We start from the raw sequence: 55749 nt of genomic DNA, 5'->3' as shown, positions 1-55749 counted from the left end.
GTACGACGGTCCCTCGGCCGGTCGCGGCCCGTACCGCCGCTGCGTCGGGCAGCAGCTCCGGCCCCTGTTCGCCGCCGGTCTCGGCACCCTCCGGGGACAGCAGAGCCAGCGTGGCCAGCCCCGGACGGGCCAACTGCCCGGCGAGCGGCGTCCGTTCCACCGCCCGCAGCAGCAGACCGTCGGTCTGTACGACCTTGCTGGTGCCGGCGACGGCCGTGGCGGCCAGCGCGGGCGCGGCCGTATCGGCGTCGGAGAGCACGGTCGTGGAGGTGTCGTTGCCGGAGGATCCGTCGGCGCCGGTCGCCAACGTCGCGGCCTGGTCGAGGAGTTCCTCGATGTGCTGGCCGAGCCGCCGGTTGTAGAGCCTGAGGACGAGCCGCAGCCGGGGGTTGAGCCGGCGGGCGGTGAGGGCGGCGCGGATGTTGGTCTCGTCGTCGTCGTACACGAGCGCCAGGGCGGCGGCCCGCTCCACGCCCGCCGCGCCGAGCGCCTCCTCGGTCGCCTCGGCGGCCTCCACGACCTGGGAGTTTGCGATGACGGGTTCGGTGGCGGCGCCGTTCGCCCGGTTGACGGCCGCGTTCACCATCCGGTCGAAGAGTGCCGCCGTGGTCGCCCGCGCGCGCCCGACCACCGGCGGTCGCACACCGCGGTCGGCGGGCGGCACGACGAGGGTGACCTGTTCGCCGTACACACCCCGCAGTTCGGCGGCCAGCCGATGCGCCAGTCCGTCGTCGCCGCACACCACCATGTGCGCCGACTGGTCACCGCTCGCCACACCTTGATTCGGAACGCTCCCCACGAGGGAGAAGACTGCCTCAATACGAGAGGTGGTTCCAGCAGCGACCGTGCGCAGTCACTGAACGGTCACTGAACGATCGGCCCTTCCCCGCCGTATGGATGGGGAGGGAAACCAGCGCCCTTACGCACCACCGGAGGTACCTCGCCCGTGGCCATCACCAAAGCAGCCCCCACCGGGGCGGACAGCCATGAGCCGGTGGACGGCCTTCCCGCCACGAGGCCACCCGACCCGAATTCGCCGGACCCGAATCCGTCCGACTCCAATCCGTCCGACTCGAATCCGTCGGACGCGAAACCGTCCGACTCGAAGTCGCCCCTCGTCCTGACCATGCTGCTGCTCCTGCTGGTGCTGCTGCAGGGCCCCATCCGCGGAGCGCTCTCCGCACCCGTCATGCAGAGCTGGATGACGGTGTTCGTGGCCGTCCTGGTGCAGGCGCTGCCCTTCCTCGTCCTCGGTGTCCTGCTCTCGGCGGCGATCGCCGTGTTCGTACCGGCGTCGTTCTTCGCCCGCGCGCTGCCGAAGCGGCCCGTGCTGGCGGTCCCGGTCGCCGGGATGGCGGGCGCGGTGCTGCCGGGCTGCGAGTGTGCGTCGGTGCCGGTGGCGGGCGCGCTGGTGCGCCGGGGCGTCACCCCGGCCGCAGCCCTCGCCTTCCTCCTCTCCGCCCCGGCGATCAACCCGATCGTGCTGACGGCGACCGCGGTCGCCTTCCCCCGCAACCCGGAGATGGTCCTCGCCCGTTTCGCCGCCAGCCTGCTCGTGGCGTGCGTGATGGGCTGGCTGTGGCAACGCCTGGGCCGCACCGACTGGCTGCGTCTGCCGGAGCGTCCGCACTACGACGGCCAGAGCAAGGGCGCCGCATTCTGGGGCTCGGTCCGCCACGACGTGATGCACGCGGGCGGTTTCCTGGTCATCGGTGCGATGGCCGCGGCGACGCTGAAGGCGGTGGCCCCGGCGAGCTGGCTGCGCACGGCGGCCGAAAACCCGGTCGTCGCGATCCTCGCGCTGGCGATCCTCGCCGTACTGCTGTCCATCTGCTCGGAGGCGGACGCGTTCGTGGCGGCGTCACTGACCCAGTTCTCGCTCACGGCCAAGCTGGCGTTCCTGGTCGTCGGCCCGATGATCGACCTCAAGCTCTTCGCGATGCAGGCGGGCACGTTCGGCCGCGGTTTCGCCCTGCGCTTCGCCCCCGCCACCTTCGCCCTCGCGATCGCGGGCGCGGTCCTGACCGGGGCGGTGCTCCTGTGAACCGGCAGGCACAGGCGGCGGTCCTGTTCCTCACGGGTGCGGCCCTGCTGCACGCGGGCTTCACCAACCTGTACCTGCGGTACGTCAAGGCAGGACTGCAGCCGCTGCTGCTGGCGTCGGGCGCGGTGCTGATCGCGGCGGCGCTGGCGACGGTCTGGTACGAGTGGCGGGGGAGCAAGGGGAAGCAGAGCGACGGACACGGTGACGGTCACGATCAGGACGACGGCCATGCTCACGATCACGGCGACGGCCATGTCCACCGCGAACCCCGTGTCTCCTGGCTCCTGGTCCTCCCCCTCCTCGCCCTCATCCTGGTCGCCCCGCCGGCCCTCGGCTCGTACAGCGCGATGCGCACCGGTACGGCGCTGCAACAGCCCTACGGCTACAACAAGCTGCCCGCCACCGGCCCGCTCGACCTCAATGTGGTCGACTACGCGACCCGCGCCGTGTACGACCACGGTCGTCACATCGAGGGCCGCCAGATCAAGATCACCGGTTTCGTCGCCCTGGACCGTACCGGCAGCCCGTACTTGGTCCGCATGGCCCTCAACTGCTGTGCCGCGGACGCCCAACCGGTGAAGATCGCCCTGACCGGCACGATCCCCCCGGTCCTGCAGCCGGACAAGTGGCTGGAGGTGACCGGGACTTACACCGCCAAGCAGACCAAGGATCCGGTCAACAACGGCCCGATACCGTACCTCCGGGTCATGGCGGCGACGCCGGTGCCGACACCGAAGGACCCGTACGACGAGTCCTGGAACAACTGACGGCGAGCCGCCTGCCCAGCCCGTATGCCTGCCCCTGTCCCTCCCCTGGATATCTGACGGACCGTCAGTTATCGTCCCCTGCTGTGCAGTTTCTGAACGGTGAGGGAAACGGGTGAATGAAGGGGTGAGCGCAGTGGAGACGACGACACGTCCCCCCAGTCCGCAGCCGACCGGGGCTCCCCGCTGGGTGGCGCTGTTCCACCGGCCCTCCTCGGCCTCCTGGCAGGTGTGTGCGGAGTCGCCGTACCGCGCTCCTGTGCAGTACGCGCTCGGCGAGATGGCCCACACCGTGCGGGCACGCGGCGGCGACTTCGCGGTCAGTCTGTGGGGTCCGAAGGACGGGGCGTGGCAGCGCTTCGACGTATCGACTGCGACCGCGAACGCCGCGAACACCACTGACGCCGCGAACGCTGTGAATGCCGCGACGCCGGAGCCGCCGTCCGCCGGCCCCGAGGAGCCGCGCACGCTGACGGAACGCATGAGCGGCCGCCGGCAGCAGGTGCTCATGGCCGGGCTCGGCAAGGCAGGGCTCCATGACCTTGCGCCGGACGACTACGCAGCCGTACAGGCCCTGGTCGAGCAACTCGACGAGACCACGGTGCGAAAGGTCGCCCAGTGGCTGACCGCGGCAGGCGGTCAGTAGCGCGGCAGGGCACCGGCAGGGCAGCGGCCGGGCATAAGAATGCCCGACCGCTGGCGACGGGGGATGCACCAGCGATCGGGCTGTGGCCAAGCCTAACAAGGCTGCAGGCCCGACGGGAGTCGACTGCTCCGCCGCGTCGTGGGGATGTGGCCGGGATCACTGGCTCGGCCCCGTTGACGAGGGCCGGCGTCAGCGCTGTCACCAGGGCGTCGACCAGTTCGGACTACTGGCCGCACGGAGGTTTGTACGAGAGTCGTGGCAGATATTCGTGCCACTTCTCGGGTGTCAGAACGCCCCGTGTGGTCGAGCAGATGTGCTGGATCGCGTGGTCGGAGTCGAGGTTCCACAGCCGTACGGTGTCCGCGCCGCTCGACACCCCGAGCATGTGGCTGCCCGGGCTGAACGACAGGAAGTTGCCGGTCTTGGCGTTGGGGCTCATCGACTGACCGATGGGGGCGGCCTCGGAGGGGTGGGACACATTCCAGAGGCGGACCGTGTTGTCGTTGCCGCCGCTCGCCAGGGTGTCGCCGTCCTCGCTGAGGGTGAGCGACACGACCGCTTCGGTGTGACCGATCAGGGGCTTGCCCTCCTCGGACGCGTCGAGGGGGTCGGTGACATTCCACAGCCGGACCGTGTCGTCGTCGCTGCCGCTGGCCAGCGTATGGCCGTCCGGACTGTAGACGAGGACGTTGACGGGTCCGCCGTGCCCTGTGAGCGGTGTGCCGAGGGAGGTGACACGGCGGGGGTCGGTGACGTTCCAGAACCGGATGGTGGCGTCCGCGCTGCCGCTGGCGAGGGTGTGGCTGTCCGGGCTGAAGACGAGGCTGTTGATGAAGCCCTTGTGGCCGGTGAGCGGAGCGCCGTACTTGACGGCGTGGGACGGGTCGGCGACGTTCCAGAGCTGGATGGTGCGGTCGTTGTAGGGGCTTGCGAGCATGCGTCCGTCCGGGCTGAAGGCCAGTGCGTCGGAGCCCGTGAAGCGGGTCCGCATGCTGAGCGGCGGGCCGTAGGGGACCGGCCGGGTCGGGTCGCTGACGTTCCACAGGTACAGCTTCTGGCGTCCGTTCATCACCGCGAGGGTGTGGCCGTCGGGGGAGAACGTCAGCGTGCGCCCGCCGCCGTCCGCGGGCATGAACGGTCTGCCGATCGCCACGGGCCGACCGGGAACCGTCACGTTCCACAGCCGGATCCGCCCGTCGCGCGCGGCCATGGCGAGCACCTTCCCGTCCGGGCGGAACGCCCCGCTCTCGCCGACCATGTCCGACATCGGCACCGACCACAGGCGCACCTTGCTGTCGCCGCTGCCCGTGGCGAGGGTGCGGCCGTCGGGGCTGAAGCCGACGGCGTACATCTCGCCGCTGCTGCCCGCGAGCGGCTCGCCGACCTGCGAGGGGAAGGCCGGATCGCTGACGTTCCACAGACTCGCCGTGCTGTCGGCGCTGCCGGCCGCGAGCATGTTGCCCTTGGGGCTGAAGGCCACCGACCACACGGGACCGGTGTGGCCGGCGAGCGGTGTGCCGAGCTGGGCGGCGTGGCGCGGGTCGGTGACGTCCCACAGCCGGATGGTGTCGTCCGCGCTGCCGCTGGCGAGGGTGTGCCCATCGGGGCTGAAGGCCACGGAGTGCACCGTGTCCGTGTGGCCCTTCAGCACCGTGTCGATCGGCTTCGGGTGCCGCGGATCGGTGGTGTCCCACAGCATGATCGTGTCGTCGTCGCCACCGGCCGCCAGCAGGTGCCCGTCGGGGCTGAAGGCCACCGAGCGGACGGCGGCGCTGTGGCCGGTCAGGGCACCGAGCGTCTTCGGCCGGGCCGGGTCGGTCAGGTCCCACAGCCGTACGGTGTGGTCCTCGCCGGCGGAGGCCAAGGTGTGGCCGTCCGGGCTGAAGGCGAGCAGGTAGACCGTGCCGGAATGGCCGGTCAGAGGCGTACCGAGCGGCTTGGGGTGCGCGGGATCCCGTACGTCCCACAGGCGGATGGTGCCGTCGTCCCCGGTGCTGGCCAGGGTGTGGCCGTCCGGGCTGAAGAGCGCGGTGCTCACCCAACTGGTGTGGCCGGTGAGCGGCTTGCCCAGTGGCTTCGGGTGCGAGCGGTCGCTGACGTCCCACAGCCGGACCGTGCGGTCGTAGCTGGCGGTGGCCAGGAGCTTCCCGTTCGGACTGAACGAGGTGAGGTAGACGGCGCCGGTGTGGCCGAGCAGCGGTGTGGCCAGCGGCGCGTTCACGATCGAGACCAGCCGGTTGTGGGCGCCCGCGTCGTCCGGCCGCAGGTCGTGCGCCACCAGGTCCAGCTGCGCGGAGAGCGAGGGGTCGGTGTACTGGACGCGGTCGGCCTCGGCGACCACCTGCTCGAACACCGCGTCGTTGCGCTGCTGCCAGGCGACGACCGCCGTGCCGGCGGCCAGGACCGCCAGGACGACCAGTGCGGACACCGCGCCGCGCCGCATCACCAGGGCGCGCTTGCGCAGCCGTACCGAAGCGGCCAGGAACTCCACCGCGCTGCGGGTCAGGAAGGTGTCGCCGGCGGACTTCGCCCAGCTGCGGGCCTGGGCCAGCCGTGAACCCCGGTACAGCAGCGAGGAGTCGCGGTCCGAGCCCTCCCAGGCCCGGCCGTCCTCCTCCAGCTGCTGGCGGAGCAGATGGTCGTTCCTGCCCTCGTCGATCCAGTCCCGCAGGCGCGGCCAGGCGGTCAGCAGCGCCTCATGGGTGATCTCCACGGTCTCCGCGTCGAGCGTCACCAGCCGGGCGCGGACCAGCGCCTCCAGTGACTCCTCCGTCTTGCCGGGATCCGTCGACTCCTGCGCCAGCTGCCGCCGGGTCCCCCGTCGGCGGGTGGCCTGGGTGTCCTCGCCGAGCCGGACCAGCCGAAGCAGCAGCAGCCGGGCGGCCGTACGCGCGGGCGGATCGAGGCTGGACCAGGCCCGCTCGGCGGTCGCGGCCACCGCGCCCTGGATCCCGCCCGCGGCCCGGTAGCCGGCCAGCGTCAGCCGCCCCGCCTTGCGCCGCTGCCAGGTGGCGAGCAGCGCATGGGACAGCAGCGGCAGCACCCCGGCGTCGTGCGCCCCGCGCGGCCCGTCGGTGCTCACCTCCCGGACGATCAGCTCCGCGAGGCCCGGTTCGAGCTCCAGCCCCACGGCCTTGGCCGGCCCGGTCACCGCCTCGCGCAGCTCCGCCGTGCTCAGCGGCCCCAGCACCATGTGCCGGTGCTGCAGCGCGTCGGCCAGTTCGGGATAGCGCAGGCACTGCTCGTAGAAGTCGGCGCGGATGCCGAGGACCACGAGCACCGCGGCCGCCTCGTCCGGTCCGGCGGGCGAGCACGCGGCGTGCAGGACCTGGACGAAGGCGCGTCTGCTCGCCTCGTCGGCGCAGAGGGTGAAGGCCTCCTCGAACTGGTCCACGATGACGACCGGCCGATCACCGGGATCACCGGGGGATGCCTCGCGCCCCGCCCACTCGGCGACGGCGCCCCGGACGGCGTGGGCGAACTCGGGAGTGCCGGGTTCTGTTGCCGGAGAGTCGTGAGAGTCGTGAGAGTCGTGAGAGTCGTGAGAGTCGTCGGGTGCTGCGGAGACGACGGGTACGAGCTCGGGGATCCGCCGGGTCAGCTCCCCGATGGGATCGGCGCCCGGCACGAGCTGCAGAACCGCCCTCGGCCGGCTGTTGTCGTCGCCGAGTGCGCCGTTCTGCACGGCGGTCACCAGACCGGCGTTCAGCAGGGAGGACTTCCCCGCGCCCGAGGCGCCGACGAGCATGACCAGTCCGCCCGTCTTCTCCGCCGCATGCAGCTGATCGACGAGGGCGTTCGTGCTGCGCTCCCGGCCGAAGAACCACCGGGCGTCCTGTTGCCGGTAGGAGGCCAGCCCCCGGTAGGGACACACACTGGGGACGTCCGGATCCTTGACCGGCGGACGCTCCTCCACTTCCGCGGCCGCCGCGGGACGGTCACCGGCCGGGTCGGCCAGGGCACGCTCCCACAGGCGCTGCCAGTGACCCATGTCGTACAGACCGGCGGAGACCGGCGCGGGCCGCGCACGCCGGGCCTGGGGTATCAGCACGTGCAGTACCGCGGCGAGGGCGGCGAACTGGGCCGGCACGTTCTTGGCCCGCCGCCAGTCGCTGATCCGCTGAGCGGAGACCCGTACGGGCCGCCCCCGCTCGTCCACCCGCTGCAGCTGTACGACCGCCTCGGCCACGCGCGCGAGGGGAGGGTTGCCGGCCTCCTTGTACAGCAGAGCGAGCCGTTCCGCGAAGGCAGTACGTGCCCCTGAGTCGGAACCCAAGGCCTCCACCCCTTACTTCCCCCCGCATATGAAGGTCCGGACGGGCATCCGGACCGGAAAACTCACTTTATACGGCTGACCTGCGGATTAAGCCTCCGGACCGGCACCGGAATCTCCTCACGGGAAGCCGCAGCTGGCAGGATCACGACGCAAGGGCGAACCCGTCACACACCGTCCGCGCAGGCCATCAGCTCAGCGCTTCGGGGAGACAGCCCACGACACCGAACCTTCTCGGCCAGCTTCCGCAGGAGCCAGGGGACGGCGGTGTCGGACACATCGCCCGAGCACGCGAGATCCGCGCCGTTCGGCGCCGGTCCCCACGAGGGGAGGGACCGGAGCCGAACGGCGCGGAGTGCTTTCTGGCCGTCTTGGCCGTCTTGGCCGTCCTGACCATCCTGGCCGTCCTGGCCGTCCTGGCCGTCTTGACCATCTCGATCGTCGCGGGCCACTTTTTGATCACTGTTGACCCTCCTTTGCTCCTGCTGTCACCGGCGTGACCTACGCTCCGCTCACTTCCCCAGTTCCACAGGGGCTCTTTTTCGTTCCGGGGGGTTCGAAACCACCGTGCGCACACGCACTCTTCCGGCCGCAACAGCACTCGCGGTCCTCTTCTGCTCGGCCGCGCTCGCGGTCACGTCGGCCGCGCCCGCGCTGGCCGACTCCAGCAGCCTCCTGCCGGTCACCTCGACCGGCGACGTCGTCGTGGACGGCGTCCACCAGCGGGTCTTCATCAGCGACCCGAAGAGCGGAAAGGTCGTCGCGACCGACTACAGCGGCACCGTCGTCGGCACGATCGCCTCGCTTCCCGGCGTCCGCGGCCTGGAGCTCTCCGCCGACTCCGGCACCCTGTACGCGGCCGTCGAGGACGCCGACGCGATCGTCGCCATCGACACGGCGACGGCCACCGAGGCCCACCGCTACCCGACCGGTGCCGGCACCCAGCCCGAATACCCGGCCCTCGCGGGCGGCAAGCTCTGGTTCGGCTACCGCGGATCCGGCACCGGAAACATCGGCTCGCTCGACCTGAGCGGCACCGACCCGGTCGTGGCGCTCGGCCAGGACACCCACAAGACCTGGAACGACGCCCCGATCCTGGCCTCCTCGCCGGGCGCCCCGGGCACCGTCGTCGCGGGCACCTCCGGGCAGAGCCCGAACGAACTCGCCGTGTTCGACGTGTCGTCGGGCTCGGCCACCCGCACCGCGTACGCCTGGGACCCGGGCAGCAGCAGCGACCTCAGCGACCTCGCCGTCACCCCCGACGGCAAGGACGTCGTCACGGCCAGCGGCTCGCCTTACAAGCAGCAGGTGTTCAAGCTCTCGGACCTCTCCGAGGACGGCAGCTACACCACCAACGCCTACCCGAACGCGGTCGACATCGCCCCGGACGGCGCGGTCGCCGCGGGCACCTTCTCCTGGTACGACCCCGACGTCCACATCTTCGAGCCGGGCGTCTCCACCCCTGTCCGCCAGTACGACTTCCCGAACACCGGCAACAGCAGCGGCGCCGACACCCTCGCGGCCTCGGGCCTGGCCTGGGCGCCGGACGCGAGCAAACTGTTCGCGGTGTCGTACAACGACTCGGACGTCTACTCGCTCCGCGTCCTCGACAACCCGACCAAGGCGGACACCGGCCTCACGGCGACGGCCCCGTCCACGGCGCCCCGCGCCAAGTCCCTGTCGGTCACGGGCAAGCTGACCTCGAACGCGGCCTTCCCGTCCGGCACGACGGTCTCCGTCCGCCGCACCGACGCCGAGTCCCCGTCCGGCAAACTGCTCGGCACGGCCACGGTCGGCGCCGACGGCTCGTACTCCTTCGCCGACACCCCGCCGGCCGGCGGCCAGGTCACATACACGGTCGGCTACACGGGCGACGAGTACCACGCGGCCGCCACCGCCACCACAACGGCGAACATCACTCGCACCGCGACGACGCTGACCCTCTCCGACAACGGCAAGGTCTACGCGTACAACACCGCGGTGAAGTTCACGGCGCACCTGGGAACGACGTACAAGAACCACACGGTCGAGATCTACGCCGACCCGTACGGCACCGACAAGCCCAACAAGCTGATCAAGTCCGGCACCGTCGACTCCTCCGGCAACCTCTCCACCACCGTCTACCTGACCCGAGACACCAAACTCACCGCCAAGTACACGGGCGACACCCGCTACGCACCCGTCACGGTCACGAGCACGGTGGGCGCAAGGGTCAAGGTCTCGACGGCACTCAGCGGCTACTACAAGACAGCGACGGCCTGGAACCAGACGTACCGCTACTTCCACAAGTCCAAGGACCCCGTCTTCGACACGACGATGACGCCGTACCCGGGCCGCAAGTACAAGGTGGAGGTCCAGGGCTACTACCAGGGCGCCTGGCGCAGCACGCACAGCGAGTACCTCGAACTCGGCGCGGGCGGCAAGGACACCCTCGAACTCACCGGCACCCCACCGACGGGCGTCCGCTTCCGCATCCGCTCGTCGTACATCGACACGCAGTCGGGCGACAACGTGAACTCGACGACGTACGGGACGTGGAAGTACCTCATCTTCACGAGCTGAGGACGGGGGCTGCCGGCTGGGGCGCGGGTCCGCTGTGGAGCAGGCCCGTGCTGCCGGCTGTCCGCCGCACGATGGCGTCGACCAGCGCGAACTGCTCCCGCTGGGTGCTCCGCGTCAGCGCCGTGCAGCGGTCGGCGTGTTCGGTGTCGGCGCACCACAGGCGCTGAGCCACGACGTACCGGCCGCCTTCGGGGACCAGCACCAGGTCGGGCCAGGGCGGCGGTGCTTCGACGGCGGCCCTCGCGATGGCCGCGTCCATGTCGCCGTCCCAGCCCCTGGGCACGCTGAACTCCGGGGTTGTGCCCAGCCGCGCGAACCAGGCGCGGGTGTCAGCCTCGGCCGCCGCGCGGAAGGCCGCCTCGTGCCGGCCGTCCCGCAGTTCGGTCAGGACTGCGTGGGCCAGGCGCGGATCGTCGAGGGCGGCCACCGGCATACGGTGACGGAGCGGGGTCGAGAAGCGGCGGGTGCCGGGGTCGTCGAGGAGTTCGGTGGTGCGGTCCTGCGCCGTGGTGAAGACGGCGCCCGCGTCGGCGAGGCGCAGCCACAGGTCCCAGTCCTCCAGGCCGTACCCGGCCCGCCAGCCACCGACGCGCTCGGCCAGCCCGGCCCGATGGGCGACGCGTGACGGCTCGAAGATCGGCCCGAGCAACTGGAGTTCGGGGTGCCAGCACAGTCCGAACGCGTCGGACGAGGCGGTCACCTCGCCGTGCCGGTTCCGGCGCCGGAAACCGGTGGCGACGAGTTCACCGCCCTCCCCGAAGAGGGAGAGCAGCACGTCGAGATGGTTTTCGAGCCATACGTCGTCGTGGTCGATGTAGGCGATGTACGCACCTCGGGCAAGGCCCAGTCCCTCGTTGCGGGGGCCGCTCGGGTGGCCGTGCCGCGCGGTGCGTACGAGGCGGACTCGCTCGTCCTCGCGGGCGGCGGCGCGTACCCAGTCCTCTGTGTCGTCGGTGCAGCCGTCCGACATGACCAGCAGTTCCCAGTCGGTGACCGTCTGAGTCCTGACCGATTCGAGGGTGCGCACGATGGCCTGGGAGCGGTTGTACGTCGGGCAGATCACCGACACCAGGGGTCGGGAGGTCCGTGCCATGTCAGTCCTCCGTGCCGGGACGGAGGAAGGGGAGCCCCACGGAGCCGTCCGCCGCGGCGCAGCCGGCGAGCAGGACGCCCGCGGCGCCGGTGGCCAGATCGGTGGAGAGCCGCAGCGCGTGGTCGCCGAAGAACGCGGGTCTCCCGTCGAGCAGGTGGGAGTGCCAGGCGAACGCGGCCGAGTGCCGCCGCAGCGCGGCGTCGGCCTCCGGGTCGCCGTCGCGCATGTGCGCGAGCGCGAGGACGAGACCTGCCCGGCCGTGGAAGAGGCCGGCGTGCTGGACGAAGCGCGGCTTCGTCACGTCGCGGATCGCGTCACGGGCCGCCGCGAGTTCGGGGTCGGGCCGGTGGACGAGGGCATCGTGCAAGACCATGCCCAGGCCCGCGCTGCCCGCGGCCAGCAGTGGTGAGCGCCAGGGTGCCTCGTCGCCGCAGGGCCGCGCCGGGTGGCCGATGTCGGCCATGTCCTGCCGCAACGCCTCCACGGCGTGGTGCAGCAGCTTGGCGTCGCCGGTCTCCTCGTACAGGCGCAGGAGGAACAGGGCGGCGCCCGTGTGGCCGTGCAGCAGGCCAGGTCGGGGGCGGCCGGACGGAGCGGGGCCGCGGGCCGCGTCGACGAGGCGGTCGGCGATGCCCGCGGCGGCGTCCAGCAGAGCCCGGTCACCGGTACGGGTGGCGAGGTGTGCCAGGGTCAGGCCGATGCCGGGCAGGCCGCGGTACAGAGTGGCATCGGCCGCGTCGAGCGCCGCGTCGTCCACGCGTCCGAGCAACTCGAGCGCCTCGTCCGTACGGTCGAGACGGTCCAGGGCGTATGCGACGCCGGCCAGCCCGTCGTAGAGGCCGGGGCGCGGCTCTGTCATGCGGCGGGCGGCGCGCAGCAGCCAGTCGGTGTGCCGGGCGGGGGCCGGTGTGCCCGCCTCGGCGAGCGCCCACAGCACGCCGGCCGCGCCGTACGCGAAGGTCAGGCCGCCGTCGGGAGTGCGGAACTGCTGGATGTCACCGGGGTAGAGGCGGTCCTCGCGGTCCGGGGTGGCGCAGGCCAGGATGCCGTCTGCGATGCTCCGGCCCATGCCCGGCAGCTCGTCCGGTCGAGTATCGGGCGCCCACGACCGTTCGGGAGGGCAGCCGCCGGGTACCTCCGCATCGGCACAGGGACCCAGGTCGGCCCGGACGCGGTCGGCGAAGTCGTCCGGCAGCGGGAAGTGCCCGCGGGCCACTTCGATGAACTGATCCACTTTCCGCGGTGACCAGGGAACCAACACGGTCAGGGGCACGAAGAGCGCCAGTCGCAGACAGCCCAGGGCGTAGCGGTCGACGGCGGTGCCGCGGTAGCCGGAGGGCGCGCGGAAACCTGGTGCGCCGATGGGCTGTCCGGCGTCGTCGGCGGTGTTGCTGCTCGCCTCGTAGTCGATGAAGGCGATGCCGCCGTTGTCGCGGACCAGCACATTGCTCGGGTGGAGGTCGCCGAAGACGATGCCGCGTTCGTGCATCTCCCGTATCCCGGCCTCGACTTCGTCCAGGATGTGCAGGGCCCACCGCGCGTAGGCGGCGTCGGCGGCGGGCAGGTCAGGGCCCGCGGCGAGCAACGGGTTGCGTTTCTCGATCTCCTGGGCGAGTGGGGTGCCCGGGACGAATTCGCGGGCCAGGAAGTAGTGCTCGTTGCCGATGCGGTAGTCGACGAGTCGGGGCGTGCGTGACAGGCCCGCGAGGCGCCTCAGCGCCCAGTGCTCCCGTTCCAGGCGGGCGACGGCGTCCGCGCCGGTGTCGTCCAGACCGGCCAGCGGGCGGGCCTCCTTGAGCAGGACGGTGTGTTCGTCACGGGTGTCGACCGCCTCGTACACACCGCCGCCGTTGGAGAAGTGCAGCGCCCTGGTGGCGCGGAAGGGGAAGTCGCGCAGCCTGCCCGCCTCGCGGGCGGCGAGGGAGTCTGTCAGGCAGTCGGGCAGCGGCGCCCAAGCGGGCGGGCGGAAGCCGGGGCCGCGGTGGTCCGGGACGAGATTGCCGTCGGGGTCGGTGACGCAGTGCACCAGGTGACCGGCTTCGTCGCGGACGGTCTGCTCCACGAAGGCGCCGTAGCGCACGTACAGCGGGCAGCCGGCACGCCAGCGCAGGTCGCTGAGGATGTAGGGGCCCGCACTGCCGTCGAGGAGTCCGCCGAGTTCATGCAGCAGCGTCGCCAGCTGCGCCTCGTCGACCGGGTAGACGGTGATGAACTTGCCGCTGGCGCTGCGATCGCCGTACTTGCTGTTGCGCCGGAACAGCACCTGTGTGTCGCGGATGTACTTGAACGTCACCCGGCGCGGCACACAGTGGTTCCAGACGGTCTCCAGCACGGCCTCGGCGTTCTGGAGGGTGGCGGAGACATGGATCTTCCAGCCCTGGCGCGGAAGTTCGACGGCCGGGGGGAGCACCGCGGTCCAGTCGGAGTCGGACCGGCGCCGCCAGCCTTCCGGCAGAGCGGCGAGGCTCCGGCCGAAGGCTGCGGCGGGAGAGCCCTCGTCCGCGGCGGGCCGGTCGTAGAACAGCCCGCCAGGCCGGCAATAGGGCAGGTAGTGAAGCATGGATGGGTTGTCCCTGATGGAGCGATGGCATGAGGCGTGCGGCTGTCGGCGGGAGTCGGTTGCCGAGCGAACGGCGGGTGGGTCCGGGCCCGGGTCACCCGCGGCGGGCGGGTCGGTGGCCGGTCACCAGCGCCAGGCGGGCGCGACGTACGTGGTGCAGAGCCAGTCCCACAGCGGCAAAGTCCCGGCGTTCACCTGGGCCGTGCCGATCCGGTCGGCGGGCGTGCCGGTCACCGTGAGCGGGTATCCGACGGCGGGCTGTGGCAGGCCGTCGGCCCGTACGGGCAGGAAGGCGGACAGCGGCGCGGTGGTGTTCCCGCCCCGGCCGTCGGTCACCACGGCCGAGCCCGTCCTGTCCCTGCCGGCCAGGCCGGAGCGGAACAGTTCCACGGTCGTGCCCTTGCCGATCACCGAGCGGTCGGCCGACGGCGGCAGGACCAGGCGGACCTCGCCCCGGGCGTCACGGACATAGCCGCCGGACACGCTGTACGGGAGCTTCACCCACATCAGCAGCCCGCCCACGGCGGCGACCGCCAGCGACGTGGCGAGGGACAGGCGCGCGGTATGGGCACCCGCCGCCCGCGCCTCGCCGAGGAGCCGGACGAAGCCCCGGCCGAGGCGGTACACGAAGTAGCCCAGCCCGCACAGCACCAGTGCGGCACCGATGCCGCCGAGGCGCTGCGCGGCGCCGGCCCACAGGCCCAGGGCGCCGGCGACGATGTAGCAGGGGAAGACCAGGCAGGCCAGGCCGTACGCCACCGACCAGCGCACATGAGGCAGTTCGCGGTGGTATCCGCTGCCGCCGAACAGGATCCGGGCGACGAAGCGGCGCGCGTCGGTCATGGCGCGGTCCCGCAGATGCGGCAGGTCGAGGTGGCTCATCAGCGCGATGTATCCGTCGAGCTTGATGAACGGCAGCAGGTTCAGCAGGCCGGTGGCGTAGGTGGACACGGTGAAGACCATGAGGCCGTCGCGCACCGTGGCAGCGTCCACGAACAGGGTCGCGATGCCACCCGTGCCGGCGATCACCAGCTGGGTGGCGATGCCCGCAAGGGCCACGTGGACGCGATGCGCCTTGTCCGACAGGCGCCAGCCGTCGGACACGTCGCAGAAGAACGCCGGTGAGAGGTAGAAGAGCATCACACCCATCCGGCTCGGTCGGCCCCCGTAGTAGGTGAGGACCGCGCCGTGGCCCATCTCGTGCACACAGGTGGTGACGAGCATCGCGCAGGCCACCGCCAGGTAGACGGCGATCGGCAGCGGCCGGCCGAGGGCGGTGCGCAACTCGTCGCCCTGGGCGGCCAGCGCGAGCAGGCCACCCAGGACGGCTGTCGCCGCCACCACGGCGGCGGCCCGGTGCGCCAGGGCGTTGATCAGCGGCGTCAGCCGCCGTAGCAGGCGCTCCGGCTTCAGAAGGGTGAACTGGACGGTCAGCGGAGGAGCGAAGCGGATCCAACTGGTCAAGTTCTTGCGCCTCTTGCTGCCTACGTCCGCGGTCCCGTCATCGAGCAGTTGGGAGTCCGCCAGTTTCCGCACCGCGACGTCCACGGCCTCGGGGGTCCACGGAGGCCCCAGCACCTCGGCCAGCCCCGTGCGGTCGCGGGTGCCGTCCACGGCGCGCGCGAGCCGTGCCAGGTCGGTCTGGACCCGGAAGTACCGGTGCCGGCCCCGCTGGATGACCCAGGGCGCGCCCTCCTTGTCCGGCGCGTGGACGGTCACGTCATCGGCGATGCGTGGCCGCGACGGCACAGCGGGAGCCGGCTCGCGGGTGGCGGTTCTGGCGGACATGGCCGGTCCCCTCAGGTGATGTCGCGGGCGAGGAACAGCTTGCGGGCGCCGAACCAGGCGGCGGCCAGCCAGCCGGCGATCACGACGACCGCGATCGGCTCCGGGAGCAGATCCGGCTTGGCGTCGCGGTACACCGAGCTCATCGCGATGGTCAGCAGGAACTTGGCGACGTCGGGAGCCAGTTGCTGCAGGGCCGGGTCGACCAGGAGCGTGAGGGCGAGCAGGGTCACCACGGCACCGACCTGGTGCCGGATGATCCAGCCGAGGAGGACACCCCAGGGGCCGGCGAACACGTTGCAGGCGAGGATGCCCGCGGCGATCAGCCAGGTCTCCCGGGTGATCTCCGGGCTGTGGCCGGAGGCGGCGAGCGCACCCCAGGTGGTCGCGAACGCCAGGGCGACCGCGAGGAGGCCCGACAGGGCTCCCATGGCCGTACCCACCAGTGCCTTGGCGGTGAACAGGCGGGCGCGGGAACCGCTGAGCAGGACCGAGCGGCCGATGGTGCCGGCGGTGTACTCGCGGGTGACGAAGACGGCGCCGAAGAGCGAGGCGAACAGCAGCGTCATCATCCAGGCACGCACCGAGTCGTCGGTGACGGTGGAGAGGTCCATGTGCTGTTCGGTGATCTTCTTGTCGATTCCGCTGGTGTAGCCCAGGGAGGCGAGCAGGCACATGAAGGCGCCGGAGGCCGCGATGATCAGCCAGGTGCGTCCGGTCCACGCCTTCATCCACTCGGCGGAAAGCAGGTCACGCACCGGTGTTCTCCCTCACGGTCGGAGAGCCGACCAGCTCAAAGAAACGATCCTCCAGGGCTCTTGTGCCGCCGGAGGTGAGTTCGTCCAGGGAGCCCGCGTACCGCAGGGTCCGCTGGACGACGACCACGTCGTCCACGGTCTGTTCGATCTCGGCCAGCAGATGGCTGGAGACCAGTACGGTGCGGCCCTCGCTTGCCAGCGAGCGCAGCGTCGTGCGCAGCCAGCGGATGCCGTCCGGATCGAGACCGTTGGCGGGCTCGTCGAGCACCAGCAGTTCGGGGTCCGGCAGCAGCGCGGTGGCCAGCGCCAGCCGCTGCTTCATGCCCGTCGAATAGCCCTTGACCCTGCGGTCGGCGCGGTCGTCCAGCCCGACCTGCCCCAGCACCTCGTCCGCGCGCGAGGATGGCAGCCCCAGGGCGCGGGCCCACACGCGCAGTTCGCGACGGGCCGTCGTACCCGGCAACGGGTTGATGCCGTCCATGCTGACGCCGACGCGATGGGCGGCCCGCGGGAGGTCCTGGTAGGGGTGGCCGAAGACGGTGGCCGTGCCCGCGGTGGCCCGGGTCAGGCCGAGCAGCATGCGCAGCGAGGTGGTCTTCCCGGCGCCGTTGCGGCCGAGCAGGCCGACGACGCGTCCGGAGCGCACTTCGAAGGAGACGTCCTCGACCGCCGTCATGGTGCCGAAGCGCTTGGTCAGGCCGCGAAGTCCGAGCACGCAGTCGCCGTTCATCGGCTCCCCACGTGCGAGTTCCGCGCGATACGGGCCACGCAGCCGATGATGCCCACGGCCATGGCGACCAGGAATATCCATCCGGAAACACCGTCGAAGAAGCCGCTCCCGAACACGAGCACCAGCACGAGCCCCATGGACACGAGGGAGAGTTTCACGTTCTGTTGCTGGAGGTCCTGCTTGTCGCTCATTTCGATTCCCTGCTTCTCGCGTTCGGTGTGTGGGGGGATTCCGCGGCGGCGACTGGGCATCACCGCCGCGGAAACCGAGCTCAGACGTTAGTCGGCCGGCTCAGGTGGCGATGGACGCCGCGGTGCTGTAGAGCACGAGAGAGGCGATGCTGATCTTCGAGCCCTCCTGGAAACCGGACCAGAAGCCCGGGGCCTCCATGGCCTCCAGCTCCTGAAGGCCGAGCTCCAGGTCCTGCTCGAACTTGCTCTCCTGCATGTCACAACTCCTTTTCATTGATGAAGGGGGCGCTCAGGTGGCGAGGGAAACCGCGCTGTAGCCGACGAGCGACACGACGCTCATCCCCGTCACGACACCACCGGCGGTGTCCCAGAAGCCCGGGGCCTCCATCGCCTCCAGCTCCTGAAGGCCGAGCTCCAGGCCGAGCGTGGTCGGCTGGTCCGTCGCCGTGGCGATGGTCTCGTTCTGCAAGGTTCTCTCCTTTCGATCCCTGTCGGATCTGTGGTTCATCCGCGCCCCGGCAGGGCGCGGAGGCTTCGTACGGCTGTCTTCGGCCGCCCTCGGCGGCATCGGGCGGACGGGCCCGTCACGCCGGGACGGCGTCCGCCAGCAGCCGGCGGACATCCATGGCCGTCAGCCCGCCGAGCATGGGCAGCCCGGCGCCCCAGGCGCGGACCGTCCGCTCCGCGACGTCGTCCAGGCGGGCGGCGTCGGCGGTGAGCCGGTGTTCGATGCGCCAGGCGGAGACCAGGGCCCGTACGCCCTCGGCCGGGTCGCCGGGCAAAGGTGTGGGACCCGCCGTCCTCAGCCGGGCCCAGATCCTCCGCAGCCGCTCGGCCGAGCCGAGGCGGCTCTCACCCTCCGCGATCGCCTGCCACAGGGGTGGCAGGAGAGCGGCGACGGCGGTCATCTTGCGTACCCCCAGCGACCAGGACAGCTCGTTGGCGATGAGCCAGCCCTTGACCGCGTACGGGTCGCGGCCGTGGTGCAACCACGCGCTGTGGCTCAGACCGCTGACCTTGGCGATCTCCAGCCGTAGCGCGCCGTCGGCGACAAGGCCGCGCGGGGCGGCCGGCCGGGCGTCGGCCAATGTGTGTCCGAGCGTCACCAGGCGGGCGGCGACCGTCTCCACCAGCGCGTCCTCGGTCGGTGCGGACGTGTGGTCGCCGATGTATGGGCTGACCACCCGGAACAGCGCCTCCAGCACGCCCTCGGCCAGCAGCTCGCCCGGCAGGGTGGCCGTCGCATCCGCGTCCAGCACCGCGATCTCGGGCTGCAGGGCCATGCCCAGCACCAGCTGCTTTCCGCCGGGGCGGGCGAGGCAGGCCACTCCGCTGACCTCCGAGCCGGTGCCCACCGTGGTGGGGACCGCCACCAGCGGCACCCGTCGACCGGTGAACTCCGGCAGGACGACCAGTCCGCAGCGCTGCGGCACGGTGAGACGGGCGCGGATTCCGCGGTCGTCACGGGCCGCGGTCGCCAGTTTCGCCTGGTCCAGCAACGAGCCGCCCCCGACGCCGATCACCAGCTCGCTGTCCGCGAGCCGGTCGGCCAGAGCCGGCACACTGTCGACGTCGCCGGCACCGGCCAGAGCGAGCACCTGGGTCTCCCGGCCCGGGGCCGAGACGAGATCGTGCAGCTTCGCGACGACGGCCGAGTCCAGGAGAGCCGCGTCCACGACCAGGGTGATCCTGCGCTCCCCGCGGCCGGCGATCCACCTCCCCAGCGGGGCGCAGCCGTGCAGTACGGACGTGGCTCCGCCCGTGCCGCCGCTCACCCCCGTGCTCCGGACCGCGCGTGTGCGGTGAGGCCGGTGACGACACACTCCACCAGCTCGGCCAGCTCCGCCTCCGTATAGGTCAGGGCCGGAAGGAGCTGCACGCCGTTCACCCCGGGATGCACGATCGCGCCCGCCCTCCGGATGGCGGCCACCAGATCCGGTACCTCGGCCTGACGAAGCGGGGCGCCGTCCGCCCCGAGGAACCGCAGCGACCGGAAGCAGCCGAGCCCGGTCGTCTCCGCCACCAGTGGGTGTCCGGCGACCAGTTCGGCCAGTACGGCGTCGAGACGTGCGGCCAGCCGGCTGCCCGACGCGACCGCGTCGAGCCGCCGCATCTCGGAGAGGGTGGCGAGAATCGACGCACAGGTGACGGGCGTGCCGGCCTGCGTCTCCCCATGGGTCAGGATCGCGCCGCCGGCGTCGAACGCGGCTGCCACCGACCGGGCGGCGACCACGACGGCCGCGGCGCAGGTGCCGTTGGTCAGCCCCTTGGACGCGATCAGCAGGTCGGGCTGCCCGGCCCACTCGCGCGAGGCGAAGAAGGAACCGGTACGGCCGAAGCCGGTCGCCACCTCGTCGGCGACGAGCAGGAAGCCGTGCTCCTCGCGCAGCCGCAGCAGCGCCTCGACGTACTCCCGCGTCAGCGGTACGGCGCCGCTGCCCAGCACGGGTTCGACGACGACGGCCGCCACCTGGGAACCCTGACGTCGCATCAACTCTGCTATGTCTTCGGGGTCGTTGGCAGTGACATGCCGGACCAGCCGCTGGTCCACCCCGTACAGCCGCTGGCCCAGATCCTCTCCCGTCAGCCCGAAGCTGCCGTAGGTCAGACCGTGGTAGCTGCCGCGCAGGCCGACGACGACCTTGCGCCGTTCCTCGCCACGCAGGGCGTGGTAGTGCCGGGCGACCTTCATGGCCAGGTCGTTGGCGGCACCGCCGGACGTCGAGAACAGCACGCGTCCGTAGTGCCGGGCGCCGCAGACGTCGAGCAGGGCGGCCGCGGCCCGGCGGGCGTAGACGTTCTCGTAGCGGAACACGCTCAAGTACGAGGCGTCCCGCAGCGCCCGGGCGGCCGCGTCGGCGATGGCCGCGTTGCCGTACCCGAGATGGGTGTTCCACAGGCCACTGGAGCCGTCCAGCAGCTCACGCCCGTCTGCGAAGCGGACCCGGACGCCCGTCGCCGAGACCGCGCACAGCGTGTCATCGCCGTGCTGTGCGGGAGCGAGGAGAGAGGGCCACAGGGCATGCGCGGCACCCTCGCCGTGCCCTTCGGAGGCTTGCGCCGTCGCACCGTTCGACAGGATCTCCGTCATGCGGTGACCTTCGCTTCCAGCAGCACACTCGGGTGCCGCGCACCCGCCATCGGCAACGGGTATCGAGCCCGTACGGCGAAGCCCGCCACCGCCAGCTCCGCCTGAAGCCGGTCGGCCGGCAGCACACCGATGGTGGTGGTGCACACGGGTACGGAGCCCTCGCCGGATTCGTCCACCGCATCCGGGAAGACCGTGACCGTGCGCGTGGTGTCGCCGGGCGCCCAGTACTCGTAGACGCGGTACGCGGCCGGGCCCGTGTGGACGACCAGCTCGGCCTCGTTCTCGTCGGACCGGGTCGCGTCCATCTCCACGGTGGACAGCAGGAACCGTCCCCCCTCCGCGAGATGATCACGAACACAGCGGTACAGGCCCGCTCGCCCCGCCTCGTCCAGCAGCGAAACGGTGGTCGTGCCCAGCACCACTGCGCCGAAGCGCCGCCCCAGTGAGAAGTCGCTCATGTCGCCCCGGACCACCGTGCAGCGCTCCCGCAGCGCCGCCGGCCCCGTCGCCAGGCGCGCCGTGAGCAGGTCCAGCATGCTCGGCGACAGCTCCAGCGCGGTCACCTCGCGGCCCAGCGCCAGGAACGGCAGGGTGAGCCGGCCGGAGCCCGCCGCCAGATCGAGGACCGGCCCGGGCAGGCGTCGGACGGCACCCAGCAGTTCGCGCACCTCGTGGTCGCTGTGCGTCGCGAGGTTGTGATAGACGGACGAGCCGTACGTGTCGTACAGGTCGTGCAGGACGGCGCGGCCGCCGAGCGCCGCGATCAGGGCGCCGGCGCGCCCGGGGACGGTGCGGGTGATAGTGGTCATGGCTTGCGTCACCGCCCGGCCGAGACGGGCGCGAGTACGGGAGCGCACAGAGCGACGCCGGTGTCGGCGAAGGCCCGCTCCACGTCCCGCAGCTCCTCGCGGTCGGCATACCCGTCCGCCGCGTCGACGGAGCCGCAGACCAGCAGCGTCTCGACGAGCGCTGCCGCCTCCCGGCGCAGCCTCAGCATCCGGCCGTCGGCCGGGACATGGACATAGGCCGCGTCATCGGTCCACAGCAGCAGCGGAACCTCGGCCCCGGTCGCGTCGGCGGGATGCGTGACCTCGGCCAGGTGCGCTGCGCACCGGCCGCCGAAGCCCGACACCGCCGCACCTGTCACGGCGCGGCCGCTCAGGTTCCGCAGGGCGTCGAGTGCCACCAGGTAGCGGCCCAGCCAGGGCCGCTGCGCGAGCGCCGCCGCCCGGACCGCCCCGGGGACAACGGCTCCGAGACTGACCGCGCAGGGCGCGCCGGCGTGGTCGTTGATCCGGTTCCACTCCGCCTCGACCGCCGCCAGGCCGTCGCCCGCCCGGCCCAGCGGGAGACCGCCGGGAGAGGTGGAGAGGGCGCCGTTCGCCGCGACGTACAGCCGCAGCGCGGGACCGGAGCCTTCGGCTGCCGCGCCGAGCGCCGGGAGGTCGGCGAGCTGGGTGACGTGGGAGGCGAGGAAGTCCGGGAACACCCCCTCCTGCCGGGCCCGGTCGGCGTCCGCGACGTACGCCTCCAGGTCCGCGGTGTCGGCGACGCGCACCAGAGTGGGGCCGATCACCGACATGTAGCCGCTGATGCCGTAGCTCTGCACCTGGAGGTAGAAGTCGGTACCGAGGGAGAACTCGGCACCCGACTCGGCGGCCGAGCCGCCGCAACCGACGACGCCGTCGCCGCTGCCCTCGGGGGCGAAGACCGTGGTGTCGGGCCCGACGATGTCCGAGGCGAGTACGGGGGCCAGGTGGTCGGCGCTCTCCACGACCACCGTGCGGCAGCCGATCTGCGCGCCCGTGCCGGTGTTCCCGTCCGGGGCGGCCGGCGGTCGGCTGTCCCGGCCTGTGGCCCAGACCATCAGGCGTTCTTTGATCTCGGACATCGGATCCCCCTTCGTGGTGGTGCGGTGCATCGCCTCCCGTGCTGCGCGGCGGAGGTTCGGGCTCACGGTCGCGCCGGGGCGATGTGCGGTGCTGCGCACCGGTGTTGCTGTTGTGTGGCGGTGAATGAAGCCGGTGGTTCAGGCGAGCAGGGCCAGCAGAGTCTTCAGTTCCTCCATGGCGGCCTGCGGGCCGTAGCTGTTGCAGACGCCGGTGACGTTCAGGACGATCTCGTCCACGCCTGCCGCCTCGTACGCCTGCAGCTGCTCGACCAGGCGGTCCGGCGCACCGGAGAGGAAGGCCCCGCCGGAGACCAGTGCCTCGGCGTCGGCCTTCTCGTCCGCCCCAAAGATGCCGGTCCCCGACCGGCGGAGCATGTCGACGTAGTGCGGGGCCTTCATATGTGCGGAGCTGCCGGCCAGAGCCAGTTCGGCGGCCGTACGGTCGGGGCGGGCCAGGGCCAGCGGCACCATGGCCGTCAGCCTGGGCCGCGCCCGGCCGGCCGCCTCGGCCCCCTCGTCCAAGGCCGGTACGACGGTGTCCCGCAGGTAGGAGGCCGGTGTCAGCCAGCTGATGGCCACCTCGGCCACCTCTCCGGCCAGCCGCGCCATGCCCGGCCGCAGCACTCCGAGCCCCACCTCCACCTTCGGTGCCGGAAACGGAGGCAGGGACACCTGGTCCGCGGTCACGTGCTCTCCCCGGACCTCGACCGCCGCGCCGTCCAGGAGCCCGCGTACGGCCGTGACGTACTCCCGGGCCAGGCTCAGAGGGCTTCGGTACGGCTTCCCCAGCAGGCTCTGCTGGAAGGTCCGCGCCCCCGGGCCGAAGCCGGCGACCACGGGGTGCCCGGTGGCCATGGCAAGCGAACGTGCCTGGAGGGCGGCTTCATAAGGATGCCGCAACGGCATGAGGGTGACGCCCAGCCCGACCGGTACCCGGAAACCGGCGCCGGCCGCGTAGGCGAAGCCCTGATGCGGTTCCACCATGAGCGCCTGCCCCTGCCACAGCCGCTCGGCATGGGTCCAGTGCACCAGTGCCGCGTACGGCAGGGTCTGCTCCGGCCGGCGAGGCAGAAAGGGCATCAGGACTGAATAGGCGGTCATCGGTGGAAATCCGTTCCAGGTGTGTCGATGGCCTCATCTTGAACGATGTATCGGACCGGCCACCACCCCCTGACCTGGGGGTTTGTTGCCTCCCTCGGTTGGGTGGGGCGCGAGCGGAGCCCGCGCATCCAGACAACAGAGGAAGAAGCGGAACGCCGGATTCCACCACTCACTCCCTATAGGTGTGAAAGATGCGACGGGCCGGCAGTCATGCGGAGAAGTGACGTGACAAGGATCGCGATCATCGGCGACGAGGTGCTGTTCCGGGCCTGTCTGCGGGCGGTCCTGGAAAAGGACCGGACGATGGAGGTCGTCGTGGAGGGGGGTGGCGACCAGCCTCTCGCACGCATCGCTGCGGCCCGTCCCGAGGTGGTGGTCCTGAGCGCGGGCCGCTCGGCGGAGACGGAGGCCGTCGCCCTGATCCCGCGCCTGCGGGACCTCACGCCCACGCCCCAGGTGCTGTTCCTGCCCTCGGCGCCCACCCCCGTCGGCCTCGGGGAACGCGTGCGCGTCGCGGGTGCGGCCGCGTGCCTGGGTGGGGAAGGCGGCCCACGGGAACTCCGCGCGGCCGTACGAGCGCTGACGCTCGACGGGCGAGCACCGGCTGCCGGCGTCTCGGCGTCCGGTCCGGGGCCGGAGGCGCCTCTGACGGCGGATTCCTCCCCGGTGGACGCCGGCCGAGAACAGCAGACTGTGCGGCTGGCCTCCCTCACTCCGCGGGAGCGGGAGGTTCTGGTCCTGCTCGCGGACGGCATGTCCAACAGGGAGATCGCCCGTCGCCTGGTGATCAGCGCGGAGACGGTGAAGGACCACGTTGGCGGCGTACTCACCAAGCTGGGCACGGACAACCGCGTGCGTGCGGCCGCGATCGCCTGGCAGGCAGGTCTCACATCGATGACCGCCGAGCAGGTGGTCTATGATTCGCAGGCTCCTTGACCAAGAGGCCATGCAATTCAACGCGGGATCTGCTATCTCCCGATCATTCAAAGGAACATTCGGGGTAGTGTGTGATGCAGGTAGCTGTCGTCAGCGATGACGCTCTGGTGCGTGCGGGGCTGCGGGAAATCCTTCGGCAAGAACCTGGCGTGGAGGTTCCCTTCACGAGCAACAGCCAGGGTGCGGTCGGGGCGGTGCAGTGCCGCAGGCCGGACGTCGTCCTTCTGGACCTGCAGCTGTCCACCGACGGTCAGGGCCTCCTCAAGGCCCTCCGCGCGCTCAACCGCCCGCCGGCCGTCGCCGCGCTGACCGCGACCGCGGACCGCCACGCGGTGAACGCCGCGTTCGCTGCGGGCGCCGCCGCCTGCCTGGTCAAGGACATCACCCCGTACGAACTCGTCCACGCGGTATGCCTGATCGGCTCGGGCGGCTTCATCCTCTCCAGCACTGCGGTGGCAGTCATGAAGGACGAACACCCCCGGCCAGTGGATCCGGCCCTTGCTGCCCGCCTCCTGGCGGCCTCTCACCTCACAGACCGCGAACGGGAGGTGCTCGCCCTCTTGGCGGCCGGGCTGTCGAACGCCGAGATCAGCAGCACGCTCACGCTCAGCACGAACACGGTCAAGGACCACATCAAGGCGACCTACGCCAAACTGGGCGTCCACAACCGCGTGCAGGCAGCCGTCATGGCCAGCATGGCGGGCCTCGCGGCAGCGGCGTAGGCGCCGGACGGCCGCTTCCCGCTTCACCAAGGATCCCGAGATCGCCTACATCAATACCTCGGTGACCCAATGGAAGCCATGAAACATGGGCAATTTGGAGATGTGTCCGCACCCTCCCATGCGGAGTAGAACTCCCCATTGGGCAACGCACTGTTGAGAAAGGAACCAATGACAGCTCCGCCGACCACTCAGTTTGGCCACTCAGCGGCAGTGCTACGTTGAATCGGTGGCCGAGCTGGAAGTGCTGAATGTGTCCGCGGGTTACCGGGGACGGCCGGTGCTCCGGGATGTCAATCTCGAATACGGTGCGGGAATTCACGTATTGCTCGGCCCGAACGGCGCCGGGAAGACAACGGCGTTCCGTGTGCTCGCCGGGATTCTCGCGCCCTTCGAGGGCACCGTCCTCGTGGACGGCACCGCCCCGCACACGCACACGGAGACCAAGTCCCTGATCGCCCTCGCCACCCACCGCTCGGCGCTCGCACCACGCCTGAGCGTCGTGGACAACCTGCGGTACTGGGCACGCGTCCTGGGTCTGCCGCCCAGGCCGTCGGAGGAGCGGATCGCGGAGGTCCTGGACCTGCTCGGTCTCACCGACCTTGCGGACCGCCGGATCGGCAGCCTCAGCCGCGGCCAGAACCAGCGAGCGGGCCTGGCGAAGGCGTTCCTGGGACGCCCGCCGATCCTTCTCCTGGATGAGCCGATGTCGGGACTGGACCCGACGACGACCAGTCAACTCACCGAATACCTACGGGGGTTGGCGAACGAGGGCCACACGGTGGTCGTCTCCACGCACGCCCTGGCCGACGCCAACCGCTTCGCCGACGACGTGACAGTGCTGCAGAAGGGACGCATCGTGGGCCGAGGCGAGCCGGCCGCCCTGCGCACCGCCCTGCTGGGCAGCGCCTACCGGCTGCGCGTCCGAGGCTCCGGAGACATGCCGGCGGTCCTCGACCGGCTGGGTCTGCGGTACGAGGAGCAGCAAGGTGCCGTGGTCGTGGAGGTGTCCGACGAGCGGGCGGCCGAGGCACTGGTCGCCGACCTGGTGAGGGAAGGCATCGGCGTACGAGAAGTAGTACCCGCCCGCAACCCGCTGGAGGACGTCTACCAGCAGCTGCAGACGGAAGTGCCGGCACCCGCGGACGGAAGGCGCATCCCGTGACGCGACGAGGCCTTCCCTTCGACGTGACCCGGGCCAGGATCCTGGCGTCCGCGCTGTTGTGGCGGATGAGACGGGAACGGCTGCGGAACTTCGCCACGGTGTTCCTGCCGTTCGTGCTGACGGTCGCCTCCGTGATCGTCCTGCCCCTCCTGTCCGACGACACGGACATGAACGGCGCGGCCGGCAGCGCCCGGCTCGGCGCGCAGTTCGGGGCGCACGGGGACACCGTCGCGGCCGGACTGCTGCTCATCCTGATGCCCGGCGTCATCGCCCTGCACGGAACGGTCGGCGCGGGGCTCGCAGTGCGCAACGTGGTCGGCGCGGAGGCCGGGGTCGGCGCCCTTGAAGCGATGCTCGGCGCCCCGTACAACCCGGCGAGCATCGCGGGTGGACTGCTCGGCTACGTACTCGTCGTCACGACGGCCCAGTGGGCGGTGATGAGCGCACTCGGCGCCCTCGCTCTCTCCCTGTCCAGCGCCCTGCACCACGACAGCCTCACACCGGACGCCGGCTATCTGACACTCGCCCTCCTGCTCCCGCTCCTGGCCACCTGGGCGGGCGCGGCGCTGGCCCTGCTGCTCAACCTGCTCCTCCCACGGCTGTCGCAGCCCGGCGCCGGCGCCCTGGCGGGCAACGGCGGCGGCCTGGTCAGCCTGGCCGCGATGCTGCCCGGCTTCGGCGCCCTCCTGGCGATGTCCATCGCCCTGGACCCGCTGGGCCCGACAAGGCTGCTTCTGTACGCGGGCGGGGTCACCGTACTGATCACGGCGGGCAGCCTGATCGGCATCGCGAGGGGCTTCCGCCCGGAGTCGGTGCTGTCGTCGTCGGCGTGAGAGAGGCCGACGCAAGGCATCAGCTGGACGCAACCAGCCAACTCGCCAACTCGCCAACCCGCCAAGAAATTAGGTGATGTTCATGATGACGGTGAAGGTCCTGGTCGACATCCGTCCCTCTTTGGTGGCGCTCCCTTTCCACCGCGCCTTCACACGGCCAGTGGTGGAGATCGACGGCGTCGAGTGGCCCGCGAGGTGGGGCACGACGGAGATCCCGGTCGAGGCGGGAGCTCACGAGATAGCCGTGTTCTTCCGCTACAAGGGCCAGCGCGCGGCCCGACTCGGCGTAGGCACCGAGGAGTTGACTGTGCATCACACCCCAGGCGCACAGTCGCGGGTGACGGCCCGCCTCGCTCCACGCAACGGCAGCAGCTTCAAGGTCGAGTCCGCCTGAGACGCCAGAGAGGTACACATGCCCCAGAAGTCGATGTGGGGAAGCACTGGGCGGCGGTCAGCAGGCCCGACCGCTCGACCCTCACCGAGGTTGGTGGAGGCGGATCGTGCTGCGCGCAGTGTGGAAGGGCAAGGTGATCGCGGAAGCGGACCGTACCGTGACCGTCGAGGGCAACCATTACTTCCCGCCCGACTCTCAGCGCCGCGAGTGCCCCCGGTCCACCCGGCAACGACAGACGCCGCCTCGCCTGCACCCACCTCCACCCGGGCCCGCTCCTCGCAAGGACCCGCGCCGCACAAACGCCCTGCGCAGCATCAAATGGCCGTACGCCGACATCGCCCCGATCGGCAAGCAGGCCGATGCCCGGCGCAAGAAGACCGACACGCTCGTCGCCCACGGGACCGCAGCACACGGCACCACCGGCGACGACAAGGCGTTCGCCGCACGGGCCGCGAGCAGGTCCCGCACCGCCTTCCGCGAAGGAGCGCATCACCGAACTCCACCAGGTTCAGCAACTCGCCAGTCGGCTTCCAATTGGCTTCCAAAACGGGGCCGCAAAGCAAATCAGACCCGGCGCTGATCCCTCAGCACTGGGCCTGACCTGGTGTTTCAACTGTCGGGGTGGCGGGATTTCCGGGAGCGGATCGGCTCCCAGACGGCTCCCAGAGGTGGCCCTCAACCCTCATCGGTGTTCACACGGCTACGTGCCGGCCGGATCCGGTTCCACTCGGTCTCGTCCTCGCCGGTCGGCGAACACGCGATCCCCCGCCGCCTACGGGCGATGCCGGGGTGCGGCACGGGTCATGCTGCCGTGCCGGATGCGTCGGCGGCCGGCCTGAGTGTCTTGTCCGTGCGGTCGGGGACGGACGGTGGCAGCTCCGCGGCGGGGGTGGCGGCCGCGGTTTCCCGGGCGAGGAAGGAGCCGAGTTCGCCGATGGTGCTCATCAGGGGGGCGGGGAAGACGACGGTGGTGTTCTTGTCGACGCCGATCTCCACCAGGCTCTGCAGATTGCGCAGTTGGAGGGCGAGGGGGTGGGCCATCATCGTGTCCGAGGCGTCGCCGAGCGCGGCGGCGGCCAGGGACTCGCCCTCCGCGTTGATGATCTTCGCTCGCTTCTCCCGCTCGGCCTCGGCCTGGCGGGCCATGGCGCGCTTCATGGTGTCGGGCAGCTGGATGTCCTTGAGCTCGACGAGCGTGACCTGCACGCCCCATTCGACGGTGGTGACGTCGAGGATCTCGCGGATGTCGAGGTTGATGCGGTCGGTCTCCGACAGGGTTTCGTCCAGGGTGTGCTGTCCGACGACCTTCCGCAGGGTGGTCTGGGCGATCTGGTTGATCGCCGCGTGGACGTTCTCGACGGCGACGACCGACTTCACCGCGTCGACCACGCGGAAGTAGGCGACCGCGGACACGTCGACGCTCACGTTGTCCCGCGTGATGATGCCCTGGGACTGGATGGGCATGGTGACGACCCGGAGCGACACCCGGTGCAGGACGTCGACGACCGGGATGATGAACCGCAGCCCCGCGTCACGGGTGCCGACGAGTCGCCCGAAGCGGAACAGGACTCCCTTCTCGTACTGCTTGACGACCTTCAGGGAGAGGGCGAGACCGAGGAGGGCCAGAAGGCCGATCACGACGACGAGAACGATCAGGGCTTGCATACGAGGCTCCTCGGGACGAGGGTCACGGGGTGCGGGGAGTTCCCGGCACCCGTTCGGTCCGGTGTGCGGATCGCCGGGGAATCCGGCCGCGGCGACCGTGCCACGGGCAGGACCAGCACCCGCAGCGCGACCGGTCCGGGCAGTCGCACCATCTCGCCGATCTCCAGCCACCCCCAGGACTGGAACGCGGTGCGGGCGGCCCGGTCGTACGGATGGACCAGAGTGACCCCGAGTGAGGTGTGGAGGTCGGTCAGCAGCCGTTCCTGCAGTCGGTCGGCGATGTCGCGGTTCTGCTCGTGCGGGTGGGCCACGACCTGAGTGAGGGCGAAGACCTGCCCGGCGGCGGTGAGCTGCCCGATGCTCCAGGGCAGTGCGCCGGCGAAGCCCCGCCACCAGGAGCCGTCGCGGCCGATCGGGAAGCCGAAGGCGCAGCCGGCCAGTGTCGTCGTCTCCGCGATCAGCAGGGCGAAGCCCGGGCGCCGGATGTCACCCGCCAGACGGCGGAGGAAACCTTCCCGGTCGCGGTACTCCTCACCGCCCGCCCGGACGCCGGACCTCACGTACAGGTCGGCAAGGTTTTCCCGCAGGCACTCGGCCTGCCCGCGGTTCAGCCGGCGCAGGCGGATCGCGTTCAGAGGGGCAGGGGCATCAACTCCCCTCCTCCGCACCGCTGTTCCGGCCCCGCTCATCAGAGGAGCACACGATCGGAGCCCGTGTCCGCGAGAAGCCGTGCGGTCTGCGGGGACGGGTGGTGCAGCCGCAGGGACGCCTGGGCCTCGGCGGCGTGCCGTGATGCGTCGAGGAAGACGCGCAGGCCGCTGCTGTCGCAGCAGCCGACGGTGGTCAGGTCGACGTCGATGGTGGTGATGCCGTCATACAGGCACCGCTCCAGGGCGGTCCGCACCTGGGGCGCGGTGATCGGGTCGATCTCACCGGCCAGGGTGACCAGCGCTCGCGTGCCCCGGTCGTGCCGGTAGATGTTCAGCTGCGGAAGAGTCATGACGCCTCGGTTCATGGGGCCCGGCCGCTCCTCGCACGGTCGATGGCTCGGTGACGGAAACCGGCCGGTCACCGGTGGTGAGTGGTACGGCTGCTGCGGCGCCGCGGCGGGAAACGGCCACGACCCCCGTCGCGGTGGTCCCGGCGTTCGCCGGCGGTCGGCGACTCGGACGGGTCCGGTCCCACCGGAGGCTGCGGCGTGCCGCGTCCGCGGCGGCCGGGCAGGGGGGAGCTGTACCGGTGCACGGCGATTCTGTCGGCGTGCTCGAGGTTCAGCCGGTGGATCACGTACGCCGCCGCTGCGATGAGGACGATGAGGGCGGCGGCCGTCAGGAAGGCGTTCATGGCGGCCGCCTCACATGCCGAAGATCGGGCGACTGGTCCGGCTGGTCTCACTGACCCGCGCGGGCGGACCGGTCTGTTGTGGGACGGCCGCGGACAACACGCCGGCGCCGCCCTCGTACTCCCATGCCTCGTCCGGGTCCAGCGGCTCGTCGGTCGCGGCGGCGCCGTGCCGGGCCTCGTCCGCGGCGATGAGCGCGCTCGCGGTCAGAGGTGGGCCGTCGTAGTCGGACGCGGCGGCCATCAGGCGGGCCGCCGACTCCGCCCCGGTCTCGGGCGGGATGATCAGCAGGTCCCAGCGGCCGGTGCCGTAGGAGAGCAGCAGCTTGTGGGGGTCGATCTCCGGGGTGAACCAGCCGACCTTGACGATGTGGCCGTTCACGGGAACCTTGCGGGGGATGACCGGCCAGTACTTCGGGTTGACGGCGATGCGGGTGATGCGGCCCCACAGGGGGTCCAACACGTCGGTCAGCGCGGGCAGTTCGCTCAGCAGATCCCGGGAGCGGGGCCACCAGGCACCGTCCAGGAGTCCGCGGGAGCTGCCGTCGGTCTTCAGGGCGAGACGCGCGGCCGGGGCTGCGACGGGCTCGGGGTGCGGCAGGGGTGGAAGCAAGGTCGCCGACATGATGCGGACCCGTCTCCGGGCCGCTTTCTGCAGCGGCCCGGGTTTCATCTCTCGCCGAGAACGACCCGGCGTGGAAGCCGGTGTGCGAAATGCTCTCGGTACTGTCAACACTACTCCGCGCTCCGCCCCGGCGCGGAGCAGTGGCCGCCTAGATGCGGAGCAGTCGCTGGGTGATCTCCCGGTACTGCCTCAGCGCGTGCCGGAATTCGTCGGACTGTGACTCGGGGTCCTGGTCCTGCCAGCCCGCGCGCAGGACCCGCCGCCGTTCCGCGAGGGCGTTCACGAGCTGGGCGGTGGCTTCGTCGTAGGCGCTCTCGGCCTCTTCCACCGCCTCGCGCGGGGTGTCGGCGAGGGTGTTGACGGCGTGTCCGAGGCGCCGGGCGATCTCGTCCCGCCCGTCCGACGAGAGCAGCGGCTCCGGGCCCGTGGCAGGGCGTTCGCCGGGGCCCGAGGGCCGGTCCGCGGACTGCCGGGCGCGTGTCCGGTCGTACATCATCGGGGGCCGCTTCCGTTCGGCCTGAAGGCGCCCCTGGCCTTCTCCACGGCCTGTTTCAGGCTTCCGGAGACACGGTCGTTCCTGCCCCGGCGCTGCAGTCGCCTGTTGCGGGTGACCCGGCCGAGCTCCTCCGTGATCCTGCCCTTCATCGTCTGCGCCTGGTTCCTGATGCTCCGTGAAACGGTCATGGCCGGCCTCGCTGTTGTCCGGTGGGCGGGTTCCCGCGGGGTCTGGGCGAGGCGGGTGGGCGGGATGCTCCGCCGTGTGTTCCTGCAGTGGCATGGCCCTGCGCCGCGCTGCCAGTCAACGTCCGGCGGCGGTCCGTGTCAACGCGCAGGCCATGCTGTCCGGTCCGCCCGTTTCAGAGCATGCGGGAGTACCGTGAAGCAAGCGAGGACCTTCCGTCTGCCGGCGTCCGAACCGGCCCTGTTCTCGCATCTCCCGTCACAGGGGCAGCCCCTGACCCCGGCCGCGCCACCCGCACCGAGGCCGAGGAGCCCCGAATGTCGCTCGATTCCACCACGTCCACGACGGCGATTGGGTCGGACACGATCCCGCTGCCCCCGGCCTACGACGGTACGTCTCCCTTCCCGCCGGACGGCCCGGCGCCCGCACGCGAGGGCGGGGAACGGCTCCATGTGGCCGTGACGGCGGTGATCGTCGTCCTGCCGTTCGTGGCGCTCGGCCTGGCCGGCTGGCTGCTGTGGGGCCGCCTCATCCACCCCGCCGACGTCCTGCTCGCGGCCGTCCTCTACACGGTCACCGGCCTCGGCGTCACGGTCGGCTTCCACCGCGGTCTCACCCACGGCGGCTACCGCGCGATCCGCCCCGTGCGCATCGCGCTCACCGTGGCCGGTTCGATGAGCTTCCAGGGCGACGTCATCGGCTGGGTCGCCACCCACCGCCGCCACCACGCCTTCACCGACCGCCCTGGCGACCCGCACTCCCCGTACCGCTATGGCACGCACCTGCGCGGCCAGTTGCGCGGGCTGCTGCACGCCCATGTCGGCTGGCTGTTCCGCAACGACCGAACCTCCGCCGAGCGTTACGCCCCCGACCTGCTCGCCGACCGCGACATCCGCGCGGTCTCCCGCGCCTTCCCCCTGCTTTGTCTCCTCACGCTCGCGCTGCCGTTCGGGCTGGGCTGGGCGATCGGCGGCACCTGGCTGTACGGCGTGACCGCCCTGCTGTGGGCCGGACTCGTCCGCATCGCGCTGCTCCACCACGTCACCTGGAGCGTCAACTCCCTCTGCCACATGATCGGTGAGCGCCCGTTCCGCACCCGGCGCCACGACCGGGCCACCAACCTGTGGCCGCTCGCCCTGCTCTCCTTCGGCGAGAGCTGGCACAACCTCCACCACGCCGACCCCACCAGCGCCCGGCACGGCGTCGACCGCGGCCAGCTCGACCCGTCGGCCGCCGTCATCCGCCTCCTCGAACGCCTCGGCTGGGTGCACGACGTGCACTGGCCGACGCCGGACCGGGTCGCGGCCCGCCGTGCCTGACGTCAACCACCCACTCGTGCAAGGCAGTTGGCAGGAGCCATCATGACCACCGCACTGCAACCCCCGCTCCCCTCCCACCCCGTGCTCCGCCTGCGCCTGGCACCCCACGCCCACGGGGCTCTGCCCCGGGCCATCGACGGCGCGTGGTGGCCGCGTTCGTACGATCTGCTCGTCGAACTCCCGCGGCTGCTGGCCGGGTTGCCGCGCGCGTGGGGTCACGTCACCAGCGTCACCGTCAACGGGGCGATGTGGTCCGCGGTGCCCGGCCGGATGCTCGTCTCCAACCAGGTCGTACGACTGCGCAGGAACCTGACCGCGTCCGCCCCGCACACCGTCGTCCTGCTCGCGCCCGGCCGGGGGCGCTGGGACCTGCTGGTCGTGCCCCCGGACACCGCCGAGCACACGGCCGAACCGCTCATGGCAGCCGCCGCGGGCGCTCACGTCTGATCGGGCCGTCATGCACTGCCCGGCGATTCACCGGCACTGACGGCCGGGGCACTGACGGGCGGGGCGGTGACGTCACCGTCACATCCCCGCCGCCGGTCGGCCGAGCCGTCCGGCGGCGGCTTCGTACGACGGGAAAGCGTCGGCCTGTTCTGCCGTCATGAGGTCGGACGCGGTCGACTGCGGGGCGGTACTCGCGCTCGCGGCAGCCGTCAGCCTGGCGGCCGAGGGGGCACTGGTCTCCGCGGGAACCACCAAGAGGTCCCAGCGGCCCGCCGTGCAGGAGAGCAGCAGGATCCTGTGCGGGTCCAACACGTCGGCCGGCACGGGGAGTTCGTGGCTCAGGTCACGCGCGCGGGGCCACCAGGCGCCGTCCAGCTCGACATGGCCCGAGGAAGGGTTCACGGGTTTGAGGGCGAGGCGGGCGGTCGGGACCCTGAAGGGCACGGCGCGCGGCGAGAGATGGTCGGTGGTCGCGGACATCGCCCGAACCCGTCCCCGGACCTCTGCGCCGCTCCAGGAGGTCGCCTCACTTCCGGCGGCCGGCCTCGCCCGAGGAGCGGCTGGCCTCCAGCCAGGATCTGGCCGGTTCCGCCGCGCGGGTGGTGTCCACGGTGAGCTGGAGGCGGGTGCCTCCCTCGGTGTCCGCGGGGTAGCTGCGCTGCTCGGTGGCGTCGAAGCAGCGACGGAGCACCTCCGCGACGCGGCGGGCGACCTCGGGGGAGGTGGCGACGATGCGTACGTCGGCGTGTCCTTCCGAGGGTGTTTCCGTGGGCTGCATGGCGACCTCGTTTTCCCCGCGGGCACGGATCCGCGCACCGGATCTTCGACTTTACTCCGGTGCGCCTCGCGGCTCACACGCGTGACCAGTGGTTTCCCCGGCCGCCTGAGTCGCGCAGTACCGTGAAAGGAGAAATCCACCCGTTCTCGGGGGCAGACAGGCAGGCGAGTGCGATGTCCGACTCCGGTACTCCGCGGGTGGCCAGGCTGCTGCCGGATGCCGTCCACCGGGCCGCGAAGCCCGGTACGGCCGTCGTACGGCTGGAGACGACGCACGACCGCCGGGGTGTACTCGACGGGGCGTGGTGGCCGCGCTCCCGCGACATCACCACCGAGCTTCCCGCCCTGATCGCCGCGCTCACCGAGTACCTCGGGCCCCTCACACGCGTCGGGCTGGACGCCGATGCCTGGGACGCGCTGCCGACCCGGCTGGTCGTCGACGGCCGTGTCGTCCGCCTCGACTCCTTCCCGGTCGGCGACGACACCGTCCTCGTCACCCGGGGCGAGACGGACCACTTCTCCCTCCTTGTGATCCCGCCGAACGCGACGCCCGAGGCGGCACGCGCCGCGATGGCCGAAGCGGTACGCGACGACAACATGGCGCAGGCCGCACAGATTCTCATCGCCACCGGCACCGGGACGTGAGAGCGGTCAGCCGCGGTCGTCCCCAGGACGGCTGTCAGTGCCGTTGCGTCCGGGTACTGCTGCCGGCTCAGCCACCGCTCGCCGTCGCACAGCAGGGTCAGTACGCCGGTCCGGATGGCTCCGATGCCCAGCGGGAAGCAGCACACACCGTGTACGCCCAGCTCGCGCGCGGCCGGCAGCAGTGCGGGCCACCGCTCGGGGCGGACCCCGTCCAGGTCCGGCTCGACGACGGGCGAGCCGACGCGGACCGCGTCCGGACCCGGGCCCTCGCCCAGCGTGAACTGGAGTTCCTCGGACCGCGCGCTCAACTCGGGATGGCACCAAAGCAGTTCGGCCGACCGCTCGGCACCGACCAGCACGGACAGCGCGACGCCCTCGGCGCCCAACGCCCGCGCACAAGCCTGCGCCGTGTCGTCGGCCTCGCCCCGGTGCAGCGACGGCAGGACCTCGGCCATGCCGTCGCTGATCACCGCTCTGCGCTGCCTGGCGGCCGGGGCACCTCCGGGTGGGACGCCGTCCGGCTTGCGGCGTCCACTACGTGGCCCCGCCCGACACCGCGCGGTCGGCGGGTATGCCGTTCCAGGCATCCTGGGCGCTCGCGTACCGCGGGAAACGCTCCTGCAGACCGCCGGCCCGGAACACGAGACCTGCGCCCGGCCGGTTGTGCACGACCCGCACCCATCCGAGCCGCTCACGACAGTCCTCCCACGCCGTGCACAGCGGGGCCAGGACGCTGCCGTCCATGAACGTGACACCGCGCAGGTCGACGATGAGGAACAGCCGCCTGCTGCCGTGCCGGGCGTCCTCCAGATCACGTACGAAGGCCGGCACGGTGGTCAGGTCCAACTCGCCGTCGGCCGTGACCACACGCAACTCGTCGAACAGGTCGGGATGCGAGCCCATGCGCCCCATCTCCTCCGTCGGTGGAGTGGCTTTCGCCTTGCGCAGGGCCTCTGTTGCGCGGAACGGGACTGCACGGAGAGGGCCGGGGTCACGGGCGGGCCGTATGACGAGCGTACTGCCGCGGAGGGATCGGCCCGCCCCTTCTCCAGGTATCCGCGAGAGTGGTCGAAGGTGTCGTCCACGGTCGGTTCCTGATGGGATCGAGGGCGTAGGCGCAGGAGATCGGCGCGGGCGGAGGCCGTTGCCCAAGGGAGCCGGGATTCCGAACGCAGCTCCCAAACGGCCCCACAACCACTCAGGGGCCCGACCCGCGATGCGGATCAGGCCCCTGACCTGGTACTTCACTGTCGGGGTGGCGGGATTTGAACCCACGACCTCTTCGTCCCGAATAATGTGCGGAAAGATCGCTGACCAGGATCGTTGATTATCTGGGCAGGTCAGAGCCTTGGTGTGCCTTGGTTGGCGTGGGTGCGGTGCAGAGTCATTTTCTTGATCCACTCCCCGTTCACTCCCCAGGGCGGGCCCCTAGCAATGGTTCGCCGCCGCACAGGATGACCGCCGCCGCTCTACTGCTGCGCCTCGGTGCGCTCGCGGATCGCGGCGGCGACGTCGAGCAGAGCGTAAGCGACAGCCGCCAAGCCCTCTCCGATGGCGTCGGTCTGGCTCTCCTCACCCGTGTGTTCGGAAGCCCGGTCGGCCCTGCTCTCCGCGTAGTCGCCCCACACGCTCTTGGTCGGCACGCTCACCCCTCCAATGCCGCCGGTCCGTCCGGCGGCCCTTGCACCCTCCCCGGCAGAAGATCCAGCGAACCGCCGAATCGGGGGTTGAGGAACATTGGAACGAAAACTGGCGCTAAGCCTCGATCGGCCCAGCCGTCGAGGAGGTCGTACTGTTCCCCGTGATTAGACCGTCGGCGTGGGCGCCGTTTATGGAAGCGGTGCAGGTAAAAAGGTGCATGGCAGCATAGGGGGTTGGTGATCGGCGCCGGGGGGCTGGGATGGGAAAGCGCAAGGGCAAGCGCCGGTGGCGGCCGTTGAGCGCACATGAACAAGAGATGCTGATGCGTCGCGAGCAGCAAGGGGCGGAGTGGCGTCGTAGCTACCTGGACCACGAGCGGCGTCTGCGACGGCAGCAGGTGAAGCGGGTTTTCATGTGGAAGCTCGTGGGAGTCGCCGTTGGGGGCGTGCTTGCTGGCGTCATGCACGCTCTCGGACGCATATGAGGCCCCACTGCGGCTAGGCGCGCGCTGGGGCCGGCCACCTGCAGGCGACCGGCCCCAGCGCTACGCGCCGCGGGTCAACGGTGACGCGTGACCGCCCAGACGGCCAGGCTCACACAGGCCGATCCGGAGCCGTAAGCGACCCCGAGCAGGAACCGAGTCCGAATGAGGCGGAACATGCGGCGTACCCGGGCGGCCAGGCGCTCCCGGCGGCTCCGCTTCCCGCCGTCGTGGACAGACGTGCAATCATTCATCGTGATTCCCCCAAGGAATCGATAGATGGAGCCTCACCCGCCTGGGTTGCACCCCAGGGCCATCGGGCGGGGATGAAATCGACTGAGGAGCCTCACTCGCCTGGTTGCACCCAGGACTATCGGGTGGGGCTCCTCACTCATGTGATGGCTCTGCCAGCCTAGCCCGCGTTGCGGGGCGTTCCGGGCCCCAGCTGGGCGCTCTGTAGCATGATCATTAAGGCTCTCCATCCTATGACTCGGGGGGAGTTGACACTTGTATTGATTCGGCAACCTCGCCATGGCGACTGGGAGGTGAGCGTCAACTCGTAATTGGAGCAACTGCAATCACGCCTGCCAGTGCGGCCATTTTCGGAGTGCTGGCTAGGCCCCTCCAGGCCGAATTCCTTTACTGTCTCTTTGCCTTCGGTGTCTGTCGCGTATCGCTAAGTCCCATTTTGGGATACCCCCGAGATCCACCGGTCGAGCGCCGCGGTGCTCAGCGGCGACAGCTCGAACCAGTCGCCGTCCGGCGGACCGCCGTGCTAGGGGCGCCGGTCGACGTACACCGCCCCGGGCCGGAGATGGGACAGACGCATCGCGACCAGCTCCCCGGACCGGGGCGCCGTGTCGAGGACGAGGGCGACCACCGCGGCGAGCCGGGTGTGGCCGGGTGACATGTAGCCGCCGAGGTCCTGGTCGAGTTGGCGGCACAGGGCCGCGAGGGTGCCGAAGGCCGTAGCGGGTTGAGGCGACACCCGGCCGCCGGCGCCGAGCCGGGGCGCAGGCAGCCCGTACGCCTCGCACAGCAGGTCGAGGCACTGGGCACGGGCTTCGTTGGTCGCGTCGGGGACGAGGGTCCCCAGCCGGCGCCGCCCGCCCCTCGATAAGGACGCGACCAGAGAGTCAGGTGGTGGACGGTCCCACGGCCGTACTGATGTCGGGCGGCAGCACTGTCTCCGCATTGATACGCGCCGACCTGACTTGTTCCGGTCTCAAGTTCCGGACACCGGTGAGGTTCGCCCCGCTCAGGTCGGTGTGGGTGAGGTTCGCATCGCGCAGGTTGGCGCCGGTGAGGTTCGCCCCGCCCAGGTAGGCTTCGGTGAGGTTCGCCCCGCCCAGGTTGGCGCCGGCAAGGACCGCTACGAGCAGATTGGCGCGGGTGAGGTTCGCATCGCGCAGGTTGGCGCGAGTGAGGTTCGCCCTGAACAGGGTGGCGTCGGTGAGGTCCGCCTCGGACATGTAGGCGCGAGTGAAGTCCACCCCGGGCCTGAAGTCGTCCCTGGCGCCGGTGAAGTCATCACCGTCCTGGGTGGGGATGAACATGTCCCCCCCCGGCCCAGGCGCGGGTGAGGTTCGCCTTGTGCAGGGAGGCGCCGGTGAAGTCCGCCCCGACCAGCTCGACGCGTGTGAGGTCTGCCCCGCCCAGATTGGCCTCGGTGAGGTCCGCCCCGACCAGGTAGGCGCCAACAAGGTGAAGGATTCTGAGGTCGAGCCTTTCGCGGTCGTCGACGTGCGTGCGCGATTCGGGACGCGTTAGAGCAGTCAAGGCAACCTGGACGTCTGCTTCCGGAGGTGTGAGTAGCGAGGTGTCCGTCGTGGTTTGCTCGCCGTCCGGGGCATTCCATGGGCCTGGGCGGGTCGGAGCGCGGTCCCGCACAAAGTGGCCCAGCACCTGGGCGGCGTGGGTGGCCTGCTCGGGGGCATCCTGGACGATCTGCTCTAGCGCCAGCACTCCGCCGATCCGCACATACCTGTGGTCGGACCCGAGGCGCTCCAGGGCTTTGGTGAACCGGTCGGTGACCTGCCCGCGCCGGGTCAGCCGGTAGTTGCGGATCGTGTACACCAGGGCCACTCCGGCGCCGACCGCGGCGGCACACGCCACGATGGCGGTGCGCAGGCCAGTGACCAGCGCGGCCGAACCGCCGGCTGCACCCATCCTGGCCGTGTCGATGTACGCCTTATCAAGCAGGTACGGCCCTCGCCACACCAACCAGGGCAGACCGACCACCAGGGCCAGGGCGCCGCCCAGGGCAAATGCCCAGGAACCAATCCCGCGCAGGCGCCGTATGCGGCGTGCCCGGGCACGCCGCTGATGGAGCGCAGTCGTCACACCCCCCTGCCTAAGGGAAGAGGCCGCGAGATTGTGGCGCCACTCCGGGCCGCGGGTGGCGTTACACCCCGGACGGAGGCGCCCAAAGTCGAACGCGCCGCACCTCCACCTGATCCGCAGCTCACGGTGCCGGTCTTCTTGGACGCCGCGCTTCGATGTGACCTCCACCGTTCACATCTTCGGAGTCCGGGGCTGTCATTCGGTCCTTCGCCCCGTGGTCCGGCTGGTGGGCCGCTCATGCCGCAGCCGGTACATGCGCTCACGGTGCCGGAGGAACTCCCGCAGCACGTCGCGCCGGTGCTCGGACTCCTGGGGCAGCACGGCGGGAACGCTGGCAATGCCCGTGCACAGCACGGAGCACAGGAACACCCACCAGGGGGCGCCGAGGTACGCCGAGACGCTGACGGCAGCCCCGCCGCCGAGCATCCCGATCGCCCGGACGGGGACACTTGCAGCGAGCCGCCGGATCCTCGACTGCCGGGGTGCCGGGGGTGCGGTGCGGTGGTTCGGGGCGGGTGACACGGGGTCTCCAAGGCTGGTCGGGGGCCCGCCGGTTGGCGGGCTGCAGCGACCTTCGAGGAGCACGGGGTTAGCCCCGCAACTCCGCCCGGCCCGGTTCGGCGTGATCCCCGTCACGTCGCATCCGGCCCGGCGGGCGGGCAGCCGCCCGGCGCATGAGCACGGTGGGGTTGTCCTGCCAGGGCACCAGGTCGTCGAGGTAGCGGGCCAGCGCCTTGGAGCCGGGCACGTACCGGCACTGAGCCTCGATCACATGCCGGGAGGAGGCCGCCGGACTCGACGACCCGGACGGATACGCCTGGCGCCGCCTGCACAACCGCTGGCACACCGTCCTGGACGGCGGGCTGCAGCCCGAGTCCATCGGCGACATCGTCACCCGCGCCGGCGCCCGCGCCGGGATCGAGATCCGCTTCACCGGGCACAGCCCCCGCCGCGGCCTCGCCACGTCCTCCCGCCTGAAGGGCCACGACCAGATCGTCATCGCCAAGCAGGGCGGCTGGGCCCCGCACTCCAAGGTCCTCGCCGGCTACCTCGAAGTCGTCGACCAGTGGGAGGACAACGCGTTGTTGGGGGTGCTGTAGAGCGACGGAGACGCAGTAAGAGTCGTTGACCGATCCGGCCCATGGAGCAGGTAGGCGGCCAGCAAGGGGGACAGAGCGGCGCCGGGACGCGCTGTAGCTGCTGCCGTCCATTGGCCGTGTAAGGTGCTTCGATCGTTTTCATGCAATTGGGAACGAAATTCTATGACCTGCCCCTTTGGGGGTTCGTAGGTGTCGTCCTTGCAGGACTGAGTATCTGGGTGGCCTACAAATTCGCAGTCAAGACGCGGCTGTTCTACGGCATGCCGCTCGCCGCGCCGCTACTCAACGCATCGCCTGACGTCCGCGGGCGCGTAGTGGTGACCTTCAACGACGCCGAACTCGAACAGGCGCATCACGTGGAAGTACACCTCGTGACAAGGGGTACTCGTGACGTCGCCTCCACAGACTTCGATCAGGGAAGGCCGCTGACACTGGACGTGGGGGCTCGCATCATTACCCTGCTCACGCCGCCACGTGTCACGCCAGCGAGTGCCGAGGTGCCGAACGTCAACTTTGACGGCACGACCCTGCTCATCGAAAAGTGCCTGATCAAGAGCCGTGAACGGATCGCGCTGTCGCTTCTAGTTGATGGAGAGTCCCCTCGCTTGACCTGCCCAACTTCCCATCTGATCAACGTCAGGATGAAGAAGTTCACGGGCACCGAGCCGCCAATCGGCCCGTGGCCAGGGCTTACGACAGGACTCGGCCTAGCCGCCCTCGGTCTGAACGTCGTGGGGATCGTAATGCATCAGGTCAAGCCCTCTCTTGATCAAGAAGATTGGTTCCATGACTTCAGGTTGTTCGCAGCCTGGCTGATCATTTTGTGGCTTACCTCAGCACTGACGCACTTTGTGCTGCGACTCATCGCTGGACGTCGACAGTAGGTCCGGCACCCCAGGCTTGTGGGGTACATCCGAGTCAGCACCGGTCGCCAACTCGACGGGTACGGACTCGATGTCCAGGAGAAGCACGTCCGCCGATGGTGCCGTGAAGCCGGCCACCGGCTCGGCCGCACCATCTACCGCGACGAAGGCCGCTCCGGAACCCTGGAGAGCGCCGAACGCCCTGGGCTCGCCGACGCACTGACCGAGATCGAGGACGGCACCGCAGACGGCATCATCGCCCCGAACCTCGACAGGTTTGCCCGCACCCTCGTAGTCCAGGAGGCCATCCTGGCTCAGATCTGGAAGCACGGCGGACGCGCCTTCACCGCAGACTCTGGGGAAGTCCACCCGGACGACCCGGACGACCCGATGCGCACCGCGATGCGCCAGATGATGGGCGTCTTTGGCCAGTTGGAGCGGTCGATGATCGCCGCCCGACTCCGCCACGGACGGCGCGAGAAGGCCGAACAGGGCGGATACGCCTACGGCGCCCCTCCCTACGGGTGGCGGGCCCACCAGAAGGAGCTGGCCCTGGAAGAAGCTGAGCAGGCCGGCCGCGCCCGCCAGCTCCGGGACGAGGACGAACTGTCTTTCCGCGAGATCGCCGCCGTGCTGGAGGCGGAGGGCATCCGGCCCAAGCGCGGGGAGCGCTGGCACCCGGAAACCGTCCGTCGGATGCTCGCAAACCCGACCGACAAGCCACCGACCTTGTACCCCAGACAGCGCAGCGTCTAGCTGGCGCACTCCGACTGCCCAAGATCCGAATCGTCATAGCAGGTGGCGCACTGGAGGCCAACCTCTACTTGACCCGTCTGACCTGCGGCTTCGGGCCGGATCAGGCTCAAAGGTGGTAAAGTTTTAAGAGTCGGCTGGGGATGGCTCCGGTCGACGCAGAGAGACCCGGCCCGGCGCCATCCGGGCCAGGCCCCTCCACGCAGTTCACGAGCCCGGTCGATCAACAGGCGGCCGGGCTCGCTGCATTCGGCAGCGGGACCACGGACCGATTCCGACCGGTCGTGGGGCGGACTCAGTGTGGTCACTGAGCGAACTGCACCGCCAGCGCGATGATTGCCACCAGCAGACTTGCCACAGCCAGGAAGACCTGCCACTTGTCTGGCTCGGGCCACTTCTCCCTGTCGGGCTTGTCCCACGGCGCGCTCATCAGCACCACCTCACTTTCCCCTCCGGCCCGGCACCGCGTTGTCCTGGTTCCGGAGGTCTGTGAACTGGGCGCCGAGGCAACCCAGTTCGGGAGGATCCCGTGAGGCAGGATCAGAATACCTTGCTTTCGAAGGGCAGGTGCGGCCTAGGCTGCATATGTTTTCATATCAGGCCCGTCACAATCGCAGAATCGAAGGTGTCGGTCTTGGTGGTGCTTTAGCAATCATAGGCAGCGCAGCTCGTCCACCTGCGAACATGCGGGGTGGAGGGCTTTTTGAGCGAGACGCCGAAACCCATCGCCACCGGGGGCTTGCCTCCGGAGGAGTGCCCCATGGGTGCAGGGTGGGCCGCGGTCATCACGCGAGCAGCCGCCGGCGGAGCAGCGCTGGCCGCATGGGCAACCGGTAGGACCAGGGTCCATAGGGCCCACCTGCAGACAGGCAAGGGTTACCGAGCCGATCAGCCGCTGACCTTGCAAGCGGGTCAAGTAGAGGTGGCTTCCTCCTCGTTGTCGCGGAGCACGACGTCCAGCACATCGGCAACCACGCGATGGGCTACTCCATCCACCGTCGCCATCAGCGATTCGAGAGAGCTGTCTGCGGGATCGTGGGCAGTAAGCGCCTCTTCTTCCCTCTGTCGGGCGTACTCACGAGCTTCACGAAGGCGGTCAATCACCTCGGATGCGCTGATTTGCTCCATATGTCACATCGTGGAGCGGCATTGACGAGGAACGCGGGAGACACACTCTTGTTGGCCACGGAAACGCCCCCCAGTCGGACGGGGCGGCGTCCTGGCCCCAGTGTCCAAGAACCGATCGGTTGTTGAACGCCGCGCCTGCGCGCGGCCGCCAACGCTCACATGTCCGGAGCCCAGGGCCGTCATTCGGTCCTTCGCCCCGTGGTCCGGCTGGTGGGCCGCTCGTGCCGCAGCCGGTACATGCGCTCACGGTGCCGGAGGACCTCCCGCAGCACGTCGCGCCGGTGCTCGGACTCCTGGGGCAGCACGGCGGGAAGGCTGGCAATGGCCGTGCACAGCACGGAGCACAGGAACACCCACCAGGGGGAGCCGAGGTACGCCGAGGCCCCGACAGCGCCGCCACCGAGCATCCCGATCGTCCGGACGGGGACACGTGCAGCGAGCCACCGGGTCCTCGACTGCCGGGACGCCGGGGGTGCGGTGCGGTGGTTGGCAGGTGACACGGGAGGCTCCAAGGCTGGTCGGGGGCCCGCCGGTTGGCGGGCTGCCGTGACCTTCGAGGAGCCGGGGGTTAGCCCCGCAACTCCGCCCGGCCCGGTCCGGCGTGATCCCCGTCACGTCGCCTGCGGCCCGGCGGGCGGGCGGCCGCCCGGCGCATGAGCACGGTGGGGTTGTCCTGCCAGGGCACCAGGTCGTCGAGGTAGCGGGCGAGCGCCTTGGAGCCGGGCACGTACCGGCACTGTGCCTCGATCACATGCCGGGGGGTGCCGATCCGCTGCAGGTGGCGGACGTGTCCGCGGCGCATGCTGTGCCCGCTGTAGCGGCGCAGCGAGCGCCGCAGCAGCCGCCGGGCACGGCGCCGCTCGGCGGCGAAGGCCTCCCGCTCCCCCTCCGCCAGGGCGGCGAGTTCGGCCGCTTCGGCGGCCGTCGACAGCAGCCGCCGCTCGTCGTCGTCCAGGGCGCGGGTCAGCCCGGCGGCCGCCGCGGTGTCGCGGACCAGGTTCCTGATCGTCCGGTCCCCGATGCCGCCCGCCCGCTCCGGATCCCGCGGCGGCCGGCCCGCCGTGGTGAGCCTGCCGTTCTTGACCCGCCGCAGCAGTGGGCCCCGCTCGACGCCGGCGGCCGCCAGCACCTCGCGCCAGGCCCGCCAGGCGGCCACCGGGCAGGTGTCGTCGTCCTGCGCGACGATCCGCACCACGTCCTTCAGCCGCCCGTGCGGGTTGGTCTTGGACCGGCGGACGGTGACCACCAGCGCGGGCAGCTGGAGCAGTTCGCCGGTGTGCTCGTCGGCGACCTCGGCCGTCTCCTCGACGACGTCCCGGATGTTGAGGGCGCCCGGCTCGCAGGAGCGTCCGGCCATGTACCAGTCGAGGGTGAGGGCGCAGGCGTCCCGCCGGCCGACGACGGTGGAGCGGTCGAGCGTGGCGAGCATCGCGGCCAGGTCCTCGCGGGTGCACTCGGTCGCCTGCAGCGCGTCCCCTGCGCCGTCCGGGTCGGCCGCCAGTTCCGCGGACCGGTGGTTGACGATCGCGGAGATGTAGGAGCGGTCCTCGGCATCCAGCGGGTGACCGCTGAGCGCGAGGCCGTGCGCGAGGGTGCCCGCGTAGGTCTCCAGGGTCTCCGGCTGGTGGCCCCGGTCGGCGAGGTGCGCGAGGTAGTCGGGCACGGTGCCCGGGTCGGTGGACACCCGCCCGTGCTCCCGGCACCAGGCGGTGAACAGCGCGGTGCGCGATTCGCGGCCACGCCGCGTGTTGAAGGGGGTGGCCAGCCGGACGCGGCGGGCCGCGGCCGCCGACAGGGTGCGGCCCGACGGGGTCGGCACCCGGCCGGGAACGGCCGGCACCGGCGGCCCGTCCGCGCCCGTCCCGGCGCCCGCGGGCACCTCGAACGCCGACGGCACGTCCTCATCCGCCCAGGTGGCGGCAGCGGGCGGCAGCGCGTCGAGCACGCGCGGCAGGTCCGCGCCCGCCTCCCAGGAGGGGTGTACCGCGGTCATGCCGTCCCCCGCCCGGTCAGTCGGCGCACCGGCCGCCGCAGGTCGGCCCACACCGCCCGCGCCTCGTGCCCGATGAGCATCGCCCACCTCTTTCCGTCTCAACAACTTCCGTGCGTGAACAGCAGGATGAAGATGAAGCCGACGCCGCACACGGCGGACACCAGCAGGGGGCCGAGCAGTTGTCTCCAGCCTTTGTGCTTCTTTACCGGCTCTACGACGTCCTGCAGGCATTCTTGCGGATACGCCGCATCGCCCAGGGCGGTGACCGAGTAGTCCTCCAACACCTCGACGGCATGCAGAAAGAGGCCGTCGGCCCGCCGTTTGATGATGCTCGCGGTGACGTGGTGGCGGTTCGCCATGTCCTGGTAGTCGATCAGGAGCCGTGCCTGCTTCCCGTTGCCGATGGGGGCGTTGGCGAACCGCAGCCATTTGATGTTCTCGGCCTCCAGCGCCCCGAGCGACCAGTCCGCCGGAAGGCGAGAACCCCTGTCTCCGTCCAGATCCAGCCGCGCGCGCACATGGAGGGCAGGCCCGCGGCCGCTGTTCCGGATCCGGACACGGAGGGTGTCGCCGGTGTACCGGATCCCGCGGGGGTACGTGATCCTTCCCCGACTTCTCTCTTCCCACTCGCCGACGGGCAGCAGCAGCGGGCGCCATTGGGCCCGCTGGTCGTCGGCGGTCTCCTGGGCGAGCTCGCGGGTGCGTGCGGCCAGGCGCCAGGTGAAGAACGCGAGGAGGCCAGTGGTGATGGCGACGGCTGCTTCCCAGCCGAATTCCCACGGATTGTGGGCCGCGGTCTCGATGAGCACGGTCACCGGCACTCGCCTCTCAGGCCGTCACGGAACGTGCCTGCACCTTACCTTACGTGTTTACCGACTCCAGGACAGTATTGGAAATCAGACCGCTTTACCCGACGCCCGAGCGGCGGGTGAGTCTCTGCTGCGCTCGTCGGCGCGCGGGAAACCCGGTACCTGGAGCAGGTCCACGCATTACGAGTTGTCCGATCTTGATCTGGGGGTGTCCATGGGCGCCCGTGAAGCAGGCTCCGTGCCTGGTGGTGCCCCGCCGAGTGGTGTAGCCATCCGGACCATGTGGCTCCGTTCAGCGCCATGGCGCACGCGCCGACCGGCCCGCCTCCCCGGTTCTCCACGCCGCTCACGGGCATCATCACCGCCATGCGGCGCCGAAACGACTGCACCGTCCCATTGAGCTGCGGAGCCGAGAACTCAGCATCCCTACACCACGTCGCGGGACGCGACCCCGTGCCTGGTCATGAGAGTTATCGGACGCCCATGGACGATGGCGGACTCCACTGGAACGAGCGGCAATCGAGACCACAACTGAGACCGTTGCAACCTCATCCAACTAAGCCTAGGAGCCATTTGGTCGAAGTTGGTTTGACGTGGTCGCAGCAGGACTTAGTTGGCCAGTCGGCAGCAGTGGGAGGCGGAGGCGCAATGCAGCTTCCACAATTGTGACGTCGCCACGGCCCGCAGGGCCTGAACGGCTACTCTCATACCATGCCCCCTCTGTCACATGGAGCGCGCTGGGCGCTCGCTCATCGCCTCATGGAGGAGCGTCGCCTCCGAGGCAGGGCTGAGGTGTTCAAGGGGCACCACAACACGAATTACGTATTGCGCGCCGGGCTGCTGTTGGCCCTCTTACTAGGTGTCAAGCCGTTCATACGGTTCAAGTACCGGGTGTCACAAGCCACGCTCGAGGTGGTCCCGCGCATCTGGCCGCGCGAGGCCGATGTGCTTGAGGTCGTCTGCCGATCCCTGCGTGAGGTTCCGCGCTGTTTCGCGGCATCGGGCGATCGTTCCCTACACGGTTACAGCAGAGGCAGACCCCTGAGCGAGCGAAATCCCGACGGCAGCATCGACAACATTCTGATGCGCGAATTTGCAGCGTTCTTCGTCCGGACCGCCATGGTGCCGGTGGAGGAGCTCCCGTCGCTGCCTGAGGACTGGCCTGTCGACGGCGACAGTAACGGATTTTTGCACTGGCTCATCGACTTCACCGAACAGTGCGTGCACCTGCGAAATCTGGACCGGTTCGGTTACCTGTTCGACGCAGTGGGCATTCCACGGGACGCGATGACGAGGTTCAAGGAAGACCACCGCAGCCTCACCTCACGCCCCTTCGTCCTCCTGCACACCGATGTCCACCGGGCCAACGTCATCGTCCGCCGAAAAAAGATCTCGGTGATCGACTGGGAACTGGCCCTATACGGCGATCCTCTGCACGAACTGGCGACGCACATAGTCCGGATGGGCTACGGCGAAGGGGAACGGCGGCAGATGATCACCCTCTGGGCTCAGGCCCTGGAGGAGGCCGGCCTCGGCATGCTCACTGCCGGCCTACACGAGGACCTCGCCATCTACCTGGCCTTCGAGTATGCGCAGTCGGCATTCACCGATGTCATGCGTGCTGCGCTCTCCCTCCCGGCCGATGCCGAGGAGCTGCACTTCCGGGTAGCCGGAAAGCGTGTGAACCGGGCTATGGAGCGGGCCCGTGAGCCCTTGAAGCTCGATGACGTACCGGTTCTGGAGAAACTCGTTCAGGCTCTGCGGGAGTGGCACAGCCTGTTCGGGCCTCCGACGCCGACGATCGCGCTTTAACCGTATGGCGGGACACTACGCTCCGGAACCAGCGGAAGACAGTCCGCTAGCGACGGTCACCGCAGCTGAGCCACGGCAGCATCCTGGCGCCATACCAAAATTACGAGTTGTCCGATCCTGGTCCGCGTGTGTCCGTGGACGTCCGCGAAACAGGCTCCGTCCCTGATCAAAGCTAGTTCACGGATCCAGCCGGACATCGGCGGACGATGGCAGATCTGGAAGCAACTGGGACCACGACTGAGACCGGCCGTCTCTAGGTAGCGGTGCTCTGAGCAACCGCCGCAACGAGCGTTAGAACTTCAGACAACAATAGAACTACAGCGACCCGATAGGAGATAGCCCTCCTCCGCAGCTCCCATGAATTTCGATTTTGAGCCTCCACCAATACGGCGACCAAACGAGCCTTCGCCCTCTCTGGAGGTGTGCGCCGCACCCAACTATCCATGATTTTTCGCGCCGACGGACCGTGATTCCATTGCCGCGTTGGAAGCATAACGAGAATGGCACACACCCCCAACATCAAGAGAATTCCAAGCAATGCCCAGGGGGCCCACCCGGGAAGTAGCTTTCCCTTAGCAGGGTCTGTATGAACCAACCCCAGTCCTGCAGAGAAGGAGGTGACAAGCGCCGCGACACTCAGAATTCCTGACGCCCGCGTCCTGATGCTCTCAAAAGCACTCGTCTGACTGGCGAGACGAGTCACAGCAGCGTCATAAGCCAGATCGATCAGAACATCGTTTTCAGCGTCGCCCGGTTTTCGCTCTATTGCCTCATGATACACAAGTGCCCTAAAAGCATAATTTTGAGAGGCGAAATCAGGCGCCCGATAAAGGCTGCGAAACCATCCCCCAACACCTAGATTATGACGATTGCCGGAACCGCCGTGACCCACGAGAATCGGGCTATCCAAATCAGGCGAATCGGCAGGCGGAATAGGAGGAATATTCTGCCAGTCCGGGTCGGTCATTCCTTACTCCTTGCACGCCGTCCTGCTAATGACTCTAGAATCCACCGCTCAAGGCAGCTACTTGGATTACTCCGCATCGGTACAGCGCCCTCGAAGGAGTCACGATGAAGAGGACGGCGTGCAGGCAGGCAGGGCTTAGTCCATCGACCGAGAGACCGCGGCTCGGGCTGGCGGGTTCACAATTACAGGCCTCCCGCCAACCCTCCCATCACGCATCAGGACGGGCAGCAACGTCCGCTGGCAGGAGTCGGCTGGTGAAGCCCTCGGCGGACAGTCGCTCGTAGGCGGCCACAACGGTGTCCGGCACGACCTGCTCGATGGCCAGACCCCACCCCGGGAAGACAAGCACTCGTTGCAGGGCGCCCACGATCATGTCGATCACCATTCGAGCGTCCCCGATGGAGTCTGCGTACTCCTCCAGACCCATCGGCGTGGACGCGCACACGACCCCTACGTCGGCCCAGAGCTTCCGCATCATGGCGTACGAGCGGCGCTCTTCGTACGGCTTGCTCACGAGCAGGACGGACGAGACCTTAACGTCGGCCTCTGCCAGCACCGCTTTCGAGAACTCGATGTTCTCGCCGGTGTTCGTGGCGCGCGGTTCCAGGAGTACGGCGGATTCGGGCACCCCTAGCTGCAACGCCCGCTCTCGGTAGTGGACAGCCTCACCGCGCGGCGTGCGCGCCCGGGTCGTGGGACTGGTGGCTCCCGTGAAGACGATGACCGGCGCCATGCCCCGGTGGTATAGCTCCGCGGTCACGTCAGCCACCCCGAGATCGTGACTGCCCAGACCGATGGCCACCGAACAGGGTCGTGGGTCGTGGTGCATGCGGTGGTAGTCCCACAGAAGCCGGGCATCCGCCCATGCCTGTGCCGAGATCATTCCTGCCCCTTTCTGTCGTGCGCTGAGTCCGGAACCTTGAAGTCGTACTCCCACGCGAAGCGGGAAGCCGAGTGGACGCCAACCGCGAACTCGACCACCGTGCCATCTGCCGTGTACGTCGTCCGGTGCAGCTCGACTACGGGCTCACCGAGGGGGAGCTGTAGAAGCTGCACCTCATCTGCCGTCGGGATGCGTGCGAACAGGGCCTCTCTCATGTGGTCGATCTCGTATCCGGCGTCGTAGAGGACCCGGTACCCGCCGCCGCGGCCGGCAGGGCCCGGGGTGGGGTCGACAATGCGCGTCCCCTCGACGTGCTCCGGCCTGTAGTAGCTGGTCAGGGTGTGAGTCGGCTGCGTCCCCTCCTTCACGAGGCGGGCGCGCGCGTATACCTCGGAGCCAGCTGGGACGCCGAGCCCCTCTGCCACAAGGCTGTCCGCCTGCACGCGGCTCACGGTCTGCGTCTGCTCGTTGCGCTTGTACGCGCGACCCGATGCGACGCGGTCAGCTATAAACGCGACTTCGTCGCCGTCGCGCCACTTCGCCTTGTCGTAACGGGCAATGCCGAGCCGCTTGAGCGGAGCGCGCAGACGCACCACGGTGCCGTGTCCGCGCGTCGACGTCACGAGGCCTTCAGCCTCCAAAGCCTTGTAGGCCTTGGAGACAGTCTCCTTTGCGCCTTCCCCTGCCTCGACTAGGTCTCTGATCTGGGGCAACTGGGCGCCCGGCGGATACGCGCCGCTCTTGATCTGCTCCGCGATCCTGTCCGCCAGGTCGCGCCACTTCGGTGCCACGCAGAACTCCTCTCGACGCGAACCAGTGAAGCACAGTCCTAGGACTGTTGACAGTCCTAGGACTGCGTGCCATCGTCTTCTCAGGCCGCTCGCAGTCCTAGGACAGCGGGCCGGACGGGGCCTTCTTTGGGCTGCCTTCAGGCCGTGCCGGTTCGGGATTGCTCGGCAGGAAGGCGGCTTCGGCCGCACGCCGCGAGCCCCGCGCTGGGTGTTCTTTGACATCGCGAATACGTGGGTTTCTGAGCCGTCTCCCCCGAAGTGACGGCCGCGCGGATGCAAGACCGCGCACCTGCGGGTCTTCAACCTTCTCCGCAGCTCAAGGGCTGCGGCCGGTTGCCTCCGCTGCTCGTCTCGTACGAGCAGCGCTGAGGGGAGCCGGAGACTCCGGCCCGGAAGGGCACGAGATGTTCCAGGCGGGCGACAAGGTGCTGATCGTTTCCTGTGCGGATGACCCGCGTGCCGCCGGCAAGACCGGCCGGATCGTCGACGAGGCCCCGCCGGGCCCGCTGACGGACGGCAAGTGGACCGTCAATGGCATCAGCCTGCTCATCGCCCCGGTGCTGTGCAGCACCGGGGAGCTACAGAAGCTCTGAACCACCCCTCGCGGTCGCACTCGCGGACCGCGCTGCCGCAGCACTGCGGCATCCCACCCACACGGCGCGCGCCCCCGGAGCAGCAACTCCGGGGGCGCTGTTCGGGCCGTCCCACCGACTAAGGAGTCACGACCCATGAAGATTGTCCCCCTCTACGACCCCCAGCATCAGCGCATCATCGACCGCAGGCAGATGGGACAGAACGGCGGTCCCTCGGCTGCCGAACTGGACGCCATCGAGCACGAGATGCCGCTCATCCTGGCGGAGGTCGAGGAGCTTGACGTACAGATCAGCCTGTTGGACCGGACGCCGACCGAGATGGACCAGCGGCGCTTGCGGCGAGCCCGCAACAAGGTGCTCGCCACCCGCCGGACCCTGACGAACCAGGCCGGCGCCGCCTCGCCGGGGGTGGCGTGATGGCGCGGGAGTTCACGGCGCAGATGTCCGTGCACAAGGGCCGGTGGCGCCTGTACGTGGTGCTGCTGAACACCACCGACCCGTGGCCCGAGTACGACTTCGGCCGTACCGCGCCGGTGCCGACGTTCACGGAACGCACGGAAGCGCTCAGCGCGCTGGGCTTCGAGCCGATCCCGGCGAGTGAATGGGACTGGATCGAGAGCAGCGACGACCCTGACGACCCCGCCTCACCGGTGAGCCTGATCGCCGCTGTGCAGGTGCGTTCACGGGCGGAGGGCGCGGCGTGAACGCTGTTCATATCCGTTCAGCAGAACGGGCGTTGTCGGTGGGCACGTGGCTGATCGTGTCCGGAGCGATGCTCTACTCCGTCCTCACGGTCACCCCGCTGATGGCCTCCCACACCGCCGACCGGTGGGACTGGACGGCGCCGATCCTGCCGCTGGTGGTGGATGCCGCGGTGGTCATCGTGGTCAAGCTCGATGACGTCCTGGCCCGGCTGGGCGGGCACGGCGGCAAGTGGCCGGTCGCGCTGCGGTGGATGACGGGGCTGATGACACTTGCCCTCAACACCGCCGACTCCGCGCTGAAGAACGACCTGGTGGGCATGGCTGTCCACGCGGTAGCGCCGCTGCTGCTGATCGTCACCGCGGAGACCGGACTCGCCTACCGGCGCGCCATCGCCACCGCCGTCAGCAAGCTGGAAACGGCACAGAAGGCCAACCGGGAGCAGGCCGAGCACAAGGCCCGCGAGCGGGCCGAGCAGGCCCGCCAACAGGCGCGGGAGGAGCGCGAGCACGCCGCCGCGTTGGCGCGTGAACAGCGCGAGCACGAAGCCCTGTTGGTCCGTGAACAGACCGAGCGGGAAGAGCGCCGGGCCCGGGAAGAGCGCGAGGCCCGGGAGCGGGTTGAGGCTGCCGCACGGGTCGAGCGTGAACGCCGTGAACACGAGCGTGAACAGCGTGAACACGACCGTGAACGCCTCGAACGGCAGGCCCGCGAGCGAGCCGAGAACGAGCGCCGCGCGGCTGCCGAGCGGGCCGAGCGTGAACAGCGTGAACGCCAGGAGCGCTTGACCCGTGAACGCGCCACGCTGCTTGAGCGCGGCCCGGCCGAGAGCAAGTTGCCGGAGGATGAGGCCCGCCGCATCGTGGCGGCCGCGTTCGATGCTGGGCTGTCGGTGCGGTCGGCTGCGGAGCTGTGCGGCTGGTCGGTGGGCTGGGTGTCCGCCCGCTACGCCGAACTCCGCGACCCCGGCACGGGCGGCGCTGAGCTGGCCATCGCGGGCAACTGATGGCCAGCATCCCCGTCTACCCGTGGCAACTGGCCCCGGAGGGTCTGGCCACACTCCGGCAGCTCCGGGCGCACGACCTGCGCCCCGGCGGACAGGACGTCGCCGCACAGGTCGAACGCCCGCGGCGGCGCCGCGGCCCGCTGGTCGCCTACCTGTACGAGATCGACAAGGCCAAGTCCGTCCGGCCGATGACGCCGGCGAAATGGGCGGCGCTGGCCAAGGCCAATGCCGCGCGGCGCAGGTGCCCCGAGTGCGGCCGGGATGCCGGATACGTCATCCCCACGTCGCTCGGCATGTGTGTGACCTGCGCCTTTCCCGAGGAACAGCGCGCTGCCTGAAGTCCCCCGATCCGGCAGGCCCGGCCAACCACCTTCCACAGCTTCGGCCGGGCCCTACTCCCCTGAAGGAGTGCTCACAGCATGACCGACACCACCACCGAACCGGTAGCCCACCCGGCTACCACCGCACCGCCGCCCGAACCTCCCTCCCCGCCCAGCGAGCAGGCCCAAGCCCCCACCGTTGGGCGGGAGTTGGCGCACACGCCGGGTGGTATCCCGGTGCTGCCGCTGACTCTGGCCGGCACCAACGGCGCCGTCGGCGCGGTCAGCACCGCCGCCCTGGTCGGCGGCGGGCCGGTCGCGCTCGCCGTGGCCGCGGGCGGCGCCGCCGTCGCAGGTGCCACGGCCGCCGTCCGCGCCCACCGCCGCAACCGCACCACCACCGCCAACGGCGGCCGGTCTACCAGCGCCAACCGGCAGGGCGGCACCAATCGCCGCAGCACCCGAACCCCCTCGTCCGGCTCCCGCGGGAGCTCCGGCCTGCTCTCCGGCGGGCGCGGACGCAGCACCAAGAACACCAAGGGCGCCAAGACCCGAACCGGGGCGGGGTCGTTGGGGCTGCGGTCCGGCGGCGGTAGCGCGGGGCGTTCCGGTGGGCGTCACGGCGCCCCTGGCACGTCACGCGCCGGCACGGGCGGTCGCGGTGCGGGCCGTCTCGGACAGGTCCGGGCCCTGCGCAGCAACAACCGGGCGCAGACGCCGACGCGCTCGTCGGCCCGGCAGCAGACCACCGCGGCCCGCCGCGCGGTCGCCGACGCCCGACGAGATGCCCGTGCCGCCACCCGCGCCAACAAGACGGCTGCCGGGTCGCGGGGGCTGCTGAAACGTGCGGGGAGTTGGGCGGCGGGCAAGGCCGCTGCAGGCTCCCGCGCGCTGGTCAACAAGGCCCGCGCCGCCCGCGACCGCGCCACCGGTGCACAGGTCACGGCGAAGCGCGAACGGGTGCGTAAGGCGCCCGCCCGCCGCAAGGCCCGCTTCGGCCTGCTCAAGTCGGCGGCCCGCTTCCAGGGACGGCGCCTGCTCGCCGCGCTCGCCGGCACCGCCGCCGGCGTGCTGGGATGCCTGACCACCCCGCTCGGCAAAAAGCTCGGCTGGTCCTGGCTAGTCCACCCCGGCCGGCGCCTCTACCAGCGCCTCCTGCTGTCCGCCCGCGAGAAGCGTGCCGCGCGCGACGAGCAGATCCGCGCCACCCGCACCGCCGAGGAGGCCGCCGCGGACGCGGCAGCCGCCGGCGACACAGACGTGATCGGGGACCGTGTCGAGCGTCCCGCCCACCTCATCCCCACCGCACCCGCAGCCTCGGAGGTCATCCACGTGTCCGGTTTCAAGTTCGAAGAGGCCGCCGCCGAGATGGAAAGCGCCGCCCGCCAGTACGAGCCCGACGGGAACATGGAAGTCCTCGCGATGATCGACAACCTGCCCACCGCCATGCAGTCGATCGCCAACACCTTCCGCATCCTGGCCGAACGCTCCGATGAGGAATTCGCCTTCGAGAAGGACGTCGCCGCCGCGTTCGACGACATCCACCGCACCCTCCTCAACGCCGTCGACGACGCCGACACCCTCGTCCCGCTCTTCCGCAACGTCCACGAACACGACATCGCCCGCCACGAGGACCCCCGCAACGGCACCGAGGCTGAGAAGGGCTGGAACGTCTGACCATGGCCACCACCACCGAGGTCACCATGACCAAGAACAACAGCAAGCCCAGTACCCAGCCCGAGGTTCAGGGTGGCCCGGTGTGGGACTGGGCGGCCGGTCACGGACCCGTGACCGGCGCCCTGTCCGCCACCACCGGCATGTTCGCCGTCGCCACCACCGGCGCCGCAACCGCCATGCCCCCGGGCTGGGCACTCGCCGTCGGCGCCGCCGGCGCCATCGGCCACACCGCCGCCGGCATCCGGCTCCGCAACGCGGGCCGCACCATCGCCGCCCGCGCCGCCTCCTGGCTGGTAGGGGCGGGCTGGACGACCTGGGCCATGACGCACGGACCGCTCACCTGGACCGCGCTCGGCTCCCTCGCCGCCATCGGCGTCGGCATGGGCACCGCCACCCGGTCGACAAACCTGTACGAGGAGGCCCGCGAAGAGGAGGCCATCGCCGCCGAACAGCGGGCGGTGGCCGCGGAGTTGTCTGCCGAACGGCGCACGATCGCCGCCGAATGGGTCGACCGCATCCAGCGTGTCTGCGGCATCACCGTGCGCGTGCTCGCGGTCGAGCAGTGGCCCACCGGCACCGGGTTCACCCTCGATGCGGAGCTGCCGGGTGGGACGACGTACGACCAGATCGCCGCGCGGGCCGCGGCCCTGTCGGCGGACGCGCATCTACCGCACGGCTGCACCGCCGTCGCCGGCCCGGGTGTCCACCAGGGCCGGACCCTGATCGACGTCTCCACCGTCAACGCCCTGGAGACCGAGACCCCCTACCCCACCGACTACGCGCCGTTGTCCCTGCTCACCGGGATCCCGTGGGGCTACCGCTCGAACGCGGAGCAGATCCTCACCTACCT

General features: G+C 70.3%; 61 protein-coding genes (2 of these 61 running past the window's edge). 23 read left to right on the top strand and 38 right to left on the bottom strand.

What is annotated here, in order from left to right; translation table 11 throughout:
- On the bottom strand, positions 1-748 hold the beginning of the coding sequence (locus P2Q00_RS35750; protein WP_275778142.1) for an NAD-binding protein. The gene continues 1157 nt to the left of window position 1, outside the view; 748 of the gene's 1905 nt are visible here — the first part of the coding sequence; the start codon lies at positions 746-748; the stop codon falls past the left edge of the window.
- 198 nt (positions 749-946) lie between these two features.
- Here P2Q00_RS35750 and P2Q00_RS35745 point away from each other — a divergent pair, with 198 nt between their 5' ends.
- The 3 genes from P2Q00_RS35745 (at position 947) to P2Q00_RS35735 (ending at position 3454) form a co-directional block, all read left to right on the top strand.
- The gene (locus P2Q00_RS35745; RefSeq protein WP_425579558.1) at positions 947-2044 is read left to right on the top strand and encodes a permease; all 1098 of its coding nucleotides are present in this window, start codon (positions 947-949) and stop codon (positions 2042-2044) included.
- The gene (locus P2Q00_RS35740) at positions 2041-2811 is read left to right on the top strand and encodes a TIGR03943 family putative permease subunit (RefSeq protein ID WP_275778055.1); all 771 of its coding nucleotides are present in this window, start codon (positions 2041-2043) and stop codon (positions 2809-2811) included. The genes P2Q00_RS35745 and P2Q00_RS35740 overlap by 4 nt, the downstream gene beginning before the upstream one ends.
- 133 nt (positions 2812-2944) lie before the next feature.
- Entirely contained in the window at positions 2945-3454 is a 510-nt protein-coding gene (locus P2Q00_RS35735) for a hypothetical protein (RefSeq protein ID WP_275778053.1), read from the top strand.
- A gap of 223 nt (positions 3455-3677) precedes the next feature.
- On the opposite strand, the gene P2Q00_RS35730 is transcribed toward P2Q00_RS35735, so the two are convergent.
- Positions 3678-7739, bottom strand: coding sequence for an nSTAND1 domain-containing NTPase (locus P2Q00_RS35730; RefSeq protein WP_275778051.1), 4062 nt, complete (start codon positions 7737-7739; stop codon positions 3678-3680).
- A gap of 555 nt (positions 7740-8294) precedes the next feature.
- On the opposite strand from P2Q00_RS35730, the gene P2Q00_RS35725 reads away from it, so the two are divergent.
- On the top strand, positions 8295-10289 hold the full coding sequence (locus P2Q00_RS35725; RefSeq protein WP_275778049.1) for an Ig-like domain repeat protein: 1995 nt from the start codon (positions 8295-8297) through the stop codon (positions 10287-10289).
- Here P2Q00_RS35725 and P2Q00_RS35720 read toward each other — a convergent pair.
- The 13 genes from P2Q00_RS35720 to P2Q00_RS35660 all read right to left on the bottom strand — a co-directional run bounded on the left by P2Q00_RS35720 (position 10279) and on the right by P2Q00_RS35660 (position 23489).
- Entirely contained in the window at positions 10279-11382 is a 1104-nt protein-coding gene (locus P2Q00_RS35720; protein ID WP_275778047.1) for a glycosyltransferase family 2 protein, read from the bottom strand. The two genes, P2Q00_RS35725 and P2Q00_RS35720, sit on opposite strands and share 11 nt — an antisense overlap.
- A 1-nt stretch (position 11383) precedes the next feature.
- Entirely contained in the window at positions 11384-13942 is a 2559-nt protein-coding gene (gene lanKC / locus P2Q00_RS35715) for a class III lanthionine synthetase LanKC (RefSeq protein WP_275778045.1), read from the bottom strand.
- A 123-nt stretch (positions 13943-14065) separates the two neighbouring features.
- On the bottom strand, positions 14066-15730 hold the full coding sequence (mpaP, locus tag P2Q00_RS35710; RefSeq protein WP_275778042.1) for a daptide biosynthesis intramembrane metalloprotease: 1665 nt from the start codon (positions 15728-15730) through the stop codon (positions 14066-14068).
- Positions 15731-15741: 11 nt separating this feature from the next.
- Positions 15742-16485, bottom strand: a complete 744-nt coding sequence (locus tag P2Q00_RS35705) for an ABC transporter permease (RefSeq protein ID WP_275778040.1) — start codon at positions 16483-16485, stop codon at positions 15742-15744.
- A complete protein-coding gene (locus P2Q00_RS35700) occupies positions 16478-17215 on the bottom strand; it encodes an ABC transporter ATP-binding protein (protein WP_275778038.1) in 738 nt (245 codons plus the stop codon). Before P2Q00_RS35700 ends, P2Q00_RS35705 begins: the two co-directional genes overlap by 8 nt.
- Positions 17212-17406 carry a hypothetical protein gene (locus tag P2Q00_RS35695; protein WP_275778036.1) on the bottom strand — a complete coding sequence of 65 codons (195 nt, stop codon included), beginning with the start codon at positions 17404-17406 and terminating at the stop codon, positions 17212-17214. Before P2Q00_RS35695 ends, P2Q00_RS35700 begins: the two co-directional genes overlap by 4 nt.
- Before the next feature lie 100 nt (positions 17407-17506).
- Positions 17507-17662, bottom strand: a complete 156-nt coding sequence (locus P2Q00_RS35690; protein WP_275778034.1) for a daptide-type RiPP — start codon at positions 17660-17662, stop codon at positions 17507-17509.
- Between the two features lie 33 nt (positions 17663-17695).
- The gene (locus P2Q00_RS35685) at positions 17696-17875 is read right to left on the bottom strand and encodes a daptide-type RiPP (RefSeq protein ID WP_275778031.1); all 180 of its coding nucleotides are present in this window, start codon (positions 17873-17875) and stop codon (positions 17696-17698) included.
- Positions 17876-17990: 115 nt separating this feature from the next.
- Positions 17991-19181: a daptide-type RiPP biosynthesis dehydogenase gene (mpaC, locus tag P2Q00_RS35680; RefSeq protein WP_275778029.1), complete on the bottom strand. Its 1191-nt coding sequence runs from the start codon at positions 19179-19181 to the stop codon at positions 17991-17993.
- Positions 19178-20497: a daptide-type RiPP biosynthesis aminotransferase gene (mpaD, locus tag P2Q00_RS35675; RefSeq protein WP_275778027.1), complete on the bottom strand. Its 1320-nt coding sequence runs from the start codon at positions 20495-20497 to the stop codon at positions 19178-19180. The genes mpaC and mpaD overlap by 4 nt, the downstream gene beginning before the upstream one ends.
- The gene (mpaM, locus tag P2Q00_RS35670; RefSeq protein WP_275778024.1) at positions 20494-21306 is read right to left on the bottom strand and encodes a daptide-type RiPP biosynthesis methyltransferase; all 813 of its coding nucleotides are present in this window, start codon (positions 21304-21306) and stop codon (positions 20494-20496) included. The genes mpaD and mpaM overlap by 4 nt, the downstream gene beginning before the upstream one ends.
- A gap of 8 nt (positions 21307-21314) precedes the next feature.
- Complete coding sequence (mpaB, locus tag P2Q00_RS35665) at positions 21315-22388, bottom strand: daptide biosynthesis RiPP recognition protein (protein ID WP_275778022.1); 1074 nt, start codon at positions 22386-22388, stop codon at positions 21315-21317.
- A gap of 138 nt (positions 22389-22526) precedes the next feature.
- On the bottom strand, positions 22527-23489 hold the full coding sequence (locus tag P2Q00_RS35660) for an LLM class flavin-dependent oxidoreductase (RefSeq protein ID WP_275778020.1): 963 nt from the start codon (positions 23487-23489) through the stop codon (positions 22527-22529).
- A gap of 225 nt (positions 23490-23714) precedes the next feature.
- Between P2Q00_RS35660 and P2Q00_RS35655 the strand changes: the two genes are divergently transcribed.
- The 6 genes from P2Q00_RS35655 to P2Q00_RS35630 all read left to right on the top strand — a co-directional run bounded on the left by P2Q00_RS35655 (position 23715) and on the right by P2Q00_RS35630 (position 28116).
- Complete coding sequence (locus tag P2Q00_RS35655; protein ID WP_275778018.1) at positions 23715-24425, top strand: response regulator transcription factor; 711 nt, start codon at positions 23715-23717, stop codon at positions 24423-24425.
- A 74-nt stretch (positions 24426-24499) separates the two neighbouring features.
- A complete protein-coding gene (locus tag P2Q00_RS35650; protein WP_275778016.1) occupies positions 24500-25147 on the top strand; it encodes a response regulator transcription factor in 648 nt (215 codons plus the stop codon).
- A gap of 226 nt (positions 25148-25373) precedes the next feature.
- Complete coding sequence (locus P2Q00_RS35645; protein ID WP_275778015.1) at positions 25374-26309, top strand: ABC transporter ATP-binding protein; 936 nt, start codon at positions 25374-25376, stop codon at positions 26307-26309.
- Positions 26306-27142, top strand: coding sequence for a hypothetical protein (locus P2Q00_RS35640; protein ID WP_275778013.1), 837 nt, complete (start codon positions 26306-26308; stop codon positions 27140-27142). Before P2Q00_RS35645 ends, P2Q00_RS35640 begins: the two co-directional genes overlap by 4 nt.
- Before the next feature lie 82 nt (positions 27143-27224).
- Positions 27225-27536, top strand: a complete 312-nt coding sequence (locus tag P2Q00_RS35635) for a hypothetical protein (RefSeq protein ID WP_275778012.1) — start codon at positions 27225-27227, stop codon at positions 27534-27536.
- A gap of 106 nt (positions 27537-27642) precedes the next feature.
- Entirely contained in the window at positions 27643-28116 is a 474-nt protein-coding gene (locus P2Q00_RS35630) for a DUF427 domain-containing protein (RefSeq protein WP_275778011.1), read from the top strand.
- Between the two features lie 221 nt (positions 28117-28337).
- On the opposite strand, the gene P2Q00_RS35625 is transcribed toward P2Q00_RS35630, so the two are convergent.
- The 6 genes from P2Q00_RS35625 to P2Q00_RS35600 all read right to left on the bottom strand — a co-directional run bounded on the left by P2Q00_RS35625 (position 28338) and on the right by P2Q00_RS35600 (position 31663).
- Positions 28338-29201: a slipin family protein gene (locus P2Q00_RS35625; RefSeq protein ID WP_275778009.1), complete on the bottom strand. Its 864-nt coding sequence runs from the start codon at positions 29199-29201 to the stop codon at positions 28338-28340.
- Positions 29189-29761, bottom strand: coding sequence for a hypothetical protein (locus tag P2Q00_RS35620; RefSeq protein WP_275778008.1), 573 nt, complete (start codon positions 29759-29761; stop codon positions 29189-29191). Before P2Q00_RS35620 ends, P2Q00_RS35625 begins: the two co-directional genes overlap by 13 nt.
- Before the next feature lie 128 nt (positions 29762-29889).
- Positions 29890-30201 carry an STAS domain-containing protein gene (locus P2Q00_RS35615; RefSeq protein ID WP_275778007.1) on the bottom strand — a complete coding sequence of 104 codons (312 nt, stop codon included), beginning with the start codon at positions 30199-30201 and terminating at the stop codon, positions 29890-29892.
- Between the two features lie 68 nt (positions 30202-30269).
- Positions 30270-30545, bottom strand: coding sequence for a hypothetical protein (locus P2Q00_RS35610; protein ID WP_275778006.1), 276 nt, complete (start codon positions 30543-30545; stop codon positions 30270-30272).
- Between the two features lie 10 nt (positions 30546-30555).
- On the bottom strand, positions 30556-31167 hold the full coding sequence (locus P2Q00_RS35605; RefSeq protein WP_275778005.1) for a DUF5994 family protein: 612 nt from the start codon (positions 31165-31167) through the stop codon (positions 30556-30558).
- Positions 31168-31315: 148 nt separating this feature from the next.
- A complete protein-coding gene (locus P2Q00_RS35600) occupies positions 31316-31663 on the bottom strand; it encodes a hypothetical protein (protein WP_275778003.1) in 348 nt (115 codons plus the stop codon).
- Positions 31664-32166: 503 nt separating this feature from the next.
- Between P2Q00_RS35600 and P2Q00_RS35595 the strand changes: the two genes are divergently transcribed.
- On the top strand, positions 32167-33168 hold the full coding sequence (locus P2Q00_RS35595) for an acyl-CoA desaturase (RefSeq protein WP_275778001.1): 1002 nt from the start codon (positions 32167-32169) through the stop codon (positions 33166-33168).
- A gap of 42 nt (positions 33169-33210) precedes the next feature.
- Entirely contained in the window at positions 33211-33615 is a 405-nt protein-coding gene (locus P2Q00_RS35590; RefSeq protein WP_275777999.1) for a DUF5994 family protein, read from the top strand.
- A 78-nt stretch (positions 33616-33693) separates the two neighbouring features.
- On the opposite strand, the gene P2Q00_RS35585 is transcribed toward P2Q00_RS35590, so the two are convergent.
- Both P2Q00_RS35585 and P2Q00_RS35580 read right to left on the bottom strand, forming a co-directional pair.
- Entirely contained in the window at positions 33694-34095 is a 402-nt protein-coding gene (locus P2Q00_RS35585; RefSeq protein WP_275777997.1) for a DUF5994 family protein, read from the bottom strand.
- 46 nt (positions 34096-34141) lie between these two features.
- The gene (locus P2Q00_RS35580; RefSeq protein WP_275777995.1) at positions 34142-34393 is read right to left on the bottom strand and encodes an ACT domain-containing protein; all 252 of its coding nucleotides are present in this window, start codon (positions 34391-34393) and stop codon (positions 34142-34144) included.
- A 173-nt stretch (positions 34394-34566) separates the two neighbouring features.
- On the opposite strand from P2Q00_RS35580, the gene P2Q00_RS35575 reads away from it, so the two are divergent.
- Positions 34567-35037, top strand: coding sequence for a DUF5994 family protein (locus P2Q00_RS35575; RefSeq protein ID WP_275777993.1), 471 nt, complete (start codon positions 34567-34569; stop codon positions 35035-35037).
- Positions 35038-35571: 534 nt separating this feature from the next.
- Here P2Q00_RS35575 and P2Q00_RS35570 read toward each other — a convergent pair.
- From P2Q00_RS35570 to P2Q00_RS35540, 7 genes are all read right to left on the bottom strand, one after another.
- Positions 35572-35940, bottom strand: a complete 369-nt coding sequence (locus P2Q00_RS35570; RefSeq protein ID WP_275777991.1) for an STAS domain-containing protein — start codon at positions 35938-35940, stop codon at positions 35572-35574.
- Positions 35941-36506: 566 nt separating this feature from the next.
- Positions 36507-36680 (bottom strand): hypothetical protein, encoded by a 174-nt coding sequence (locus tag P2Q00_RS35565; protein WP_275777989.1) that lies wholly within the window; start codon positions 36678-36680, stop codon positions 36507-36509.
- 1254 nt (positions 36681-37934) lie between these two features.
- On the bottom strand, positions 37935-38147 hold the full coding sequence (locus P2Q00_RS35560; protein ID WP_275777988.1) for a hypothetical protein: 213 nt from the start codon (positions 38145-38147) through the stop codon (positions 37935-37937).
- Positions 38148-38295: 148 nt separating this feature from the next.
- A complete protein-coding gene (locus P2Q00_RS35555; RefSeq protein WP_275777987.1) occupies positions 38296-38715 on the bottom strand; it encodes a pentapeptide repeat-containing protein in 420 nt (139 codons plus the stop codon).
- On the bottom strand, positions 38690-39502 hold the full coding sequence (locus P2Q00_RS35550) for a pentapeptide repeat-containing protein (protein WP_275777986.1): 813 nt from the start codon (positions 39500-39502) through the stop codon (positions 38690-38692). The genes P2Q00_RS35555 and P2Q00_RS35550 overlap by 26 nt, the downstream gene beginning before the upstream one ends.
- Before the next feature lie 195 nt (positions 39503-39697).
- A complete protein-coding gene (locus tag P2Q00_RS35545) occupies positions 39698-40024 on the bottom strand; it encodes a hypothetical protein (RefSeq protein WP_275777984.1) in 327 nt (108 codons plus the stop codon).
- A gap of 67 nt (positions 40025-40091) precedes the next feature.
- Entirely contained in the window at positions 40092-40466 is a 375-nt protein-coding gene (locus tag P2Q00_RS35540; RefSeq protein ID WP_275777982.1) for a hypothetical protein, read from the bottom strand.
- Positions 40467-40742: 276 nt separating this feature from the next.
- On the opposite strand from P2Q00_RS35540, the gene P2Q00_RS35535 reads away from it, so the two are divergent.
- Both P2Q00_RS35535 and P2Q00_RS35530 read left to right on the top strand, forming a co-directional pair.
- Positions 40743-41486, top strand: a complete 744-nt coding sequence (locus P2Q00_RS35535; protein WP_275777981.1) for a hypothetical protein — start codon at positions 40743-40745, stop codon at positions 41484-41486.
- An 18-nt stretch (positions 41487-41504) separates the two neighbouring features.
- On the top strand, positions 41505-42221 hold the full coding sequence (locus P2Q00_RS35530; RefSeq protein ID WP_275777979.1) for a recombinase family protein: 717 nt from the start codon (positions 41505-41507) through the stop codon (positions 42219-42221).
- A 301-nt stretch (positions 42222-42522) separates the two neighbouring features.
- Here the strand turns inward: P2Q00_RS35530 and P2Q00_RS35525 are convergent, their stop codons facing one another.
- From P2Q00_RS35525 to P2Q00_RS35505, 5 genes are all read right to left on the bottom strand, one after another.
- Positions 42523-42657: a hypothetical protein gene (locus P2Q00_RS35525; RefSeq protein WP_275777978.1), complete on the bottom strand. Its 135-nt coding sequence runs from the start codon at positions 42655-42657 to the stop codon at positions 42523-42525.
- Between the two features lie 473 nt (positions 42658-43130).
- Positions 43131-43346 (bottom strand): hypothetical protein, encoded by a 216-nt coding sequence (locus tag P2Q00_RS35520; RefSeq protein WP_275777976.1) that lies wholly within the window; start codon positions 43344-43346, stop codon positions 43131-43133.
- A gap of 179 nt (positions 43347-43525) precedes the next feature.
- Complete coding sequence (locus tag P2Q00_RS35515) at positions 43526-43846, bottom strand: hypothetical protein (RefSeq protein ID WP_275777974.1); 321 nt, start codon at positions 43844-43846, stop codon at positions 43526-43528.
- Between the two features lie 68 nt (positions 43847-43914).
- Positions 43915-45339, bottom strand: coding sequence for a site-specific integrase (locus P2Q00_RS35510; protein ID WP_275777973.1), 1425 nt, complete (start codon positions 45337-45339; stop codon positions 43915-43917).
- Between the two features lie 98 nt (positions 45340-45437).
- Positions 45438-46154, bottom strand: a complete 717-nt coding sequence (locus P2Q00_RS35505) for a hypothetical protein (protein WP_275777971.1) — start codon at positions 46152-46154, stop codon at positions 45438-45440.
- Positions 46155-46907: 753 nt separating this feature from the next.
- On the opposite strand from P2Q00_RS35505, the gene P2Q00_RS35500 reads away from it, so the two are divergent.
- The gene (locus tag P2Q00_RS35500) at positions 46908-47960 is read left to right on the top strand and encodes a phosphotransferase family protein (RefSeq protein WP_275777970.1); all 1053 of its coding nucleotides are present in this window, start codon (positions 46908-46910) and stop codon (positions 47958-47960) included.
- Positions 47961-48213: 253 nt separating this feature from the next.
- On the opposite strand, the gene P2Q00_RS35495 is transcribed toward P2Q00_RS35500, so the two are convergent.
- The 3 genes from P2Q00_RS35495 to P2Q00_RS35485 form a co-directional block, all read right to left on the bottom strand.
- Positions 48214-48927: a hypothetical protein gene (locus P2Q00_RS35495; protein WP_275777968.1), complete on the bottom strand. Its 714-nt coding sequence runs from the start codon at positions 48925-48927 to the stop codon at positions 48214-48216.
- Positions 48928-49135: 208 nt separating this feature from the next.
- The gene (locus P2Q00_RS35490) at positions 49136-49810 is read right to left on the bottom strand and encodes a YdcF family protein (protein ID WP_275777966.1); all 675 of its coding nucleotides are present in this window, start codon (positions 49808-49810) and stop codon (positions 49136-49138) included.
- Positions 49807-50601 carry a GntR family transcriptional regulator gene (locus tag P2Q00_RS35485; protein WP_275777964.1) on the bottom strand — a complete coding sequence of 265 codons (795 nt, stop codon included), beginning with the start codon at positions 50599-50601 and terminating at the stop codon, positions 49807-49809. The genes P2Q00_RS35490 and P2Q00_RS35485 overlap by 4 nt, the downstream gene beginning before the upstream one ends.
- A 404-nt stretch (positions 50602-51005) precedes the next feature.
- Between P2Q00_RS35485 and P2Q00_RS35480 the strand changes: the two genes are divergently transcribed.
- The 7 genes from P2Q00_RS35480 to P2Q00_RS35450 form a co-directional block, all read left to right on the top strand.
- Positions 51006-51194 (top strand): hypothetical protein, encoded by a 189-nt coding sequence (locus tag P2Q00_RS35480; RefSeq protein ID WP_275777962.1) that lies wholly within the window; start codon positions 51006-51008, stop codon positions 51192-51194.
- A 192-nt stretch (positions 51195-51386) separates the two neighbouring features.
- The gene (locus P2Q00_RS35475) at positions 51387-51611 is read left to right on the top strand and encodes a DUF6284 family protein (protein WP_275778138.1); all 225 of its coding nucleotides are present in this window, start codon (positions 51387-51389) and stop codon (positions 51609-51611) included.
- Positions 51611-51898: a DUF6303 family protein gene (locus P2Q00_RS35470; RefSeq protein WP_275777960.1), complete on the top strand. Its 288-nt coding sequence runs from the start codon at positions 51611-51613 to the stop codon at positions 51896-51898. Before P2Q00_RS35475 ends, P2Q00_RS35470 begins: the two co-directional genes overlap by 1 nt.
- Positions 51895-52902 carry a DUF2637 domain-containing protein gene (locus P2Q00_RS35465; protein ID WP_275777958.1) on the top strand — a complete coding sequence of 336 codons (1008 nt, stop codon included), beginning with the start codon at positions 51895-51897 and terminating at the stop codon, positions 52900-52902. Before P2Q00_RS35470 ends, P2Q00_RS35465 begins: the two co-directional genes overlap by 4 nt.
- A complete protein-coding gene (locus P2Q00_RS35460; protein WP_275777957.1) occupies positions 52902-53240 on the top strand; it encodes an RRQRL motif-containing zinc-binding protein in 339 nt (112 codons plus the stop codon). Before P2Q00_RS35465 ends, P2Q00_RS35460 begins: the two co-directional genes overlap by 1 nt.
- 81 nt (positions 53241-53321) lie before the next feature.
- On the top strand, positions 53322-54899 hold the full coding sequence (locus P2Q00_RS35455; RefSeq protein ID WP_275777955.1) for a hypothetical protein: 1578 nt from the start codon (positions 53322-53324) through the stop codon (positions 54897-54899).
- Positions 54900-54901: 2 nt separating this feature from the next.
- Positions 54902-55749, top strand: partial view of an ATP-binding protein gene (locus P2Q00_RS35450; protein ID WP_425579559.1) — the 5' end (the start) only. It continues 1324 nt past the right edge of the window; the window shows 848 of its 2172 coding nt (coding positions 1-848); its start codon is at positions 54902-54904; its stop codon lies beyond the right edge, outside the window.

This window comes from Streptomyces coacervatus, assembly GCF_029223485.1.
In the GTDB taxonomy this organism is placed as follows: Bacteria; Actinomycetota; Actinomycetes; order Streptomycetales; family Streptomycetaceae; genus Streptomyces; species Streptomyces coacervatus.
Note: the sequence above shows the minus strand (reverse complement) of the source record. Positions and strands in the feature narration are given on the sequence as shown.

Coding starts and splice junctions, on each gene's coding strand:
- P2Q00_RS35720 (WP_275778047.1), bottom strand. CDS start 11,382: ATGGCACGGACCTCCCGACCCCTGGTGTCGGTGATCTGCCCGACGTAC.
- P2Q00_RS35590 (WP_275777999.1), top strand. CDS start 33,211: ATGACCACCGCACTGCAACCCCCGCTCCCCTCCCACCCCGTGCTCCGC.
- P2Q00_RS35575 (WP_275777993.1), top strand. CDS start 34,567: ATGTCCGACTCCGGTACTCCGCGGGTGGCCAGGCTGCTGCCGGATGCC.
- P2Q00_RS35615 (WP_275778007.1), bottom strand. CDS start 30,201: ATGACTCTTCCGCAGCTGAACATCTACCGGCACGACCGGGGCACGCGA.
- P2Q00_RS35455 (WP_275777955.1), top strand. CDS start 53,322: ATGACCGACACCACCACCGAACCGGTAGCCCACCCGGCTACCACCGCA.
- P2Q00_RS35535 (WP_275777981.1), top strand. CDS start 40,743: ATGCAATTGGGAACGAAATTCTATGACCTGCCCCTTTGGGGGTTCGTA.
- P2Q00_RS35555 (WP_275777987.1), bottom strand. CDS start 38,715: ATGTTCATCCCCACCCAGGACGGTGATGACTTCACCGGCGCCAGGGAC.
- P2Q00_RS35600 (WP_275778003.1), bottom strand. CDS start 31,663: ATGATGTACGACCGGACACGCGCCCGGCAGTCCGCGGACCGGCCCTCG.
- mpaM (WP_275778024.1), bottom strand. CDS start 21,306: ATGACCACTATCACCCGCACCGTCCCCGGGCGCGCCGGCGCCCTGATC.
- lanKC (WP_275778045.1), bottom strand. CDS start 13,942: ATGCTTCACTACCTGCCCTATTGCCGGCCTGGCGGGCTGTTCTACGAC.
- P2Q00_RS35480 (WP_275777962.1), top strand. CDS start 51,006: ATGTTCCAGGCGGGCGACAAGGTGCTGATCGTTTCCTGTGCGGATGAC.
- P2Q00_RS35570 (WP_275777991.1), bottom strand. CDS start 35,940: ATGGGCTCGCATCCCGACCTGTTCGACGAGTTGCGTGTGGTCACGGCC.
- P2Q00_RS35495 (WP_275777968.1), bottom strand. CDS start 48,927: ATGACCGACCCGGACTGGCAGAATATTCCTCCTATTCCGCCTGCCGAT.
- P2Q00_RS35510 (WP_275777973.1), bottom strand. CDS start 45,339: ATGACCGCGGTACACCCCTCCTGGGAGGCGGGCGCGGACCTGCCGCGC.
- mpaB (WP_275778022.1), bottom strand. CDS start 22,388: ATGTCCGAGATCAAAGAACGCCTGATGGTCTGGGCCACAGGCCGGGAC.
- P2Q00_RS35700 (WP_275778038.1), bottom strand. CDS start 17,215: ATGAACGGCGACTGCGTGCTCGGACTTCGCGGCCTGACCAAGCGCTTC.
- P2Q00_RS35470 (WP_275777960.1), top strand. CDS start 51,611: ATGGCGCGGGAGTTCACGGCGCAGATGTCCGTGCACAAGGGCCGGTGG.
- P2Q00_RS35460 (WP_275777957.1), top strand. CDS start 52,902: ATGGCCAGCATCCCCGTCTACCCGTGGCAACTGGCCCCGGAGGGTCTG.
- P2Q00_RS35585 (WP_275777997.1), bottom strand. CDS start 34,095: ATGTCCGCGACCACCGACCATCTCTCGCCGCGCGCCGTGCCCTTCAGG.
- mpaP (WP_275778042.1), bottom strand. CDS start 15,730: ATGTCCGCCAGAACCGCCACCCGCGAGCCGGCTCCCGCTGTGCCGTCG.
- P2Q00_RS35500 (WP_275777970.1), top strand. CDS start 46,908: ATGGAGGAGCGTCGCCTCCGAGGCAGGGCTGAGGTGTTCAAGGGGCAC.
- P2Q00_RS35695 (WP_275778036.1), bottom strand. CDS start 17,406: ATGAGCGACAAGCAGGACCTCCAGCAACAGAACGTGAAACTCTCCCTC.
- P2Q00_RS35625 (WP_275778009.1), bottom strand. CDS start 29,201: ATGCAAGCCCTGATCGTTCTCGTCGTCGTGATCGGCCTTCTGGCCCTC.
- P2Q00_RS35595 (WP_275778001.1), top strand. CDS start 32,167: ATGTCGCTCGATTCCACCACGTCCACGACGGCGATTGGGTCGGACACG.
- P2Q00_RS35605 (WP_275778005.1), bottom strand. CDS start 31,167: ATGTCGGCGACCTTGCTTCCACCCCTGCCGCACCCCGAGCCCGTCGCA.
- mpaD (WP_275778027.1), bottom strand. CDS start 20,497: ATGACGGAGATCCTGTCGAACGGTGCGACGGCGCAAGCCTCCGAAGGG.
- P2Q00_RS35610 (WP_275778006.1), bottom strand. CDS start 30,545: ATGAACGCCTTCCTGACGGCCGCCGCCCTCATCGTCCTCATCGCAGCG.
- P2Q00_RS35635 (WP_275778012.1), top strand. CDS start 27,225: ATGATGACGGTGAAGGTCCTGGTCGACATCCGTCCCTCTTTGGTGGCG.
- P2Q00_RS35660 (WP_275778020.1), bottom strand. CDS start 23,489: ATGACCGCCTATTCAGTCCTGATGCCCTTTCTGCCTCGCCGGCCGGAG.
- P2Q00_RS35690 (WP_275778034.1), bottom strand. CDS start 17,662: ATGCAGGAGAGCAAGTTCGAGCAGGACCTGGAGCTCGGCCTTCAGGAG.
- P2Q00_RS35475 (WP_275778138.1), top strand. CDS start 51,387: ATGGGACAGAACGGCGGTCCCTCGGCTGCCGAACTGGACGCCATCGAG.
- P2Q00_RS35580 (WP_275777995.1), bottom strand. CDS start 34,393: ATGCAGCCCACGGAAACACCCTCGGAAGGACACGCCGACGTACGCATC.
- P2Q00_RS35490 (WP_275777966.1), bottom strand. CDS start 49,810: ATGATCTCGGCACAGGCATGGGCGGATGCCCGGCTTCTGTGGGACTAC.
- P2Q00_RS35520 (WP_275777976.1), bottom strand. CDS start 43,346: ATGGAGCAAATCAGCGCATCCGAGGTGATTGACCGCCTTCGTGAAGCT.
- P2Q00_RS35650 (WP_275778016.1), top strand. CDS start 24,500: ATGCAGGTAGCTGTCGTCAGCGATGACGCTCTGGTGCGTGCGGGGCTG.